Origin of the sequence: Streptomyces bambusae, from assembly GCF_020532645.1 — a bacterium.
Taxonomy (GTDB): Bacteria; Actinomycetota; Actinomycetes; order Streptomycetales; family Streptomycetaceae; genus Streptomyces; species Streptomyces bambusae.
On record NZ_JAJAUZ010000042.1, the window covers coordinates 1 to 57,218 of the forward strand.

Consider the following 57,218-nt stretch of genomic DNA (forward strand, 5'->3'; position numbering starts at 1 on the left):
GGGGGGGGGGGGGCCCCCCCCCGGGGCCCCGCCCCCCCCCCCCCCGCCGGGGCTGGAGGGTGCCCGGCGGGGCTGGAGTGGGCCCGGCGAGGCCTGAGGTTGGCCGGCGGGGCTGGGATCGGCCCTGCGGAACTGGAAGCGGCCGGGTGGGGACCGGCTGCGGGAGTGGAGCGGCGGTGGGCCCGGGGCGGGCCCCTCAGGGAGTGGAGTGGCGGTGGGCCGGGGGCGGGTGCCGTCAGGGAGTGGAGTGGCGGTGGGCCCGGGGCGGGTCCGGCAGGGGTGGAGCGGCGGTGGGCCCGGGGCGGGCCCGTCAGGGGGTGGGGGTCGGGACCGGGGAAGGGGACCCGGTGGCGGAGCCCGTGACGACGCGGGTCGGGGTGTGGCGGTGGAGGCGGAGGGAGAGGGCCGTGAGGGCCAGGGCGGTGAGGGTCATGGCGGCGCCCGCCCAGGCGGTGGCCGCAAAGCCGTGCCCGGCAGAGATGACCGTGCCACCCAGCCACGGCCCACCCGTGTTGCCCAGGTTGAAGGCCGCGGTGGTGGTCGCCCCCGCCAGCGTCGGGGCCGCGCCGGCGACGTTGAACATGCGCGCGTTCAAGGCCGGGGCCGTGAAGAACGTGGAGACGCCCAGGAGGAAGGAGAGGCCGACGGCCGCCACGGCCGAGGAGGCCAGCAGGGCCAGCCCGGCCAGCAGCACGGTGGAGGCCGTGATCCCGGACAGCAGCACCCCGAAGAGCCGCCCGTCCGCAACCCGCCCGCCCACCGTCGTACCGATCAGCGCCCCCACCCCGAACAGCCCCAGCACCCACGGCACCCACCGCGACCCCAGCCCCGCCACCTCGGTCAGCAGCGGAGCCAGGTAGCTGAACGCGCAGAACACCCCGCCCGCCGCCAGCGCGGTGATCGCGACCGACAGCCAGACCTGCCGGTCCCGGTAGATCCGCAGCTCCCTGCCGAGCGTCGGTCGTTCGGCTGCCGCCGGCAACGGGATGTGGGGGATCTTCAGCAGGATGCCGACGAGCGCGACCGCCGACGCCGCGGCCACCGCCCAGAACGCCGCCCGCCAGCCCCAGTACTCGCCGAGGAACGCTCCGGCCGGTACGCCGAGCACGTTCGCGATCGACAGCCCGCCGATCATCACGGCCATGGCCCGCGCCCGTGCGTTCTGCGGCACCATCGCGATGGCCACGGCCGCGCCGACCGCCCAGAACCCGGCGCACGCGAGCGCGCTCACGACCCGTGAGGCGAACAGGAACCCGTACGACGGGGCCACCGCGCCGGCGATCTGGCCCAGCCCGAAGAGCGAGATCAACGCGATCAGCGTGGTCCGGCGCGGCAGCCGCAGCGTGGCCACGGCCAGCAGCGGGGCGCCGATCACCATGCCGATGGCGAAGGCGGATATCAGCAGCCCGGCCTGCGGGATCGTGACGTCCATGTCCGCGGCGATCGGCGGCAGCAGCCCGGAGAGCATGAATTCGCTGGTGCCGAGTGCGAAGACGGACAGGCCCAGGATGGAGACGGCCACGGGCATACGGGAACGTTCGGTCGTAGCGGGCATGAAATGGATCAACGGCGCGGATGGGCGGGGCATTCCCCCGGTCACCCGATGATCCGACCGGCCGATGATCCGTTCGGACGGTCCTCAGAGCGTGGCCAGCTCCGCGGCGAGGTTGCGGCGGGCCAGGGCCTCCCAGCGCTCCGTGCCGAAGGGGGTGCGGAAGAGGCGGGGGAGGTCGAGGAGCTGACGGAGCACCGCCGCCCGGCCCTCCCGGAACGCGTCCTCCGGTACGAACGCGTACTCCTCGCGCACGGCGGCCACGTACGCGGCGTACGCGTCGGGGGCGCCGGCCAGGACGGCCAGGTCGGCGTCGCAGAGGACCTCGCCGTTGGTGTCGCCGGGGGCCGGGTCGTGGGTGACGGTCAGACGGACCAGGCGGGCCACCTCGGCGGTGCGGTCCGCCGGGACGCCGAGTTCCGGGAGCGCGCGCTCGGCGAGGGCGGCGCTGCGCTCCTCGTTCTCGGACCGGTCGGGCCGGTAGACGGCGTCGTGGAACCAGGCGGCGAGGCGTACGGCGGCCGGGTCGGCGGCGTGGTGCGCGAGCAGGTCGACGTGGTCCAGCACGGCGACGAGGTGCGCGGTGGTGTGGTACCGGCGCTGCGGCTCGCCCCAGGCGGAGAGGAGGCGGGTGGCGTAGGGCGCGGGGTCGGCGCCCGTGGCGTCCGCGGCCGTCGGGTCCGGGTCCGTCGGGTCCGGGTCCGCGCGGGCGGCCGTCACGGTCTCGTGCCAGCGGGCGTGGAGCTGCGCGGTGTCGGTTGCCATGGGGTCATTGTGCGCGGCGGTGGGTGTGGGACGGGTGGCGGTGGCGTGAATGTGCTGGTGGATCGCGGGCGGGCGCCCGTACCCTGTAATTGGACTAGACCTATTTTTCCGATCAGCAGCTTTCCCGACTGCTGGTCTCCCCCCACGTTCCGAAGGAATGAGGCCCCATGAGCAACCGTGCAGTCCTGGAGGTGATCGCCCTCAGTGCCGAGGACGCGATCGCGGCCCAGGCAGGTGGAGCGGACCGGCTCGAACTGGTCACCGACATGGCGGCGGACGGCCTGACCCCCGCCCGGGAGACCTTCGCGGCGATCCGCGCGGCCGTGGACATCCCCCTGCGGGTCATGCTCCGGGCGGCGGACGGGTTCTCGGCGGGTACGGCGGCGGAGCTGGACGCGCTGGTCGCGGCGGCGCGGGGGCTGCGGGAGGAGGGGGCGGAGGAGTTCGTCCTCGGCTTCCTGGACGCGGACGGTTCGGCGGACATGGCGGCCGTGGAGGCGCTGGTGGCCGAGCTGGACGGGTGCCGGTGGACGTTCCATCGGGCGATCGACCGGGCGGCGGACCGGGCGCAGGTGCGGAAGTCCCTGGCGGGGCTGCCGGGGCTCGACACGTACCTGACCGCCGGGTCGGCGGCGGGGGTGTCGGAGGGGCTTGCCGTGCTGGAGGCGGAGGCGGAGGCGCGCCGTCGGGGCGAGGCGGGCTTCGAGCCGCAGATCCTCGTCGGTGGGGGGCTCCAGCTGCACCATCTGGCGGGGCTGCGGGCGGCTGGTCTGGACGCCTTCCACATCGGTGGCGCGGCCCGCCCCGACGGCTGGTCGGGCCCCGTCAGCCCGTCGGCTGTCGCCGCCTGGCGCGAGGCCCTGGCCTGACCTGTGCTGTCGGGGGCTCCGCCCCGGACCCCGCGCCTCAATCGCCGGCGGGGCTCGAAGATTCGGGGCTCCGCCCCGGACCCCGCGCCTCAAACTCCCCCAGCCCCAGGGGGCTGGGAGGTACCCCCTGGCGGGGCTGGATTCTGCGGCGCAGCATCCAGCGTCACGGGCAGATCCGGCCCAGCCCGCGCCTCAATCGCCGGCGGGGCTGGAGTTTGCCCAGCCGTCAGGCGGGGCTGGGGCAGCCGAAGTCCTGGCGGGGGAAATTCAGCCCGTCCAGGGGGCACCTCCCAGCCCCCTGGGGCTGGGGGAGCTTGAGGGCCGGGGCCCGGGGCGGAGCCCCGAAGTTCAGCCTCGCCGGCGATTGAGGCGCGGGGGTCCGGGGGCGGAGCCCCCGATCCTTGAGCCCCGCCGGCGATTGAGGCGCGGGGTTTGGGGCGGGAGCCCTGGGATTCAGCCCCGCCGGCGATTGAGGCGCGGGGTTTGGGGCGGAGCCCCAAGGGCCAGCCCGCCGGCGATTGGGGTGCGGGATCCGGATCCGGGGCGGAGTCCGGGTCAGGGCAAGGCCGGCGGCAGCGCGGCGTGGTGCAAGACCGTGAGGCCGGAGACGGCTCGGGTCAGGGCGACGTACAGCCGGCGCAGGCCGGTGCGTTCGTCGGGCTCGCCGTCGACGATCGCGCACGGCTCGTCCAGCACGACGTAGTCGTATTCGAGGCCCTTGGCCAGCGAGGCCGGGACCAGCGTCAGGCGGGAGTCGGCGGTCGTCTCCGAGCCGGGCGAGAGGTGCGGCAACCCCGCCGCGGACAACGCCTCCGCCAGCCCGGGAATCCGCGCGTCCGCCGCGATCAGCCCGATCGAGCCCTCGTGCCGGAGCGCATCCCGGCAGGCGGCCACGACCGCCGGCGTCAGGTCCTCGGACGAAGCGACGGACGACACCACCAGCGACCCCGGCGTCTCACGCACCGACGACACCGCCGCCAGCCCCGGCGCAATGGCCGGCAGCAGCCGCGACGCGTACGCGATGACCTCCCGCGGCACGCGGAAACCGGCCGTCAGCTCCTCCAGCACCGCCTCCGGCTTGCCCAGGTGCCCCAGCGCCTCCGCCCAGCTGCGCGTGGCCCACGGCGTCGTACCCTGCGCCAGGTCGCCGAGTACGGTCACCGAACCGGTCGTGCAGCGGCGCCCCACCGCCCGGTACTGCATCGGCGACAGGTCCTGCGCCTCGTCGACCACGACATGGCCCAGCGAGTGCGTGCGTTCCACGAGATCGGCGCTCTCGTCGATGAGCACCAGATCGGCCGCCGACCACTTCGCCGACTTCACGCTCCGGAACGGCTTCTCCCACAGCAGCAGCTTCTGCTCGTCCGCCGTCAGCACCCCGTCCGCGTGCGCGGCCAGGAACTCCGCGTCCGACAGCAGCCGCAGCACCAGCTTCGCCGGGTCCACCACCGGCCAGATCGCCTTGACGGCCGCCTTCACCGCCGGGTTCCGCGCCACCGCGTCCTGCACCCGGTCGTCCGGTGCCTCCCCGCCCTGCTCCATCCGCACCAGCACCGCGTGCGCGATCCGCTGCGGCAGGGCCGCGAGCGCCGCCCCGTACCGCATGTCGCGCGCCTGCAGCTCGGTGACGATCTCCGCCAGCTCGTACGCCGGGATCCGCCAGCGCCTCGAACCGCGGACCACCATCAGCGGCTCGTCCGGCAGCGACACGTGCGAGCGGACCGCCCGCCGCAGCACCTCCGCCATCCGCGCATCGCCCTTCACCACGGCCGTCGCCGCCGCGTCCGTGCCGCGCACCTCCGCACCCGGCCGGGCCACCAGGTCGTCCACCGTGGCCTGCTTGACCTCCAGCTCGCCCAGCGCGGGGAGCACCTGCTCGATGTACTGGAGGAAGGACCGGTTCGGCCCGATGACCAGCGTGCCCGTACGGGCCAGCCGCTCGCGGTGCGCGTACAGCAGGTACGCGACCCGGTGCAGGCCGACGGCGGTCTTCCCGGTGCCCGGTCCGCCCTGCACGCACACCGACCCGGAAAGTCCGGAACGGACGATTTCGTCCTGTTCCGGCTGGATCGTGGCCACGATGTCCCGCATCGGACCCACGCGCGGCCGCTCGATCTCCTGCTGGAGCAGCTTGCTGACGGCGGCCGACTCGGCCGGGTCGGACAGGTGCTCGTCCTCGTACGCGGTCAGGTCGCCGCCGGTGTACCCGAAGCGGCGGCGCAGCCCGATGTCCTGCGGGTCCTTCTTGGAGGCCCGGTAGAACGGCTGGGAGACGGGCGCGCGCCAGTCGATGACCATCGGGTCGCCCTGCGCGTCGTGGACGTGCCGGCGGCCGATGTAGAACTGCTCGCCCTCCGCGCCCTCCGCGCGGTCGGCGCCCGGCGCGTGCAGGTAGTCGAGGCGGCCGAAGAACAGCGGGGTGTGCGCGAGGTCCGCGAGCGCCTTGATCCGGTCGTCGATCTGGGCCTGCAGGACGAGCGAGTTGACCCAGTTTGCGGTGACGTCGCGGATGTCGAGCGACTCGACGTCCTCGCGCATGGCGCGCAGCGCGGACCGGGAGGCGGCCAGGTGCGCCTGCTCGCGGGCGAGCGGGTTGCCTCCGGCGTCGGGGGAAACGTCGTGCAGGTCTTCGGGGGCGTGCGCGGGCACGGTGGGGCCTCCAGCCGGTGGATCAGTCCTCGGGATCGGGTGTGGCAGGAGCAGACCGGTTTCCGTCCGGCCGGCGGCGCTCCCCGGCACTGCGGCGGGAGGCGGGCAAGAGCGGAGATTGTAGTCACCGTGGGCCCGCCGGTGCGAACGGATAAACGGACGCCGGGCGGAGCCGGGGTGGCGTCGGGCGGAGCCGGGGTGGCGTCGGGCGGAGCCGGGGTGGCGTCGGGTGGAGCCGGGGTGGCGTCGGGTGGAGCCGGGCGTAGCACTTTCGGCAGACCCCGTAGGGGGTCGGGTCGGACTCCAGGCGTACGCGCCGGGCCGCGAGGTTCCCACCGCAGGCCGATGCCCGCGGGGGCCCCGCGAACGCACCATGGATCCATGAGCACCGCAACCTTCACCCCGGTCCAGGGCGGCCGCCCGAGCGGCGCCACCGCCACCTCCTCCCACCGCGCCCACCGGCGCCGCAACGGCTTCGGCGGGGTGCTGCACGCCGCCAGGGTCTTCGCCGGAGCCGCCGTCGGCGTCGTCCTCCTCGGAGAGTTCGGCGAGGAAGCCGACATAGTCCGCCGCTGAACCGGCGGGTCACCACCCTGATCCACTAGGGTCACGCGCGTGACCCGGAGCCCCCTCCCCGTGCGTGCGCTGCTGTCCGCCTCGGGCGTGCTGTCGGCGGGTCTGCTCCTCGTGCTCGCCGCGCTCTGGACGCTGGGCGTCCCGTACGGCGGCCTGCCCGACGGCGTCCCCGACGGGAGCGGATACGGCGGGCCGGTGCTGGGCGCGGGCGCCGGCTGCGGGATCGCCCTCGGCGGCGTCCCGTACGGGGACCTGCCGTACGGGGACCTGCCGTACGGGGACCTGCCGTACGGGGACCTGCCGTACGAGGGCCTGGTCCGGGACGGACCGGTCCGCGACGGCGGAACCGCCGGGGCCACCGCGTACGGCGTGCCCGACGACGCCCGGCCGGGTGCCGGGTGCCCGCCCTTCGCGGCGATCCTGTTCCTGCCGGCGAGCTGGCTGCCCGCCGGAGCGCTGCCCGTCGTCTACGCCGCGGTCAATGCCGGGCTGCTGGCGCTGCTCGTGCTGTTCGCGGCCCGGGCACAGCGCGCCGGCCCGCTGCTGGTGGCGGCCGCCGCCGGGCTGTGGCTGGAGACCGCCGTCCCGACGGTGCTGCCGGGCACGGCCGCCCTGGCCGTCGCCTGCCTGCTGCTCTGGGACCTCGGCCGTACGGACGGCTCCCTCGGCAAGGGCTTCGCCCTCGGCATCGCCGCCGGGATCGAACTCACCCCGGCGGTGTTCCTCGTCTACTGCCTGCTCACCGGCCGCGTCCGGGCGGCCCTGACCGGCCTGGCCGCGTTCGCCGGCACGGCCGGGCTCGGGATGCTCGTGCTGCCTGCCGCCAGCGCGGAGTTCTGGACCGGCCGGATCGAGAGCGCCGCCGCGCACGCCGTCCGGCCCTGGGAACTCGGCTCCGGCCCGCCGGCCTCCGCCCTGGCCTCCCCGTACCCGCTGATGGCGTGCGCCCTGCTCGTCGCGGCGGCCTGGCGGCTGGGGCGGACCGGCACCCCACCGCCCGGCGCCCGGTACGGCACGCCGGGCGGTGTCCCCGCCCAGCGCGCGTCCGCCGGGCCGGCGCGTACGAGGGCCGCCGGGCCGTCCCGTGCGCCCGGCCGTCAGCCCTCCGACAGCAGCTCGTCGGCGTCCATGATCCGGTAGGCGTAGCCCTGCTCGGCCAGGAAGCGCTGCCGGTGGGCGGCGAAGTCCTGGTCGATCGTGTCGCGGGCCACCACCGAGTAGAAGCGGGCCTCGTGACCGTCCGCCTTCGGACGCAGCACGCGGCCGAGCCGCTGCGCCTCCTCCTGCCGGGACCCGAACGTGCCCGACACCTGGATGGCGACGGTCGCCTCCGGCAGGTCGATGGAGAAGTTCGCGACCTTCGACACGACGAGCACGTTGATCTCGCCCTCGCGGAACGCGTCGAAGAGCTTCTCCCGCTGCGCGTTGGAGGTCTCGCCCTTGATCACGGGGGCGTCGAGGTGCGCGCCGAGCTCGTCGAGCTGGTCGATGTACTGCCCGATGACCAGCGTCTGCTCGCCGCGGTGCCGCCGTACCAGCGCCTCGGTGACCTTGCGCTTCGTCGCCGTCGTCGCGCAGAACCGGTACTTCTCCTCGGTCTCGGCGGTGGCGTACGCGAGCCGCTCGCTCTCGGTCAGGTTCACCCGGACCTCGACGCAGTCGGCGGGCGCGATGTAGCCCTGCGCCTCGATCTCCTTCCACGGCGCGTCGAACCGCTTCGGCCCGATCAGCGAGAAGACGTCCGACTCACGGCCGTCCTCGCGCACCAGCGTCGCCGTCAGGCCGAGCCGGCGGCGGGCCTGGAGGTCGGCGGTGAACTTGAAGACGGGCGCGGGCAGCAGGTGCACCTCGTCGTAGACGATCAGACCCCAGTCGCGGGAGTCGAACAGCTCCAGGTGCGGGTAGATGCCCTTCCGCTTCGTCGTCAGCACCTGGTAGGTGGCGATGGTGACCGGGCGGATCTCCTTGCGGGTGCCGCTGTACTCGCCGATCTCGTCCTCGGTCAGCGAGGTCCGCTTCACCAGCTCGTGCTTCCACTGGCGGGCCGACACGGTGTTCGTCACGAGGATCAGCGTGGTCGCCTTGGCCTCGGCCATCGCCCCCGCGCCGACCAGCGTCTTGCCGGCGCCGCAGGGCAGCACGACCACCCCGGAGCCGCCGTGCCAGAAGCCGTCCACGGCCTGCCGCTGGTACGGGCGCAGCGACCAGCCGTCCTCCGCCAGGTCGATCGGGTGCGCTTCGCCGTCGACGTACCCGGCGAGGTCCTCGGCCGGCCAGCCCAGCTTGAGCAGCGTCTGCTTGATCTGCCCGCGCTCCGAGGGGTGCACGGCCACCGTGTCCGCGTCGATCCGCGCCCCGACCAGCGGGGTGACCCGCTTCGACCGCAGGATCTCCTCCAGCACCGGCCGGTCGGTGCTGGTGAGCACCAGCCCGTGTGTGGGGTGCTTGCTCAGGGTCAGCCGCCCGTACCGGGCCATCGTCTCGGCGACGTCGACCAGAAGCGCGTGCGGAACGGGGTAGCGCGAGTACTCCACGAGAGCGTCTACGACCTGCTCGGCGTCGTGCCCGGCGGCCCGCGCGTTCCACAGCCCGAGCGGTGTCACCCGGTACGTGTGGATGTGCTCGGGCGCCCGCTCCAACTCCGCAAACGGCGCAATGGCCCGCCGGCAGGCATCGGCGAGCTCATGGTCGACTTCGAGCAGCAGAGTCTTGTCACTCTGCACGATGAGGGGCCCGTTCACGCTGATCCCTTCCACACGGCCGGCCGTCCGGGTGCGCACGGCCAAACCTCCAGTCTGCCGTATCGGCCGTGTGTGCGGGGAGGGGCGCGGCCTCCGGCTACGGCGCCGGGGTGTACGGGCGTTCCTCGGGGAGGAGGCTCCGGGCGGTGGTGAGGTCGCCGGTGCGGACCAGGGCGTGGATGTCGTGGGCGAGGGGGGTGACGTCGCGGATGGCGACGGTCCATTCGTCGGCGTAGGCGTGGGAGAGGGTGCCGGAGAGGCCGAGCTGGAGGGAGCGGTGGGGGAGGGGGGACAGGTGGAGGTCGCGTTCCGGATCCCATTGGATGCGGGCCTCCGTGGCGCGGAGCCGGCGCTTCCAGGTGGCCTCGTCGGGGTGGAGGCCGCGGACGTAGTGGGACAGGCAGGCGTTGCGGATCGCGTGGTCGAAGCCCTCGCGGGTGATCTCGACCGCGAGGACGGTCTCCTGGTCGGGCTTGGTGCCCCAGCCGCAGCGGTACATCATCCACAGGAACGACGGCTTGATCCACGTCATGCGGTCCCGCTTCCAGGCCGCCGGGAAGCGGCCGTCGCGGGCCGCGGGCAGACCGAGCCGCGGGGCGTACGCCTGGTAGACGGTGACGGTGGTGTCGGTGTGGACGGCGCGGATCTGCTGCCGCGGGACGGGCGGGACGTTCTCTGACATGCCGCCAGGGTGGCGGCGGTGGCGGGGCGGTGGCCAGCGGTTTTCGCCGCCTGCGCCCGCCGCGGGGCACGCGCTACACCTGGTCCTCGGCGAGTTCTGCCACGCCGGTGATGCGGTGCAGGGCGTACGTGCGGACCTCGTCGGAGGTGTGGTCGTAGCCCGTGACGAAGCCGCCCTCGACGCGGACCGGGGCGATCACGCGCTGGCTGGCGGCCCCCTCCGCGTTCACGTAGCCGATCCACACGGCCGAGCCGGTGAGGGCCGCGGCCTGCACCGTCGCCAGGGTCTCGGCGGCGCTGGTGCGGGGCAGTTCGCCGGGGGCGAGGGGGGTGGACGGGGCCGCCGGCTCCTTGCGGACGGCGGTCGCCGCCAGGTCGCCGGCGCGGATCGCGCGGACGGCCGCGCCGAGCAGGGTGCCGTCCGGGACGGGCGGGCCGTCGGGCACGGGGGCCGGGGCGGTACGGGGCGGGGTGCGGTGCGCGGCGGCCCTGGCGACGAGGACGTCGCCGGTCGCGGACTCGGCGGCCGGGGCGTAGCCGAGGGAGCGCAGGCCGGCGAGGAGGGCGGCCGGGTCGGCGGTGGAGGCGAGGACGGTCGGGGCGAGGCGGCGCAGGCCGAGGCCCGCGGACCGCTTGTCGGCGAGGATCTCACCGAGCACGGAGTCGTCGTCGCAGCGCACGTACGAGGTGGCCGCGCCGACCCGCAGGTGCCCGTGGCGGCGGGCCACGTCGTCGATGAGGTACCCGAGCGGCTGCGGTACGGGCGTACGGCTGTGCTCGGCGAGGAACGCCTGGAGGTCGGCGGCCGTCCGCCCGGAATCGAGCGCCCGCCGTACGGAACCGGGCGTGAACCGGTACACGGTGGCCCCGCCCTTCGACTCCACGTCGGCCAGCACGGCCAGCGTGTCCGCCAGCTCCCGCACCAGCGGCCCCGGCGCCACGGCGGTCAGGTCGGCCTGGAGGAGGACGTGGTCGACGGGCTCGGGCAGCAGCGGCCCGAGCAGGGCGGCGGCCTCCGCGGCGGCCGCGGCGGCGGACTCGGCGGGGGTGGGGGCGTGTGGGGGCTCGGGGTGCGGGTGCGCACCCTCCGGACCGGGGGTTTCCGGACGGGCGGCGGGGACGGCCGCGGCGGCGGTCGTGCCGGGGTCGGCGACCGTGCCCGGCGCGGGCGTGTCGTCGGCTGCCCGCGTACCCGCCCGCAGCAGCGCGCGGCCGTGGGTGGACAGGGCGCCGCGGCCCGTCACGCCGAGGCGTTCGGCTTCGATGAGGGTCCAGTCGGCCAGCCGGGGGCGCAGGTCGGACGGGGTGCGGGTGGGGTGCTCCCAGGCGAGGCGGGCGAGGAGGGCGCCGTGGTCGGGCGCGCCGCCCGGCGGAAGGTCGGCGAGCAGGGAAAGGACGCGGTGGCGGACCTCCGGGGCGGCCGAGCGGTCGAGGCCGGGGCCGAGCGCCGACAGGGTGCGCCCCTTGGCGTCCTGTTCGCCGACCAGAGCGCCGGTACGGGTGGCCGGCAGCCAGGCCGCGGCGAGGGCGGCCCAGCGGTCCTGCGGGGGGAGCTCCAGCCAGTCGTCGTAGGCGGGCGTCGGCGCGTACCGCTCGTCCGCTTCGCCGTCGCCGGCCAGCAGTCCGGCGCCGAAGCACAGCTCGATCCAGAACACGGCGGTGGCCTCGTCGGTGTCCAGCACGGCGGCCGTCCGCTTGAGGTCGCGTACGGCCACCCCGCCCGCGCGCAGCACCAGCGGGCCGGTGTCCTCCCAGGACGAGAGGAGTTCCTCGACGGTGCCGACGGCGGCCAACGCCTGGCCGGCCGCGTTCGCATCCACAAGCTGTGGACGGTGTTCGTGCACGGCCGGCACCGGCGGGGCGACCGGCTCGGGCACGCGGTGGGCGCGCCCGCCACGCAGGTGCAGCGCCACCTCCCGCGGCAGCACGACCGTGCGCGCCGACACCGGCAGCAGCAGGCCGTGGTCGCGCAGCCACCGCACCGGCGGGGCCGGGTTCGCGGTCACCTCGCCGTACGGCGGACCCCACACCAGCCGGCCGAGCAGCTGGTGCGCCTCGGCCGGCGCCCGGTCCAGGAGCGCCGACATCCGGTCCCGGTCGGTGAACAGCGAGGTCAGCGCCGCGACCGCGGACACCGGGTCGTGGGTGGCGGGCAGCCCGGCGGTCGCCACGATCTCCTGGAGGCGGCCGGGCGACATGCCGGCCGTCGCCTCCGCGACGGTCGGGCCGAGGCCGGTGGGGGAGGGGCGGGAGGCGGTCGGCGTGAGGAGTTCACGGGCGGTGCGCACCAGCCGCAGCCGCTCGTCGTCCCCCCACAGCAGCGCCTGGTCGCGCAGCGCGGCGACGGCGCCGGGCAGGGCGGCGAGCACGTCCGTGGCACCGGGCTGCCCGTCCGGGCCGTGGTCGCCGGTCATCAGGCCGGCCAGGATCCCGTACGGGCACGGGTCCGGGGCCACGGCCAGCGCCTCGGCGGTCTGCAGCGCGAACCGGTCCAGGCGTTCGAGGGCGCGCACCACCGAGGCGCGCGTGCCGGCCCGGGTGGCGAGCTGGGTCAGGTCGCCCGGCACCGGCGCGAGCAGGTCGGGGCGGGCCCGCAGCAGTGCGGCGAGCGAGGCGTCGTCGCGGGCGCGCAGGGCTTCGGCGAGGGAGCGCGGCGCACCGGAGGCGGCCGCGGGTACGTCTGGCCCGCCGGGGGTGTGCCCGGCCGTGCTGGGAGAACTGCTTCCGTCGGACACGTTCGCCTCCTGGTCCATCCGGCCAACGTTAGCCCCTGAGGGGCTCCATCAGGCGCTACCTTCGGGGCAGCGGGCACGGGAGGAGCCGGGGCGTGGGGATCGAGAGCGACCAGCTGGTCTACGACTATCTGAGCCGGGTCGGGGACCTGGCGCAGCGCCGGCAGCTGTCGTCGGGCGACCGGATGCGGCTGGTGGCCGCGCTGCGCGACGAGATCGACCGGCAGCGGGCCAAGTACGAGCCGGAGACCACGGCTTCGGTGCGGCGGATCCTGGACCGGCTGGGGAGCCCGGAGGAGCTGATCGAGGCGGCGGGGGGTACGGCCGGGAGCGACGAGCCGGCTGTTCCCGTGGTGCCGGTCGTGTCGGTGCCGGTGCAGCGGGGGCCGCGGCGGTTCTTCAAGGGGGCGGAGCCGGAGGCTGCTGCGGAGCCGCCGCCGAGCACGGCGGCGCGGCCGCCGCATCTGGCGGGGGAGGACGAGCTGGGGTCCGACCGGGGGGAGCCGGACTGGTGGCGGGTGGAGCCGTCGGGGTTCGGGGCGGATGTGGGCGTGCCGGGGTTCGCGGGCGGGATCGAGATTCCGGAGCTGCTGAAGAAGCCGGCGGTTCCGGCGGCGGACGCGGTCGTTCCCGGGTCCGTTCCCGGGTCCGGGCCTGCGCCCGAGCCGGTGCCCGTGGCGGAGCCGGTGGGGCGGGTGCGGACCGTCGTACGGGCGTTGCGGGAGCGGCGGGGAGCCTCTTCGGCGGCGGCGGCCGAGTCCGCACCGCGGCAGCGGCCGCATGTGGTGCTGCTGCTGGCCGCGGCGGTGCTGGTGGGCGGGGCGGTCAGCGGGTCGTGGGTGGTGCTGGCGGGCGGGTGGCTGCTGGCGTACGTGTCCAAGGTGCTCGGCCCTGCGGAGAAGAAGGCCGTGCTGTTCGGCGTGCCGGGGGTGGTGCTGGGCGGGGCGGTGGTGTGGCTGTGGGGGCGGTCCCACGGGCGCTGGGGGGACCCGCTCGTCTCCGGCCGGGCGAGTGAGGCCTTCGTGGACCTGTGGCCGCTGCTGGTCCGCGTGGCGGCCGTCAGCTGTGCCGCGTACCTGGCCCTCCGCTCCCGCCGCCGCGCCTGACCCCGCCGCGCCCCAAACCCCGGGGCTCGGCCCCGAACCCGCGCCTCGAACGCCGGCGGGGCTCAAAGATGCAGGGGCTCCGCCCCCACACCCCCGCGCCTCAATCGCCGGCGGGGCTGGATGTCGGGGCTCGGCCCCGGACCCCGGGCCTCGATCGTCGGCGGGGCTCAAAGATGCAGGGGCTCCGCCCCCACACCCCCGCGCCTCAATCGCCGGCGGGGCTGGATGTCGGGGCTCGGCCCCGGAACCCGGGCCTCGATCGTCGGCGGGGCTCAAAGATGCAGGGGCTCCGCCCCCACACCCCCGCGCCTCAAACGCCGGCGGGGCTGGATTTCGGGGCGGCGGTCGGGGTGCGGGGGAGTCCCGGGGTCATCGGGGGTTTGTGTGGGGTTTACGGGGCGGCGGGAGAATGGGCCGTATGAGTGCCGCTACCGTTCCCACCCGCCCCCTCACCGTCGGCTTCGACCTCGACATGACCCTGATCGACTCACGCCCCGGCATCCGCGCCACGTACGAGGAGCTGGCCGCGCAGACGGGGACGTACATCGACGCCGAGGCGGCGGTCAGCCGGCTGGGGCCGCCGCTCGACGAGGAGCTGGCGTACTGGTTCCCCGCGGAGCGGATCCCGGAGATGGCCGACCGGTACCGCGCGCTGTACCCCGCGCACGCCGTCGCCCGCATCCCCGCGATGCCCGGCGCGCGCGAGGCCATCGAGGCCGTGCAGGCGCTCGGCGGCAGCGCGATCGTCGTGACGGCCAAGCACGAGCCGAACGCCCGGCTCCACCTCGACCACCTCGGCATGCGCCCGGACGCCGTGGTCGGCTCGCTCTGGGCGGAGGCCAAGGCGGAGGCCCTGCGGGCGCACGGCGCATCGGTGTACGTGGGCGACCACGTCGGCGACGTACGCGGCGCCCGGACGGCCGGCGCGCTGTCGGTGGCGGTCCCGACCGGCCCCTGCTCGGCGGACGAGCTGAAGGCGGCCGGCGCGGACGTCGTCCTCGCCGACCTGACGGCCCTCCCGGCCTGGCTCGCCACGTACACGGCGACCCGCGGCATGCCCACCCCCGCCTGAGCCGGGCGGTCCGGGCCGCGCCGGGGGCGTCCGTTCGCGCCGGGCCGCGCCCGCGCGGTCCCGCCGGCCGGGCGCCCGTCCCGCTACACCTCCCGCGCCGCCCGCCGCTGCGCCGCCGCGGAGCGGAGGACGCCCGCGCCGGCGATGGCGAAGCCGACGCCCATCAGCATGCAGACCGCGTAGGCGATCGGGGGGAAGGGGTCGGTGCCGAGGAAGAGGGGGGCCATCGTCGCGAGGGTGGCCACCGCGCCGATGATGAAGACGATTCCGCCGGCGCGGACCAGCGCGTCGCCGGGGCGGGGTTCGTCGGTTGCAGGAGTAGCAGTCACCCGACCAGGGTAGATCCCTGTCCTGGGCCGCCCGCAGGAAGGACCCTGAGACGTCTTGTCAGCGGGCCCTGGACCATTAGCCTGGAAGCGGCGGGTCACAGAGGACCCGCTGTACTGCTGTCCGGAGCCGTTTTCGCGGCGGTTCGGACCCGACGAACACAAGGACGAGGAACAGACGTGCCTACCGGCAAGGTCAAGTGGTTCAACAGCGAGAAGGGCTTCGGCTTTCTCTCCCGCGACGACGGCGGCGACGTCTTCGTGCACTCGTCGGTGCTCCCTGCCGGGGTGGACGCACTCAAGCCCGGCCAGCGCGTGGAGTTCGGTGTCGTTGCAGGCCAGCGCGGTGACCAGGCCCTTTCCGTGACCGTCCTGGAGCCCGCGCCCTCGGTCGCTGCCGCGCAGCGCCGCAAGCCCGACGAGCTCGCCTCCATCGTGCAGGACCTGACGACGCTGCTGGAGAACGTGACGCAGCAGCTGGAGCGCGGCCGCTACCCCGACAAGGCGCACGGCTCGAAGATCGCCGGCATGCTCCGCGCGGTCGCCGACCAGCTGGACGTCTGACCGCCCGGGTCCGGAGTGCCCGGCCCGGCCCCGCGTCCGTGCGCACGTACGTACGCGTCAAACACCTGTGCCCCGCCGCTCGAACGAGTGGCGGGGCATGTTTGTGCGATCGGGGCAGGCCGCGGGATCAGAGCGCCGGGAACGCCAGCGCGTCCGGCCGCAGCGCCGGGACCAGGCCCTCCGCAGCCGCCCGCGTCAGCAGCCCCCGTACCGCCGCGTACCCGTCCTCGCCGAGCGCGGCCGTGAACTCGTTCACGTACAGGCCGATGTGCTGGTCGGCGACCGCCGGGTCCAGCTCCTGCGCGTGCGCGCGGACGTACGGGCGGGAGGCCTCCGGGTCGTCCCAGGCCATCAGGACCGAGCTGCGGGCCGCGGCGGCCAGCGCGTGCAGGGTCTCCGCGCCCAGCGACCGCTTCGCGATGATCGCGCCGAGCGGGATCGGCAGGCCGGTGGTCCGCTCCCAGTGCTCGCCCATGTCGGCTAGGCAGTGCAGCCCGTAGTCCCGGAACGTGAACCGGGCCTCGTGGATCACCAGACCGGCGTCCACCCGGCCGTCGCGGACCGCCGGCATGATCTCGTGGAAGGGCAGTACGACGACCTCGCCCACGCCCTCCGGCAGCACGTCCGCGGCCCACAGCCGGAACAGCAGGTACGCGGTGGACCGCTCGCTCGGCACCGCGACGGTCCGCCCCCGCAGGTCGAGCCCCGGCTCGCGGGTCAGGACCAGCGGCCCGCAGCCCCGGCCCAGCGCCCCGCCGCACGGCAGCAGCGCGTACTCGTCGAGCACCCACGGCAGGACCGCGTAGCTGACCTTGAGCACGTCGAACTCGCCGCGCTCGGCCATTCCGTTCGTCAGGTCGATGTCGGCGAACGTGACGTCGATCGGCGGCGCGTCCGGCACCCGGCCGTGCGCCCAGGCGTCGAAGACGAAGGTGTCGTTGGGGCAGGGCGAGTACGCGATGTGCAGGGGGCGCGGGTCGGCGTCACCGGTCGCGGTCATGGCGGGGTCCCCATCCGTGGAGTACGGGTACGAGGTGGTGGAAGCCGGCGGTCAGGGCGGCGAGGGCGTCGCCGATGCGCCAGGCGGCACGGTCGCGGGGGCCGACCGGGTTGGAGACCGCGCGCAGTTCCAGGACCGGCAGGCCGTACCCGGCGGCGGCCTCGGCGACCCCGAAGCCCTCCATGGCCTCGGCGCCGGCCATCGGGTGCCGGGCGGCGAGCTCGGCGGCGCGGGCGGCGGTGCCGGTGACGGTCGAGACGGTCAGGACCGGCGCCAGCAGGCCGCCGGTGGCCTCGGCGGCGCGGGCGGCCAGCTCTGCGGGCGGCAGGTGGACCACGCGGCCGAAGCCGAGCTGTTCGACGGTGTGGAAGCCGTCGGGGGTCTCGGCGCCCAGGTCGGCGGCGACGATCGCGTCGGCGACGACGAGGCTGCCGACGGGCGCGGCGGGCTGGAACCCGCCGCCGATGCCCGCGGACACGACGAGGTCGTACGGCCGGCCGGAGGTGTCGGCTACGGCCAGGGCCGTGGCGGTGGCGGCCGCCGCGGCCGCCGGCCCCACGCTGGCGACGAGCACGTCGAGGGCGAGGCCGGGGACGTCGTGGCGGCTGATGAGGTGGCCGCCGGGGAGCGCGCGCGGGGGTGTGGCCGGGCCGCCGTCGGGAGGCGGGGCGGCTGCCGGGCCGGAGCCCAGACCGGCGGCGACGGAGTCTGCCTCCGCCGCCACCGCGGTCACGACGAGCGCGTGCACTTACTTCTTGAGCTTGAGGGTGAAGGTCCAGACGGACTGCGGCTTGCCGTCCTTGCCGACCTGGACGATGGCGAGCTTCTTCGAGGCCGGGGCCTCGCCCTGGCCGCCGGTCGCGAAGACGTCGGCGCCGGGGAAGCTGCGGTACGTGTTGTCGGACGGCTCGGTGATCGGCTGGCCGTCGAGGACCGCCTGCCACTTCTTGCCGTCCTCGACGACCTCCGGCTCGACGCCGAGGCGCAGGGTGTCACCGCGCGAGTAGTCGATGGTCTTGGTGGCCTTGAGGCTGCTGAGGCACTCCTGGACCTTCTCCGCGGTCAGCTCGGCCGCGCCCTTGTCCTTGCGGCACTTGGCCTCGGCGGATACGGACGTGCTGCCGACCGTCACCGTCGCCAGAGGCGTCGGCTTGTCGCAGGCGGAGAGGACGAGGAGGCCGGCGGACACGGCTCCGAGGGCTGCGATGCGGCGGCGGCCCTTACCCGAGATAAGCGGTGCGGTCATGAGCCGAAGGCTATCGGTCGTGCGCGTTCCCCGGCGCACGGGGTCTCCGCGCGTCCCCCTTTGCGGGGCTCCGCCCCGAACCCCGGTCCTCAAACGCCGGACGGGCTTGAGTCTGCCTCTGCTCGGACTTTGCCTGTGGGCGGCTGGATGCTGCCGGGCAAAATCCAGCCCCGCCGGGGGGGGGGGGGGGGGGGGTGGGGGGGGGGCCCGGGGGGGCGGGGGGGGGGGCGGCGGGGGGCCCCCCCCGCCACCTCAACCTACCTGCGGAGCAAGGCGTTCCGCGCGGAAATGCGCCTCGCTCCGCAGGACCTCTACGACACCCGGCCGTACTTCACGCTGCTGCTCCAGATCTTCTCCAGACGGACGGTGGAACCGGTCTTGGGCGAGTGCCAGATCTTGCCGCCGCCGGCGTAGATGCCCACGTGGTACACGTTCCCGCGGGAGTGGAAGAAGACCAGGTCGCCCTGCTGACGCGAACCCGACGCGATGTGCCGGGTCTTGTTGTACTGCTGGGCTGCCGTGCGGGGCAGCGTCTTGCCTGCGCGCTTGTACGAGTAGAGCGTGTAGCCGGAGCAGTCGAACCGGTGGGGTCCCACCGCCCCCCACTGGTAGGGGGACCCCTTCTTCGACGCGGCCACCTGGAGCGCCTTCACGGCCGTGGACGAGGCCGCCTGGGCCTCCGGCGTGCCGCCCGGGGCGACGATCGCCCCACCGGCCACGGCGAGCGTGAGTGCCGAAACGGCCCCGGCCCGGTACACGACGGACGGAACATTCCTGAGCGCGGACATGCGCAACCCTTCGTCAGCCGCCTGTGAAGGATGACCTGTCGGATTCGGGCCTGCGAAGTTCGCCCGGCCGCCAGCGGCGGCTTCACCCCAAGGGACGGGCGGGCACCTGCGCCCGCCGTCCCGTACTGCCTGGGTCCTCCACTCCTGCCGGTGCACTCCTGTCGACCAGTCGTCCGGGTGAGGCGGCAGGACTCGGCGTCCGCCCGGACCGCCCCGCCACGGCGGCGGGGGCTTGTCGTCCCCCGGATCCTCACCCACGAATTGCCGGAAAACTAAGTTGATTCGCCGGTATGTGAGTCTCATCACGTCTGCGGCTATTGGGGTTTGAAGGGTGATTTACCCCACTCGGCGGATCGGTCAAGAAGGCCCCGACCTGCAGAAAAGCATCTTGAGTGGGAGCGGCTCAACCTCTCCGGTGCGCAACTGGGGGCGCGATCCGGCCCCTTGCGCCACTACTCCGAATGGGGGATGCGAACTCGGCTCCGTGTCGACTCCCGGGTCCGGTGGGACTGCTCGCCGCCGCCCGGCCAACTGCGCCCGGTGCGCGGCGATGTGACCTTCGGTGGGGATCTCGGTACTGTCCGTGGCCGGTGCGGCGACCCGCGTCCGCATCCGGATCCGTATACGGACGGACCGGCGCGCCGCACCGGTAGCCGAACATGTGCGCTGCCCGAAACGTGAATTAACGCGGAGGAAAAACGGGCGTCCTAGCGTGCGGATCCCGCTGCTGCCGCCGACCCGACCCCGAGGTGGGAACCGTGCAACTGACCCCGCACGAACAAGAACGCCTGCTGGTCCACGTCGCCGCCGACGTGGCGGAACGGCGCAGAACCCGAGGACTGCGGCTCAACCACCCCGAGGCGGTCGCGCTGATCACCGTGCACCTCCTCGAAGGGGCCCGCGACGGCCGCACGGTGGCCGAGCTGATGGCCTCCGGCCGCACCGTCCTCGGCCGCGACGAGGTCATGGACGGCATCCCCGAGATGATCCGCGACGTCCAGGTCGAGGCCACCTTCCCGGACGGCACCAAGCTCGTCACCGTCCACGACCCGATCGTCTGAGGGGGAGCGCGCCCGATGATCCCCGGCGAAATCGTCCACGGCGAGGGGCCCGTGCTCCTCAACGAGGGCCGGCCCGTCACCCGGCTCACCGTCCTCAACACCGCCGACCGGCCCGTACAGGTCGGCTCCCACTACCACTTCGCCGAAGCCAACCCCGGCCTCGACTTCGACCGGCGGGCCGCCCGCGGGCTGCGCCTGCACATCGCCGCCGGCACCGCCGTGCGCTTCGAACCCGGCATCCCGGTCGCGGTGGAGCTCGTCCCGCTGGCCGGCGCCCGGACCGTGCCCGGACTGCGCGGCGAGACCGGAGGGCCGCTCGATGGCTGAACTCACCCGCGCCGTCTACACGCGGCTGTTCGGGCCGACCACCGGCGACCGGATCCGCCTCGCCGACACCAGCCTGTTCGTGGAGATCGAGGAGGACCGCAGCGGCGGCCCCGGCCGGGCCGGCGACGAGGCCGTGTTCGGCGGCGGCAAGGTCATCCGCGAATCCATGGGCCAGGCCCGGACCACCCGGGCCGAAGGCGCCCCCGACACCGTGATCACCGGCGCGGTCGTCCTCGACCACTGGGGCGTGGTCAAAGCCGACATCGGCATCCGCGACGGCCGGATCACCGGCATCGGCAAGGCCGGCAACCCCGACACCATGGACGGGGTGGACCCGGCCCTGGTCATCGGGCCCGAGACCGAGATCATCGCCGGCAACGGGCGCATCCTCACGGCCGGCGCCGTCGACGCGCACGTCCACTTCATCTCCCCGACCCTCCTCGACACCGCACTCGCCGCGGGGATCACCACCCTGGTCGGCGGCGGCACCGGGCCCGCAGAGGGCACCAAGGCCACCACCATCACCCCCGGACCCTGGCACCTGGCCCGGATGTTCGCCGCCCTCGACGACCACCCCGTGAACATCGGGCTGCTCGGGAAGGGCAACACGACCTCCGCCGAGGCCATGCACTCCCAGCTGCGCGGCGGGGCCCTCGGGTTCAAGATCCATGAGGACTGGGGGGCCACGCCCGCCGCCATCGACGCCTGCCTGCGGGTCTGCGAGGAGACCGGCGCCCAGCTCGCCGTGCACACCGACACCCTCAACGAGGCCGGCTTCGTCGGCGACACCCTGGCCGCGATCGCCGGGCGCACCATCCACGCGTACCACACCGAAGGGGCCGGCGGCGGGCACGCGCCCGACATCATCACCGTGGTCTCCGAGGCCAACGTGCTGCCCAGTTCCACCAATCCGACCCGGCCCCACACCCTCAACACCGTCGACGAGCACCTCGACATGCTGATGGTCTGCCACCACCTCAACCCCGCCGTCCCCGAGGACCTGGCGTTCGCCGAGTCCCGGATCCGGCCTGCCACCATTGCCGCCGAGGACGTCCTCCACGACCTCGGCGCGATCTCCATCATCTCCTCCGACTCCCAGGCCATGGGCCGCATCGGCGAGGTGGTCCTGCGGACCTGGCAGACGGCGCACGTGATGAAGGAGCGGCGCGGCCCGCTGCCCGGCGACGGCCGGGCCGACAACCACCGGGCCCGCCGCTACGTCGCCAAGTACACGATCAACCCGGCCGTGGCCCAGGGCCTCGCCCGCCAGATCGGCTCGGTGGAGACCGGCAAGCTCGCCGACCTGGTGCTGTGGGAGCCCGCCTTCTTCGGCGTCAAACCACTCCTCGTCCTCAAGGGCGGACAGATCGCGTACGCGCAGATGGGCGACGCCAACGCCTCCATCCCGACCCCGCAACCGGTGCTGCCCCGCCCGATGTTCGGCGGCCACGGCCGGGCCCCCGCGCGCAACTCCGTGAACTTCTGCGCCCCTTCCGCACTCGACGACGGGCTGCCCGAACGGCTCGGCACCGGGAAGGAGTTCGTGCCCATCGACAGCACCCGCCGGGTGACCAAGGCCGACATGCGGGAGAACGACGCCCGGCCGCGGGTGGAGGTGGATGCCGACACCTTCACCGTCACCATCGACGGGGAGCCGGTCGAACCCGCGCCGGCCGCGCAGCTGCCCATGGCCCAGCGCTACTTCCTCTTCTGATGACGGACCGCACCACGTCCCCGGCCCCCGCCCCGTCCCCCGCCGCCGGCCCGGCCACCCTGCTCGTCCTGGCCGACGGCCGCTTCCCCGCCGGCGGCCACGCCCACTCCGGCGGCGCCGAGGCCGCCGTCAAGGCGGGCCGGATCCGGGACGCCGCCGGTCTTGAGGAGTTCTGCCGCGGCCGGCTGCACACCGCCGGGCTGGTCGCCGCCGCCCTCGCCGCGGCGGCCGCCCTCGGACTGGACCCGGCCGAGCTCGACGCGGCCGCCGACGCCCGCACCCCCGTGCCCGCCCTGCGCACCGCCTCCCGCAAGCTCGGCCGGCAGCTCCTGCGGGCCGCCCGGGCGGTGTGGCCGGCGCCCGGACTCGACGCACTGGCCGCCGCGTTCCCCCGGGGCGCCCACCAGCCGGTGGTCCTCGGCCTGACCGCCCGGGCCGCCGGACTCGGCCCCCGGGACGCCGCGTACGCCGCCCTGTACGAGAGCGTCGGCGGGCCCGCGACCGCGACCGTACGGCTGCTCGGGCTGGACCCGTTCGAGGCCACCGCCGTGCTCGCCCGGCTCGCACCCGCCCTCGACGACCTGGCCGGCCGCGCCACCGCCGCCGCACACCGGGCCCGGGACGAGGGCGCGGGCGTGCTGCCCGCCGCCTCCGCGCCCCTCCTCGACATCGCCGCACACCAGCACGCCCAGTGGCCCGTGCGGCTCTTCGCCTCCTGACCCCAAGGACCCGCCATGCACCTCGACCACCCCGACGGCTACCCGCAGCGCCACACCCACAGTGCGGCCCCGGTCCGGGCCGACGGCAGCCGCCGCGCACTGCGCATCGGACTCGGCGGACCCGTCGGCTCCGGCAAGACCGCCACCGTCGCCGCCCTCTGCCGGGCGCTGCGCGACGAGTTCTCCCTCGCGGTCGTCACCAACGACATCTACACCCGGGAGGACGCCGAGTTCCTGCTCCGCGAGGCGGTCCTGCCGCCCGAGCGGATCGCGGCCGTCGAGACCGGAGCCTGCCCGCACACCGCGATCCGCGACGACATCTCCGCCAACCTCGAAGCCGTCGAAGACCTGGAGGAGGCCTTCCGGGTACACGGTCCCCTCGACCTGGTACTGGTGGAGTCCGGCGGCGACAACCTCACCGCGACCTTCTCCCGCGGCCTGGTCGACGCCCAGATCTTCGTGATCGACGTGGCCGGCGGCGACGACATCCCGCGCAAGGGCGGACCCGGCGTCACCACCTCCGACCTGCTCGTCGTCAACAAGACCGACCTCGCCCCGCACGTGGGCTCCGACCTGGACCGGATGGCCCGCGACGCCCGCGAGCAGCGCGGCGAGCTCCCTGTCGCCTTCCAGTCGCTGCGCAGTGCGCAGGGCGTGGCGCCGGTGGCCGGCTGGGTCCGCGACCGGCTCGCCGGCTGGACGGCCCGGGCATGACGGCGGGCGCGTCCGGGGTGCGGGCGCACGCGCGGATCACGGCCGCCGCCGACGGCCGCGGCGGCACCGCTCTGCCGGAACTGGCCGGTTCGGGGCCTCTCGCCCTCCGCCGCACCGGCTGCGACGGGCCCGAGGCGCACGTCACGCTGGTCGGCGCGATGAGTGCCCCGCTCGGCGGCGACCGGCTCGCTCTCACCGCCGACCTGGGGCCGGGCGCCGCCCTCAGGCTCACCTCGGCCGCCGCCACCCTCGCGCTGCCCGGCCGCTGCGGCACGGCCGCCCGGTACGACGTACGCCTCACCCTGGCCGACGGCGCCGCCCTGCGGTGGCTGCCCGAACCGCTGGTCTCCGTACGCGGCAGCGAGCTGGCCGTGTCCACCCGGGCCGAACTCGCCGCCTCGGCCCGCCTGCTGCTGCGCGAGGAGCTGGTGCTCGGCCGGGCCGGCGAGGCGTCCGGACTCCTCGGCAGCCGGCTCACCGTGGTCCGGGAGGGCCGGCCGCTCCTCGACCAGGAGGTGTGCTTCGGCCCCGGTGCGCCGGCCGGCTGGGACGGTCCGGCGGGCCTGGCCGGGCACCGGGCGGTCGGCCAGCTCCTCGTCGTCGACCCGGCGTTCGCGCAGCGGCCGCCGGCCGCCCGGGAGCTGGGGGAGCACGTGGTCGCCGCCCCGCTGGCCGGACCGGCGCTGCTCGTCACCGCCGTGGCCCCGGACGCGCTGCGGCTGCGGGCCCTGCTGGACGAAGCCGCGGGGCACTACGCGTGGTCAGCGGCGTGCGGTACGACCTGAACACCGCTCAGCGGTACACGATCATCCGGTTATCGGGTTGGTAAAGAACCAGCCGCCACTCTGTTGTCAGGGACCTCTCAGGCGAAATGATCCACCTGCAGTCAGACCGGAACAGGCCGTCATCGGCCGTACATGACGCAGGGGGATAACCACGTGATACGCACAGCGGTGCTCGGCGGAGCGGGCACTCTGATAGCGGGCACGCTCATCGCGGGGGCCGTCGTCGCCCCGTCGGCAGCCGCCGACACCCAGGGCCAGAACACGTCCGCGGCCCGTGGCGCGGCCATCGCCGCCGCCCGCGCCGCGCGCGCCGGCATCACCTGGAAGGACTGTCCCGCCGACTGGGGCCTCGAGGCCCCGATCCAGTGCGGTTGGGTCAAGGTCCCGCTCGACTACACCAAGCCGAACGGCAAGCAGATCCAGATCGCCGTCGACCGCATCGGCAGCACGGGCACCAAGTCCGAGCGCCAGGGCGCCCTCCTCTACAACCCGGGCGGCCCCGGCGGTTCCGGCATGCGCTTCCCGCGCCGGGTCACCACCAAGAACCCGCTGTGGACCAACGTCTCGAAGGCCTACGACTTCGTCGGCTTCGACCCGCGCGGCGTCGGCCACTCGGCCCCGATCTCCTGCATGGACCCGCAGAAGTTCGTGGCCGGCCCGAAGATGGACCCGGTCCCGGACAGCGAGGCCGACAAGCGCAAGCAGCGCAAGCTCGCCGCCGCCTACGCGGACGGCTGCGCCAAGCGCAGCGGCGCCATGCTGCCGCACATGACCACGCCGAACACCGTGCGCGACATCGACGTGATCCGTGCCGCCCTCGGCGAGAAGAAGCTGAACTTCCTCGGCGTCTCCTACGGCACCTACATCGGCGCCGTGTACGCGACGCTGTACCCGACCCACGTGCGCCGCCTGATCGTGGACAGCGTGGTCAACCCCTCGAAGGAGAAGATCTGGTACGAGGCCAACCTCGACCAGGACGTCGCCTTCCAGATGCGCTGGAACGACTGGAAGAAGTGGGTCGCCAAGCACGACGCCACCTTCCACCTGGGCAACACGGCCGCCAAGGTCGAGGCCCAGTGGCTGAAGCTGCGCGCCACCGCCAAGAAGAACCCCATCGGCGGCAAGGTCGGCCCGGCCGAGCTCATCGGCTTCTTCCAGAGCGCCCCGTACTACGACTCGGCGTGGGTCCCCACCGCCCAGGTGTGGAGCGCCTACGTCGGCGGCGACACCCAGGCGCTGGTCGACGCGGCCGCCCCGGACATGACGGACATCGCGGGCAACGCGGCCTCGGAGAACGGCAACGCCGTCTACACGGCCGTCGAGTGCGCGGACGCCAAGTGGCCCACCAGCTGGAAGAAGTGGGACCGCGACAACACCCGGCTGCACAAGGACCACCCGTTCATGACCTGGGCGAACGCCTGGATGAACCTGCCGTGCGCCACCTGGAAGGCCCCGCAGCAGACCCCGGTCGAGGTCCACGCGAAGAAGGGTCTGCCGCCGGTCCTGATCGTCCAGGCCACCCGTGACGCGGCCACCCCGTACGAGGGTGCCGTCGAGCTGCACAAGCGTCTCGCCGGCTCGCGCCTGATCACCGAGAAGGGCGCCGGCTCGCACGGTGTCACCGGCCAGATCAACGCGTGCATCAACACCCGTGTCGAGACCTACCTGCTGACCGGCAAGGTCGACGCCAAGGACGTGGTCTGCGCCCCGCACACCACCCCGGTCCCGACCGCCGCGCACAAGGCCAAGGCCCAGGCCGACGCCCTCGCGGCCGACCTGCCGGTGCTCCCGCAGCGGTAGTCACCGGATCCGCGGTGCACGTGAAGTGACCCGGAAGTGAACCCGGACCCCGGTCCGGGGGAGAAGGCTCAGCGCGTCCTGCGCTGGGCCTTCTTCGCTTCCGCGGCCGCCGCCTGCTCCTCCGCCTTCACGTCCGCCGCGTACCGGTCGACGTACTCCTGGCCTGAGAGCCCGAGGATCGCGTAGACGATCTCGTCGGTGACGGCCCGCAGCACCGCCTTCTGACCCTCCATCCCGGCGTACCGGGAGAAGTCCAGCGGCTCCCCGAAGCGGATCGTGACGCGCTTCAGCTTCGGCACGACCTGGCCCGGCGGCTGGATCTCGAAGGTGCCCACCATCGCGCAGGGGATCACCGGGACCCCGGCCCGCAGGGCCATCGCCGCCACCCCGACCTTGCCCTTGTACAGCCGGCCGTCGTGGGACCGGGTGCCCTCCGGGTAGATCCCGAGCAGCTCGCCCTTGGCGAGTACGCCCAGCCCTTCGCGGATCGCGGCCTGTCCGGCCTCCTTGCCGCTGCGGTCCACCGGGATCTGGCCGGCGCTGCGGAAGAACGCCGCGGTCAGCCGGCCCTTGAGGCCCGGCCCGGTGAAGTACTCGGCCTTCGCGAGGAAGGTGATCCGGCGGGCCAGCACCGCCGGCATCAGGAAGTGGTCCGAAAAGGAGAGGTGGTTGCCGGCGACGATCGCCGGGCCCTCGGCCGGGACGTGTTCGATCCCTTCGATCCGCGGCCGGAACAGCAGCCGCAGCAGCGGCCCCAGGAGCACGTGCTTGAGCAGGTGGTAGAACACGGGCAGACCCCTTCGTCACCGCCGTACGGCTTGCACATCTTGCCAGTTCGCGAGGTGGCTGCGCGGGGTGCGGCCGGGCGGCCGGGGCGGGGTCAGTTGCCGCGGGAGGCGGCCATGCCGATCGTCAGCACGCCGAGCACCACCCAGCCGAACCAGAGCCAGCCGTTGGAGCCCAGCACCACCGAGTAGGCGGAGACCACGACGAGGCCGCCGAGCGTCAGACCGGCCATCGTCTTCACAGATCCGGGCATGAGCGTCCCCTTCTCCCGGCCGTCCGCAGCGGATCGCTCCGCCCGGCCGGCCACCAGGGGGCCATCGTCCCGCCAAGACCGCCGCGGCGCTACTCTCCGCGCCGCGGCCGTCCGCGCCCGGGGGCCCTCGGCTACCCGCGGCTCCGGAGCGAGGCGAGGTACGCGTTGTAGGCCTCCAGCTCCTTGTCGCCGTCGCGGTCTGCGGCCCGGTCGTTGCGCTTCGCCGTCCGCTGCTCCGAGTGGTACCACTGGTAGATCAGCGCGATCAGCACCAGCACGGACGGGATCTCGCTGAACGCCCAGGCGATGCCGCCGGCCCACTGCTGGTCGTCGAGGGCGTCGAGGCCCAGCGAGGCGGGCGGGTTCGCGTACGTGCCGATCATCGGCTCGCTCGCCATCATCAGCGCGATGCCGAAGAACGCGTGGAAGGGCATGCCCGCGAACAGCTCCAGCATCCGCATCACGTAGCCGGGGCGGTGCGGGCCCGGGTCCACGCCCATGATCGGCCAGAAGAAGATCAGGCCGACCGCCAGGAAGTGCACCATCATCCCGATGTGCCCGGGCCGGCTGCCCATCAGGGTGTCGAACAGCGGGGTGAAGTAGAGGGCGTAGAGGCTCGCGATGAACATCGGGATCGTGAACGCCGGATGCGTCACCACCCGCATGTAGCGGCTGTGCAGCAGCGCGAGCAGCAGCTCGCGCGGGCCCTTGCGGCCCCGGCCGGCCGGCGGCAGCGCCCGCAGCGCCAGCGTCATCGGCGCGCCGAGCAGCAGCAGGATCGGCGACAGCATGCTGATGACCATGTGCTGGACCATGTGCACGCTGAACATGACCATGCCGTAGTCGTTCAGCTTGGTGCACATCACCAGGGCGACGCTCAGCACGCCGGCCGTCCACGCGACCGTCCGGCCCCACGACCAGCTGTCGCCGCGGCGGCGCAGCCGCACCACGCCCCAGCCGTACAGGGCCAGCCCGAGCAGGCAGCCGATCAGGAAGAAGGGGTCGGCGGAGAATTCGAGCCCCCGCCCCAGCGTGAACGGCGGCAGGTCCATCTGCATGTCCATGCCGTGCCCGCTGTGATCCATGTGCCTACTCCCTTGACCGTGGTGCCCCACCACAGTAGTGCCGCCCCCGGACGCGGCCGCGTCCGGGGGCGGTCACAAGACAGGGGGAAAGGTCACAAAACGTTCTGCGCCTCGGCGTAGCGGTCGGCGGGCACCGTCTTCAGGCTCTCCACCGCACGTGCCAGCGGGACCATGGTGACGTCGGTGCCGCGCAGCGCCGTCATCATGCCGAACTCGCCGCGGTGCGCGGCCTCCACCGCGTGCCAGCCGAACCGGGTGGCGAGCACCCGGTCGTACGCGGTCGGGGTGCCGCCGCGCTGGACGTGGCCCAGGATGACCGGCCGGGCCTCCTTGCCCAGACGGCGCTCCAGCTCGACGGCCAGCAGGTTGCCGATGCCGGCGAACCGCTCGTGGCCGTAGATGTCCTTGCCGCCGTCCTGGAACTCCATCGTGCCCGGCCGCGGCTTGGCGCCCTCGGCCACCACCACGATCGCGAACCGCTTGCCCGCAGAGAACCGCTCGCCGACCACCCGGGTCAGCTCGTCGATGTCGAAGGGCCGCTCCGGCACCACGATCGCGTGCGCACCGGCCGCCATGCCCGAGTGCAGTGCGATCCAGCCGGTGTGCCGGCCCATCACCTCGACGACCATGACCCGCTGGTGCGACTCGGCGGTCGTCTTCAGCCGGTCCAGGGCCTCGGTGGCGACGCCCACCGCGGTGTCGAAGCCGAAGGTGACGTCGGTGACGGCGATGTCGTTGTCGATCGTCTTCGGCACGCCCACGATCGGCAGCCCGGCCTCGGACAGCAGGTGCGCGGCCTTCAGGGTGCCCTCGCCGCCGATCGGGATGATCGCGTCCAGGCTGAGGTCGGCCACGTGCCCGCGGGCCCGCTCGACGCCGTCGCGCAGATGGGCGGGCTGGACCCGGGAGGAGCCGAGGATGGTGCCGCCGCGGGCCAGGATGCCGGCCACGGCGTCCAGGTCGAGCTTGCGGTAGTCGCACTCCAGGAGGCCCTTCCAGCCGTCCTGGAAGCCGATGACCTCGTCGCCGTGATCGACGACGGCGCGGTGCACGACCGAGCGGATGACGGCATTGAGGCCGGGGCAGTCGCCGCCGGAAGTGAGCACACCAATGCGCATGGCAGAAACCTTTGCAACGTGGGCCGACGACCGGACCACGTCGTCCGGTTGGAACTGATGGTCAGCCTACAAGCGCACAGGGCATGGACTGAACCATCCTCCACATGCTGGGCGCATCGATTGTGTGAACGCTCAATCCCCGTTTCGGGGCTCATTTGAGCGACGCAGTGGCGAAGCAGCAAAGCCGCCGGCCCGGTCCCCGTGGCGGGGTCCGGGCCGGCGGCGGTGTCGGTCGCGCGGAGGCGGCTATGCGGGCTGGGTGGCCGCCGCGATGCGCTCGGCGCGCAGCGCCTCGTACCAGCGGTCGTCCACCGGCGGCAGCGCGTTCACGTCGAGGGCCAGCTTCAGCAGCAGGTCCGCGATGAGCGGGTTGCGCGCCATCACGGGGCCGTGCATGTACGTGCCGAACACGGTCTCGTTGTACGCGCCTTCGGTGCCGTCGCCGGTGCCGTTGCCGCGGCCGAGCCGCACCCGGGCGAACGGCTTGGCCGTCGGGCCCAGTTGCGTGACGCCCTGGTGGTTCTCGAAGCCGGTCAGCTGCGGCAGGCCGAGCTGCGGGTCGATGTCCGCGAGGACGTCGCCGACGCAGCGCTCGCCGGTGCCGCGCACCGTCTCGACGTCGAGCAGGCCGAGGCCCGGCTCGCGCTCGCCGAGGTCGTTGATGAAGGCGTGGCCGAGGATCTGGTAGCCGGCGCACACCGAGAAGACGATCGCCCCGTTGGACACCGCCCGCTCCAGGCCGCCGTCCCGGCGCAGCCGCTCCGCGGCCAGCCGCTGCGGCCGGTCCTCGCCGCCGCCGATCAGGTAGATGTCGCCCGACGTGGGGATCGGCTGGTCGCTGCGCACGTCCACGCGCTGCACGTCCAGGCCGCGCAGGCGCGCCCGGCGCTCCACGACCAGCGCGTTGCCCTGGTCTCCGTACGTGCTGAGCAGGTCCGGGTAGACCCACACCAGACGCAGGCTGCTCTCGCTCATTCGCTTTTCGTCCTTATCCGGATGGTCCGGTTCGTCCGGTGGTGGGTCAGTTGCCGACGCGGCGGCGCACGTCCTGGAACGCCGTGTAGTTGGCGATCAGCTCGATCTGGCCGGGCGGCGCCAGCTGCACGGCCTCGTCCAGCGTCTCGCAGACCCGGAAGTCCAGGCCGGCGACCTCCAGGCGGACGGCCAGGTCGAGACGGCGGTCGCCGATCACGAAGATCGGGTGGCCGGCCAGCCGCGGGTAGTCCACGTCCCACAGCCAGGAGGTGTCGGTGCCGTCCGCGCCGCGCGCGTTCACCGAAAGGATCACCGGCGCGGGCGCCGGATCGATGAGGGAAAACGTTTCGAGCCACCCCGCCGGGTTCTTCGCGAGGAGCAGGCGCAGCTCCCGGTTCTGGAAGTTCACCACGTCGTAGCGGCCCGCGACGGCCTGCACCTGGTACATGCGCTCCAGGGCGACCTGCGGGGGCACCCCGAAGACCGCGGCGACGGCCGCCGAGGTGGCGGCGTTCGCCTTGTTGGCGCGGCCGGGCAGCTGGAGGTGGATCGGCCAGGCCGAGCCGTGCGGGTCCAGGACGTGGTCCCCGCTGAGCACCCAGCTCGGAGTGGGGCGGCGGAAGCCGCACTCGCCGCAGAACCAGTCGTCGCCGGGGCGCTGCATGACGCCGCCGCACGCCGGGCAGGACCAGGCGTCGTCCTTCCACTCCTGGCCGGCCGCCACCCACACGACGTTCTGCGAGGAGGACGCCGACCACACGATCAGCGGGTCGTCGCAGTTCGCGATGATCACGGCCTTGGAGCCGGCCAGGCCCTCGCGCCACTTCTCGGCGAGCATCCGGGTCTCGGCCGCGCGGTCCAGCTGGTCGCGGGAGAGGTTGAGCAGCGCGATGGCCTTCGGGGTGACGTCGCGGGCCACGCCCGCGAGGTACTTCTCGTCGACCTCGATGACGCCGTACCTGGCGTCCGAGCCGCCGGCCAGTGCCGAGGTGATGCCCGCGGGCATGTTCGCGCCGAGCGCGTTCGAGACCACCGGACCGCTGGCCCGCAGGGCCTCCGCGATCAGCCGGGTCGTCGTCGTCTTGCCGTTCGTCGCCGACACCAGGACGACGTCAAGGTGCTGTGCCAACCGTCCCAGCAGATCGGGGTCGAGCTTGAGCGCGACCTTGCCCCCGATCACCGATCCGCTTCCGCGCCCCGCGGCCCGCGACACCGCCGCCGCGGCCTTGCCCGCCGTCACGGCCAGCTTGGCGCGCGGCGAAAGCGGCTCCGTGTTGCCTGCCATCGTCCTTGTTCCTCCTTGCGTCGGTCCGGGTCAGCCTATCCAGAACCGGTCAGAGCCCTGACCGCGGCGCTGCTGAGAGCCTCGGACATCCTCATATATTCGCCCGACGTACCCTTACCGCCATGCGACAGCGCGTCATCCCCGGCAGTTCCGGTCTCGTCCGCACCATGACCCTGCTGGGGGACCCGGTGCTCCGTTCCGCTTGTGCGGAGGTCACCGACTTCGGTCCCGGCCTCAAGCGTCTCGTGGAGGACATGTTCGCCACCATGTACGCCGCCGAGGGCGTGGGCCTGGCCGCCAACCAGATCGGGGTCGCCCAGCGGGTGTTCGTCTACGACTGCCCCGACGACGAGGACGTCCGGCACGTCGGGCACGTGGTGAACCCGCGCCTGGTCGAAGCCGACGGAATCGAGGTCCTCGGCCCCGAGGGCTGCCTGTCCCTGCCCGGCCTGGAGGCCGGCACGGTGCGCCACGACCGGGCGGTCGTCGAGGGCGTGACGGTGGACGGCGAGCCGGTGCGGATCACCGGCACCGGTTTCTTCGCCCGCTGCCTCCAGCACGAGTGCGACCACCTCGACGGCACCGTCTACGCGGACCGGGTCACCGGCCTGCGGTCCCGGCGGCTGCAGCGGCAGATCCGCAAGGCGCCCTGGCACCGGACGCCCGGGCAGCTGCCCGGCTGAGCCGCCGGGCCGCGATCCGGCGGCGCGGCCGCGCGGGGCGGCCGCGCGGGGCGCCGCCGGGTCGGTTCAGAACCCCGGGCCGTCGGCCCGGTTGCCGGCCGTGGCCAGCCGGCCCCACAGCAGGTCGGCGAGCGCGGTGACCAGCCTCTCCCGGTCGCACGGGCGCTCCCCGAGCCACCAGTCGCCGGCCGCGTGCATCATGCCGACGATGCCGTGGCCCCACACCCGCGCCAGCTCGCTGCCGCCCGGGCCGAGGTCGACCCGCTCGGCGATCACCTGGGCCAGCTCCTCGCCGAGCCGGCGCAGCAGCGGCGCCGAGTGCAGCCCCACCTCGAAGCCGCGCTCCGAGGAGTGCGGGTCCTCGGCCGGGTGCATGAGGAACCGGTACACCTGCGGCCGGGCCTCGATGGCCGCGAGGTAGGTGTCGAGGGTCACTTCCACCCGGCGGCGCCGTTCGGCCGGGGCGTCCAGCGCCGCCCGCAGCGAGTCGAGCAGCGCGTCGGTGTGGCGTACCGCCAGGGCGTGGTAGAGGCCGGCCTTGTCGCCGAAGTGCCGGTAGAGGATCGGTTTGGTGATCCCCGCCTCGGCCGCGATGGCGTTCATGGAGGCCTGGGGCCCGTCCCGGAGGACGACCCGGTCCGCGGCTTCGAGCAGCTCCCGGCGCCGTCGTTCGGCGGTTGCCTGGTGGCCGTCCTGGCGGCCGTCGTGCTGCGTGTGCTCCATGAGGCTTCTTCTCCCCGCCCGTGCGATTGCGTGACGCCCACGCAACGTAACACCCCGCACCTCAGGGCGATCGGACCGGCAGTGACGTTGACATCGCTTACTGGCGGGTAACAGACTGGGCCGCATACTGGGGTTACTGTAGGTAACGCATGCGGCAGACGCACTATCTGGAGGGGACATGGCGGAGTTCACCATGGAACTCAACGAGGACCAGAAGCAGGTCCGCGACTGGATCCACGGCTTCGCCGCCGACGTGATCCGGCCCGCGGCGGCCGAATGGGACGAGCGCGAAGAGACGCCGTGGCCCGTGATCCAGGAGGCCGCGAAGGTCGGCATCTACTCCCTCGACTTCTACGCCCAGCAGTTCTTCGACCCCACCGGCCTCGGCATCCCGATGGCGATGGAGGAGCTGTTCTGGGGCGACGCGGGCATCGCCCTGTCGATCGTCGGCACCGGTCTGGCCGCCATCGGCGTGGTCGCCAACGGCACCGAGGAGCAGATCGGCACCTGGATCCCGCAGATGTACGGCACCCCCGACGACGTCAAGGTCGCCGCCTTCTGCTCCTCCGAGCCCGACGCCGGCTCCGACGTCGGCTCGATGCGCACCCGTGCCGTCTACGACCAGGCCAAGGACGAGTGGGTGCTCAACGGCACCAAGACCTGGGCGACCAACGGCGGCATCGCCAACGTCCACATCGTCGTGGCGGTCGTCGACCCGGAGCTCGGCACCAAGGGGCACGCGTCCTTCATCGTGCCGCCGAACACGCCCGGGCTCAGTCAGGGCCAGAAGTTCAAGAAGCACGGCATCCGGGCCTCGCACACCGCCGAGGTGGTGCTGGAGGACGTACGGATCCCCGGGTCCTGCCTGCTCGGCGGCAAGGACAAGCTCGACGAGCGGCTGGCGCGGACCCGGGAGCGGGCCAAGACCGGCGGCGAGCGGGTGAAGAACGCCGCGATGGCCACCTTCGAGGCCTCGCGGCCGGCCGTGGGCGCCATGGCGGTCGGCACGGCGCGGGCCGCCTACGAGGTCGCGCTGGACTACGCGAAGACCCGGACCCAGTTCGGCCGTCCGATCATCGACAACCAGGGCGTGGCCTTCCAGCTCGCGGACATGCGGACGCAGATCGACGCGGCGCGGCTGCTGGTGTGGCGGGCGTCCTGGATGGCGGTCGCGGGCAAGCCGTTCACCTCCGCCGAGGGGTCGATGTCGAAGCTCTTCGCCAGCGAGACGGCCAAGAAGGTCACCGCGCAGGCGGTGCAGATCCTCGGCGGCAACGGCTTCACCCGGGAGTACCCGGTGGAGCGCATGCACCGGGACAGCGCGATCTACACGATCTTCGAGGGGACCAGCGAGATCCAGCGCCTGGTGATCGCGCGGACGCTGTCGGGGATGCCGATCCGCTGACCCGTCCCGCCCGCCCGGCCGGAGCCCGCCCGGGACCGCCCGGGACCGGGCGGGCCGGCATGCCCGCGGTCCGCGCCCGGGGCCGGTCCTGCGCATCAGGCCCCGGGCCGCCGGTCCGTCCGCAGCAGCCCGCTCACCACCCTGCCGAACACCAGGCGCCCCACCGGCGCCAGCAGGCCGTCCAGCCGCCGCGGGAGCCCGCGCAGGTGCAGCTCCTCCTGCCACAGCACCTCGCAGCCGGGCCCGCCGGCGGGCGCCGCGCGGACCTCGATCTCGGCCCAGCCCGTCACTGCCCGCCCCCGCTTCTCCAGCCGGCACCGTCCCGCCGTCCCGCCCGCGGGCGGGTGCCAGAGCGTCACCTCCATCGGATCGTCGAAGCGGCAGCGGCCGATCCCGGTGACCGCGGTGAACCTGGTGCCGACGCCCACCGGGGGCGGGGTCAGCAGGACGGTGCGCGTCAGCGGAACCCGCGCGCCGTGCCGCTCCCAGTCGGTCACCCGCCGCCATGCGTCGATGACGGACAGCGGACTGGCGTGCACGAATCGGATAAAGGCCACCCACGGAGGGTAAATCCTCTTCCCGGTCCTTGAGATGGAGCAAGAAAACGGGTTCCGCCGGCGGGGCGTGATCAGTAATACTTCCCGCCACCGTGGATGGCGGCTCGCCGCAACGACCACCCGGCCTTGCGCCTCCACAGAGCGAGGAGGTGCGCCATGTTGTGTACTCACCAGCCGCCCTGCCCACCTGCCGACAGCGCCGACCGCGACGCCGCCCGCACCGTGGCCTTCCACCCGGAACAGGGGTGGAGCCTGCTGTGCAACGGCGTGGTGCTCTTCGACGACACCGGGGAACTGCTCCCGGACGGCAGCTCGGTCGAGTCCCGCCGACCGGTCGCAGTCTGAGCCAAGGAGGTCCGATGCGTCAGACGCAGATCCGCAAGCCCGTTCCGAAGCCCGCCCCGCGCGACCTGGACCTGCGCACCCCGTCGGGCAGACCGCTCCCGTACTGACAGGTACGGGAGCGAAAACCGACCCCCGGGCCGAACGCACAGCGGCCCGGGGGGTCACATCGGTGCCGGCGGCGCCGCCACGCCGCTCAGGAAGGCCTGCTCGAACGCCGCGTCGCCGATCGCGGCCCGGGCCTGCCGCTCGCCGGCGTCCCGCACGGCCTCCAGCGAGGGCGAGCCCATCTGCGGCCTGCCCACGGTCCGCCACACCACGTGCCCGGCGCCCAGCAGCCGGGCCGCCAGCACCCCGTCGCCCTGCGCCGCGACCGCCGCGGCCAGCAGGTCCAGCCCGATCGCGATGCCGAAGCTGTCGTGCAGCAGCCGCTTGCCCGAGAGCATGGCGCGCACGTGCCGGCCCGCCTCGCCGGGCCGCCCCGACCGCAGGGCGATCAGCGCCAGCACGTAGTCCGCGTACGCCCGCAGCCACCGCTCGCCCAGCCCGGTGCACGCCGCCAGCAGCCCGGCGGCCTCCGCCGTCGCCTCCTCGTACCGCTCCAGTACGCAGTACGCGTACGCGGCCGAGAGCCGGGTCAGCAGGGCGCCGGCCCCGTCGGGATCGCCGCCCCGGGCGATGACCGGAGCGCGGGCCGCCGGATCCGCCAGCTCCAGGGCCCGCTCCGGATCGCCCGGCATCAGGATGCACACCGAGACCAGGTAGGCGACCCGCAGCTCCAGCTCGGGGTCACCGAGTGCCCGGGCCTGCGCCGCGGCCTCCTGCCCGCGGGCCAGCCCGGCCGTCATGTCGCCCTGGAGCATCGCGGCCAGCCCGAGGGCCCACAGCGCCCGGGCCCGGGCGGGAGACGGCTCCGGGTCCGTGGCCGCCAGCGCCCGCTCCAGGAAGGAACGGCCCTCGCGCAGGTGCCCGCAGCAGAACCAGAAGAACCACAGCGTGCCCGCCATCTCCAGGGCCGCCGCCGGGTCGGTGCCCAGCAGGTGTTCCAGGGCGGCCCGCAGCTCGCTGTGGTCGCTGCTGATCCGCCGGTACCAGTCGATCTGCTCCGGCCCCATCCAGCCCTCGGCCGCCTGCCCGGCCATCGCGGCGAACCAGTGCGCGTGCCGGTCGGCGCAGCGCCGCTCTTCGCCGAGCTCCACCAGCCAGGTGCGGCCGTACTCGCGGATGGTGTCGAGCATCCGGTACCGCTCCCCGGCGCCCGCCACGGTGCGGCGCACCACGGACTTCCCGGCGAGCCCGGCGAGCACCCGCGGCACCTCGGCCGCGCTCAGCGGGCCGCCGGCGCACACGGCCCGGGCGGCGGCCGGGGTGAAGTCGCCGGCGAACACCGACAGGCGCGCCCACAGCAGCCGCTCCAGCGGCTCGCACAGCTCGTGGCTCCAGCCGATCGCGGTCCGCAGGGTCTGGTGCCGGGGCAGCTGCGCGGTGCGGTTGTCGGAGAGGAACTCGAAGCGGGTGCCCAGCCGTTCGGCGACCTGCTCCAGCGTCCACAGCCGCAGCCGCGCGCCGGCGAGCTCCAGGGCCAGCGGGATGCCGTCGAGGCGCCGGCACACATCGGCCGCGGTGGCCGCGCGCCGGGGGTCGGTGAAGGCGGCGGCCGCCTGCGGGCCCGCGGCCACCGCCCGGTCCCGGAACAGGGCGAGGGCGTCGCTGTCGGCCCCTTCGGCGGGCAGCGGCTGCACCTCGGTGACCCATTCGCCGTGGCAGCCCAGCGGCTGGCGGCTGGTGGCCACGACGGTCAGTCCGGGCGCGGACTGGAGGAGTTCGGCGACGAGGTGGCGGCAGTCGTCGACGAGGTGCTCGCAGGTGTCGAGCACCAGCAGCATGTCCTTGTCGGCGACCCATGCGCACAGCTCCTCGTCCGAGGAGAGCAGGGACTGCTCGGCCAGCCCCAGAGTGTGGGCGACGGTGGCGGTCAGCAGGGCGGGGTCGCGCAGCGGCGACAGCTCCACCCACCAGGCGCCGTCCGGGTAGCCGCGGGAGGCGCGGCGGGCGGCCCGCAGGGCGAGGCGGGACTTGCCCACGCCGCCCACGCCGGTCAGGGTGACCAGCCGCCGGTCCCGGAGAAGCCGGTGCAGACGGTCCAGTTCGGTGCCGCGTCCCACAAAGCTTGCCGTCTCCGACGGCAGATTCCCCAACACGGCGACAGATTCTGTCCCACCCGACGGCCCGAGGCCGCCCTCGTGATCATTGTTGACCGAATGATCACCAAGGGGCGGGGCTCTTGCGGCTACGGACCTGCGAGTGTGACCGAACGCTCAACGGAGAATGATCCCCAGGAGCCGTCGGGGAGCCGGGCGCGCAGTTTGAGGCGCCACACCGTGCCGTCGGGTTCGGCGACCGTGAGCCGGTAGGACGCGCGGCCCGCCGGGACCGCGCCCCGGCCCCACTGGACGACCGTGGCCGCCCGGCCGTTGACGTACAGCTCGTACTCCGTGACCGGCCTGCCGGTGTCCGGGGCGTACCAGGACAGCGCCACCGCGCCCGGTGCGGCCTCGGCGCGGAAGTCCGCCGGCACCGTGGACCTTCCGTCGTCCGCGCCGGGCGGGGTCGTGACGTCGGCGGCCGGGCTGTCGGGGGAGGAGTTGTCGGCACGGTCCCGGGCCCGGACGGTGAACGTGTAGGCGGTGTCCGGGCGCAGGCCCGTGAGCCGGGTGCGGGTGGTCCGGCCGTCCACGGTGTGGATGCGGACGCCGCCCTGGTAGACGTCGTACGCGCTCACGCCGGTGTCGTCGGTGCCGGCCCGCCACTCCAGCACGGCCGTCCGCGGTCCGTCGGGGCGCCCGGTCAGCCGGGCCGGGGCGCCGGGCGGGCGGTGGTCGTCGGGGGTGGCGGCCGGGGTGGTCACGCGCGCCTCCGCGCTGCGCGGCGAGAGGTTGCCGGAGGCGTCCTTCGCGCGGACCGAGAAGCCGTACGCGGTCAGCGGGGCGAGGCCGGTGATGTCCACCATCCGCTTGCCGGCGGGGAGTTCGCGGACCAGGGCGGCGCCGCGGAACACCTGGTAGCCGGTCACGCCGTCGGCGGGGTCGGCGTCCTCCCACATCACGTGGACGGAGCCGGAGCTGCCCGCCTGGGCGGTCAGTCCGGCCGGTGCGGGCGGGCTCTGGGTGTCGGGCGCCGTCCCGGCGCAGCCCGCCAGCAGGGCGCCGAGGCCGCAGACGAGGACGGCCGTTCCCACAGGGCGTCGCACGGCCCTCCCCACGCTCTCGGTCAAAGGTCTAGACATATATGGCACGGCATCCGGCCGGTCATCAAGACGCGTGCGCCAAGGCGCGCAGAGTGTCCGTACTCGGTGCGCGGTGGCCGGACTGTGTCGGTCCATGCTCTTTGCGTACTGTTTAATTGCGAGCGAGTCGCAATTACTTTTGATCAGCAGGCAAGACGAGCAGTACAGAGGTGTGCACAGCATGACGGCCCGCACGGCACGGGGACTCGCCGCAACCACCATGGCCGCCGCCCTCATCGCGAGCGCGGCCGCCTGCTCCCGGCCCGCCGGCGGCAGCGCCGCAGCGGGGTCCCCCGACTCCGTCGTCGTCGGCATCGCCAACGAACCGGAGACCCTCAGCCCGCTGCTCGGCTACGGCAAGGACGGCAACTCCAAGATCTTCGACGGGCTGCTCACCCACGACTCCGCGATGCGGCTGCGCCCCGCGCTCGCCGTCGCGCTCCCCGAAGTCACCGCCGACCGCCTCACGTACACCTACAGCCTGCGCAAGGGCGTCCGCTTCAGCGACGGCGCGCCCTTCACCGCCCGGGACGTCGTCTTCACCTACCGCACGATCCTGGACCCGAAGACGAACAACCCGGCGCGCAGCGAACTCGACGCCGTCCGGTCCGTCCGGGCCGAGGGCGACGACCGCGTGGTGTTCACGCTCAAGTACCCCTACGCTCCGTTCGCCGAGCGGACCGTCCTGCCGATCGCCCCCGAGCACATAGCCGGCCGCCAGGACGTCAACAGCGGCGAGTTCACCACCCGCCCCATCGGCACCGGCCCCTACGTCCTGACCACCTGGTCCAAGGGCGAGAAGCTCGCCTTCAAGGCCAACCCCGGCTACTGGGGCGGCGCCCCCACCGTGAAGAAGTTCACGATGGCCGTCATCAAGGACGACGACGTGCGCGCCACCCGGCTGCGGTCCGGCGAACTCGACGGCGCGATCCTGCCGCCCGGCCTCGCCAAGGGCTTCGCCCACGACAAGGGCCGCACCACCCTCGCCGCGACCTCCTTCGACCACCGCAGCGTCACCCTCCCCACCCACCACCCGGTGACCGGCGACCCGGCCGTCCGCCGCGCCCTCGACCTCGCCGTGGACCGCAAGGCCATGGTCGACAAGCTCCTCGACGGCGCCGGCAAGCCCGCCTACGGCCCGGTCCCCACCGACAGCCCCTGGTTCGCCGAGGGCACCGAACGCGCCCACGACCCCGGACGGGCCCGCCGCCTCCTCGACGCCGCCGGCTGGCTTCCCGGCCCCGACGGCATCCGCACCAGGAACGGCGTCCGCGCCGCCTTCCCGCTCTGGTACACCTCCGGCGACAAGCTCCGCCAGGACCACGCGCTCGCCTACGCCTCCGACGCCAAGAAGGCGGGCATCGAGATCACCACCCAGGCCGGCACCTGGGAGGTCATCGAGCCCCGCATGAAGACCGACGCCGTCCTCGCGGGCGGCGGCTCACCCGCCGACCCCGACTTCGACCAGTACCAGCTGCTCATGTCCACCCTCGGCGGCGACGGCTTCAACAACATGGCCCGCTACGACAACCCGGCCGTCGACCGGGCCCTCGAACAGGGCCGCCGCAGCGGCGACCCCGCCGCCCGCAAGGCCGCGTACGACACCGTCCAGCGCGAGCTGGTGAAGGACCCCGGCTACACCTTCCTCACCCACATCGACCACCTCTACGTCCTGGGCGACCGCTGGGCGGACCTCACCACCCAGGTCGAGCCCCACGACCACGGCCTCGGCTCCGGCCCCTGGTGGAACGTCGAGAAGTGGCAGCCCCGGCGGTGAGCCGCCGCCCGCTGCCCTGGGGGCCGATGGCCCGCATGGCCGGGCGGCGGGCCCTGTTCGCCGTCCCCGTCCTGCTCGCCGTCACCTTCGGGGTCTTCGCCGCCGCCGCGCTCTCCCCGTTCGACCCCGTCCGCGCCTACGCCGGCACCGCCGGGCTGACCGCCTCCCAGGAGAACCTCGACCAGATCCGCGCCAACCTCGGCGCGGACCGGCCCGTCACCGCCCTCTGGTGGGACTGGCTCACCTCGGCCGCCACCGGCGACTTCGGCGCCTCCGCCGTCATGCGCCGGCCCGTCGCCGACGTGATCGCCGAACGCCTCGGCTGGTCCGTGCTGCTGGCCGGCACCGCGTTCGTCATCGCCGTGCTGCTCGGCACCGTCCTCGGCGTGCTCGCCGCCCGCCGCCCCGGCGGCCTCGTCGACCGCACCGCCACCGCGGCCGCGTACACCCTGGAAGCCGCCCCCGCCTTCTGGCTCGGCCTGCTGGCCGTCTGGTTCTTCGCCGTCCACCTCGGCGTACTGCCCGCCGGCGGACTCACCGACCCCGGCGCCGACGCGGTCACCGCGGGCCAGGTCGCCCGGCACCTGGTCCTGCCCGCCGGTGTCCTCGCCCTCACCCAGCTGCCCTGGTTCCACCTCTACGCCCGCCAGGGCGTGGCCGACGCCCTGGCCGAGGACCCCGTCCGCGGGGCCCGGGCCCGCGGCCTGCGCGAACGCACCGTGCTGTGCGGCCACGCCCTGCGCTCCGGCATGCTCCCGATGCTCACCCTGATCGGCTCCCGGATCCCCGAAGTGATCACCGGCGCACTGCTGGTCGAGACCGTGTTCAGCTGGCCCGGCATCGCCGCCGCCACCGTCGAGGCCGCCACCTCCGTCGACTTCCCGCTGCTCGCCGCCCTCACCACGCTCGCCACCGCGGCCGTCCTCGCCGGCAACCTCCTCGCCGACCTGCTGTACGGACTGGCCGACCCGAGGGCGGGCTTCGATGGCTGAGCCCGCGACCCCACCGGAAGCCGCCCCCGTCTGGCGCACCCGCCCCGGCCGGACCGCCGGCGCCGCAGGCACCCGCACCCTGCGCGTGCGCCTCTCCGCCGCCCTGGTCCTCGCGACGGTCCTCGCCGTGCTGCTCGTCCCCGCGCTCGTCCCCCTCGACCGGCAGGCCGTCGACCTCGCGTCGAAACTCCTGCCGCCCTCCTGGGACCACCCCTTCGGCACCGACGAAGTCGGCCGAGACCTGCTGCTGCGCTCCGTCCACGGGCTGCGGGTCTCGCTCCTCGTCGGCGTGGTCGCCGCCCTCGTCGCCACCGTCGCCGGCACCGCCGTCGGCGCGGCCGCGGGCGCCCTCGGCGGCTGGACCGACCGGCTCCTGATGCGGCTCGTCGACACCTTCTCCGCCGTGCCGCACCTGCTGCTGGGCGTCCTCGTCGTGGCCCTGTTCCGGCCCGGAGTCTGGCCCGTCGTCGTGTCCGTCGCCCTCACCCACTGGCTCTCCACGGCCCGGATCGTGCGCGCCGAGATGCTCTCCCTGCGCAGCCGCCCCTTCGTGGACGCCGCCCTGTCCGGCGGCGCCTCCCGGTTCCGGATCACCCTGCGCCACCTGGTGCCCGGGGTCCTCCCGCAGGCCGGACTCGCCGCCGTACTGATGATCCCGCACGCCATGTGGCACGAGTCCGCGCTGTCCTTCCTCGGCCTCGGCCTGCCCGCCCACGAAGCCAGCCTCGGCACCCTGGTGCAGAACGCCCGCGGTCCGCTGCTCGCCGGCGCCTGGTGGCCCACCCTCTTCCCCGGCCTCCTCCTCATCGTCCCCACCCTCGCCCTCGCCGGACTGGCCGCCGCCTGGCGCGACCGCCTCAGCCCGCGCACCCGCTCGGAGCTGATGCTGTGACCACCGGCCCCCGGACCCCCGGCCCCCGGACCCCCGGCACGCAGCCTCCCGGCACGCAGGCCGCCGCCCGGCCCGTGCTGCGCGTGCACGGGCTCTCCGTACGCTTCGCCCTGCGCGGCGGCCGGTACGTCGAAGCCGTCATCGACGCCGGCTTCGAACTGGCCGCCGGAGAATGCCTGGTCCTCGTGGGCGAGAGCGGCTGCGGCAAGTCCGTCCTCGCCTCCGCCCTCCTCGGCCTGCTGCCCGGCAACGCCCAGACCGCCGGCACCGCCCTCCTCGACGACGGCCTCGACCTGCTCGCCGCCGACGAACGCACCCTCGCCCGCACCGTCCGCGGCCGGCGCATCGGACTGGTCCCGCAGAGCCCCGCCGCCCACCTCACCCCGGTCCGCACCGTCCGCTCCCAGCTGGAGGAAGCCGTACGGGAACTGACCGGCGCCCCCCGCGCCGGACGGCGGGCCGCCGCCGAAGCGGCCGCCGCCCGCGCCGCGTTCCCCACCGGCCACCTCGACCGCCACCCGCACGAACTGTCCGGCGGCCTCGCCCAGCGAGCCGCCACCGCCCTCGCCCTCGTCGGCGACGCACCCCTGCTGCTCGCCGACGAGCCCACCACCGGCCTCGACCGCGACCTCGTGCACCGCACCGCCGACGAACTCCGCGCCCACACCCGCGACGGCCGGTCCCTCCTGATGATCACCCACGACCTCGCGGCCGCCGCCCGGATCGCCGACACCGTCGCCGTCATGTACGCCGGCCGCATCGTCGAACTCGCCCCCGCCGCACGGTTCTTCGGCGCACCCGGCCCCCGGCACCCGTATGCACGCGGGCTCCTCGCGGCCCTGCCGGAACGCGAGTTCACCCCGCTGCCCGGCAACCCGCCCGCGCTCTCCGCCCTCCCGCCCGGCTGCGCCTTCGCGGCCCGCTGCCCCGCGGCCGGCCCGGCCTGCGCCGAACGTCCCGCGTTCACGGGCGGACTCGCCTGCCACCACCCCGCCGTACCGGAGCCCGCACGTGCTTGAACTCCGCTCGATCACCGCCGGCCACGGCCGCGGCACCCCCGCCGTACGGGACGTCTCCCTCACCCTCGAACCCGGTACGTCCACCGGCCTGCTCGGCCCCAGCGGCTGCGGCAAGTCCACCCTCGCCCGCGTCGCCGCCCTGCTGCACCGCCCCGACCGCGGCACCCTCGTCCTCGACGGAACCCCCGTCACCCGCTGGCGCCACCGGGCCCCGCGCGAGCAGCGCACCGCCGTCGGCGTGGTCTTCCAGCAGCCGCGGCTCGCCGCCGACCCCCGGCTGCCCCTGCACGACCTGATCGCCGAACCGCTGCGCGCCTGCGGCCGCCGCCCCGAGGTCCGCACCCGCGTCCCCGAACTCGCCGGACGCGTCGGCCTCGGCGCCGACCTGCTCGGCCGGCGGCCCCACGAGGTCAGCGACGGACAGCTGCAACGCGCCTGCCTCGCCCGGGCACTGGTGCTCCGGCCGCGCTGGCTGGTGTGCGACGAGATGACCGCCATGCTCGACGCCTCCACCGCCGCCGCCCTCGTCGGCGTGGTCGAGGAGTACCGCGCGGACACCGGCGCCGGACTGCTCGCCGTCGGCCACGACCCGGTGCTCCTGGAGCGCTGGTGCGACCGGACCGTCCACTGGTCCGAACTCGCCGGCCGAACCCCGTAGGGCCGGTCCGGCGGACCGGGGCCGGGCCCGCCGACCCGCCGTCACCCACGGTCAACCACCCGGACGGCCCACACGTCATTACCCGGAAGGATCTTCCGCTGCACCAGGATGGCGGACCGATGCCGCAGCGGAGGACCCCACGGACACCCCGTGACGACGCTCCCGCCCGCACGGGCCGGACCCTGCGGCGCAGGAGGTTCCGATGGCGATTTCCATCTCCCTGGTACTGCTGCTCCTCATCCTCGCGGTGATCTTCGTGCGCAGCGGCGGGCTCAAGGTCTCGCACGCCGTCGTCTGCCTGCTGCTCGGCTTCTGCCTGGCCGGCAGCAGTATCGCGGAGACGATCCACCACGGCCTCGCCACCACCGCGGACGTGGTCGGCACCCTCAAACCCTGAGCCACTGTTGCGCGTTCGTGAATCATCCCCCGCCGATATGGACTCCTCAGGCAACGAGTTCTAGCGTCTGGCCCGGCGCGATCACGTATCCGAGGAGGACCCACAGGATGTTCCGCAGAACGCTGAACTGCGCGGTGGCCCCGGCCCTCGCCGCAGCAGCGGCGCTGTACGGGATCGGCCCGGCGCACGCCGAGGAGATACCCAAGGCCCCCGGCCACCGGCTCGTGAGCCAGTACGAGGGCGCCCCCGCGACGGCCGCCCCGCTGCCCGGGCAGGCCCCGCCCCAGCACCCGTACCTCGCCCCCAACGGCCGCAGCGGCATGCACGCCGACGCGGCCGGCAGCGCCACGTATCCCTGGTCAGGGCCGCTGGGCAAGGACCCGGAGGTACGCAGCGAGAAGATCGCCGCGCTCGGCGGCGAGTGCGCCACCGCCACCTTCGACTCCGGCGGCCGGCTGGTGACGGTGTGCGGCACCTTCGCAGGTTTCAAGGTCAAGCTGCTCGATCCCCGCACCCTCGACACGCTCGCGGAGCACCCGCTCCCGCAGCGCTCCTCGACCGTCGAGGCGATCACCACGCTCGACTTCTCGAAGATCTTCAAGGACACCTCGGGCGGTGCGTACTTCTACCTGGACGACCAGGACCGCGCGGTCCTCGCCGACTCGCGCCAGCACATCCTGCGCCTCGGGCACGCGCAGAACCCCGACGGCAGCTGGAAGTTCACCGTCGAGGACGACTGGGACCTCACCCCGCAGGTCCCGCACGACTGCGTGAGCTGGACCAACCTGTGGCCGAGCGGCAGCTGCGACCCGGTCACCTCGGTGATGCCCGACTGGGACGGCCGGATCTGGTGGGTCACCCGCCAGGGCCGGGTCGGCACGGTGGACCCGGGGACGGGCACGGTGCGGTCGGTGCGGCTGGCGGGGGAGGAGATCCAGAACTCCTTCTCGGTGGCCGAGGACGGCGTGTCCATCGTCTCCGACCACGCCCTCTACAGCTTCCGCGCGGCCGCCGACGGCACCCCGCAGGTGCAGTGGCGGGAGGTGTACGACCGGGGCACCGGCGCCAAGCCCGGTTCGGTGAACCAGGGTTCGGGCACCACTCCCGACCTCTTCGGCCGGGGCGACGACTACGTGGCGATCACCGACAACGCGGACGACCGCATGAACGTCCTCGTCTACCGGCGGGGGACGGACGTGCCGGCGGACCGACGGCTGGTCTGCAAGGTGCCGGTCTTCGGCAGCGGTGCCTCGACCACCGACAACTCCCTGATCAGCTGGGGGAACAGTCTCGTCGTGGAGAACAACTACGGCTACGAGAACGTCACCACGCTGCTGCTCGGCAAGTCGGTGGTGGGCGGGGTGACGCGCATCGACGTCCGGCCGGACGGCAGCGGCTGCGACACGGTCTGGGAGAGCGCGGTCCGCTCGCCCTCCACCGTGCCGAAGCTGTCCACCGGCAACGGGCTCCTCTACTTCTACGAGAAGCAGCCCCACTCCTGGGGCATCGACGCCTGGTACCTGACCGCCGTGGACTTCCGCACCGGTGAGCGCCGCTGGCGGCAGCTGACCGGCACCGGGCCGGCGTACGACAACAACTGGGCGCCCATCACGCTCGGGCCGGACGGGACCGCGTACGTCGGCGTCTTCAACGGGATCGTGGCGGTGCGCGACCGCTGAGCGCGGCGGCTGCGCAGCCCTGCCTCGGTCGGAAGCCGGCCGGGGCAGGGCTGTTTTCCGTGCGGGCTGCGGAGCCGGGCGGCTCAGCGGAAGAGCATCGAGGCGCCGCCGGCGTCCGTGGTGACCGAGCCGGGGCACAGGAAGCTGCCGGAGGTCTTGGTCGCGGTGAAGGCCCGGTTGACGTACTTGAGGGTGGTCCCGTCGCGGTTCCAGAGGATGTTCGTGGCCTTGTAGCGGCAGGAGATGAAGCTCTGCCGGCCGGTGATGTCGATGACGTCGGTACGGGCGGTCCCGGCGGCGTCGTCGAAGGTGAAGCCGGGGTTGTTGTTGAGCACGGCGGAAATGCCGCCGCTGCAGGCGAGGTTGCCGCCCGGGGTGTTGATCGTGGTGCGGTCGACGGTGAGCGCGGCCGGCGGATTGGCGCTGGTCTTCCCGTTGGTCCAGGTGCAGGTGCTGCCCGCGACCACGATCACGCCGTCGACGAGCTGGTCGGCGGCCGGACCGAGGGCGGTGGCCGTGGTGGTGCCGCCGAGGGCGGCGGCGAGGACCAGGGCCGACGCGCAGGAGAGTTTCGCGAGGTACCTCATCGTGCTCCTCCTTGCCACGTGCAGGTGGGGGTGAGCGGCGCGGCGGGGCACCGCGCCGACGGAGCCGGTGCGTGTGGGAAGGTCCCACAGCCGGCATGAAGTGTCAGGTCCCTGTCAAAAAAATGGCCGGATGGCACCGCGTGCCCGACCCCGGGCGGGGCGGGGTCACCCGGACCGGTGATCCCTGCGGCGGGGCCGGGCCGGGGGAGGGCGGGCTGCGCCAGGGTGGCCGCATGACATCCCGTTTCCGGTTCGCCCCGTTCCTGCTGCTCGCGCTCGGCGCGGCGGGCTGCGTCGTCGTGTCCACCACCCCTGCGCCCGACGTCCGCCCGCCAGGCCCGGTCCGGCCGGCGGCCCCCGCCCGCGCGGTCCTCGACCTGGGGCCGCCGGGGGTGCCGGCGGCGTCGGGGCCGCCGGGGTCCGTCGTACCGGCCGGGTCGTCGGAACCGGTGCCGCCGGGTGGCGGGTCCGGGGCGGGCGCCGCGCCCGGGGCGCCGGGCGAGCCGGGCCGCCGGGCCGCGGCGGTGCGCACGGCCAAGGCCAAGGCCCGGGCGGGGGCGGCGAAGACCCGGGCGAAGAACGAGGTCAGGCGCGGCGCCGCGGCCGGGACGAAGACGCGGACCCGCCCGAAGGCCGGGCCGGCGAAGCGCGGCAAGGCCGGGGTGCGCCGGCCCGTCCGGCACCGCCCCAAGGCGCAACCGCGCCCCCGTTCCGTCCCCCGCCCGAAGGCGCGCCCGCGCTCCCACCCGCGCCCCTCGTACGACATGCGCCACGTCTGCGCGGCCGCCCACGGCGTCGTGGATCCGGCGGTGGCGGCCCTCTGCCCGCGCGTCGGACGCTGACCCGCCCGGTGGCAGGAGGGGCGCGTTCCGGCCACGGGACCGGGTGCCGGCCGCGTGGGGGAGTGCCGGCCGGACGGCCGGCAGCGGCAGGCACCGCGCCCTCGTTCCGGGCGCGCTCCGTCGACGGGACGGCCGGAAACAGGACATGACGGTCGTTATCGGCCAACATGCCGCTCCGGGCGGCCTTTTGGAATCTTGCTCTCATCACGAGGCAACCCCGGGCGGCCCGTTGCCGTCTCCCGGGATCGAGAAGGCCCCCCGGCACGTCCGGGCGGTGCCCGACGAGACCGACGATGAGGAAGACCACCTTGATACGTGTCACACGCGTGGCGGCCGCCGCCACGGCGGTGCTCGCGCTGGCCGCGGCAGTGCCGGGGACGGCGTACGCGGCGCAGGCCCCCGGCTCCCCCGGTTCCCTGTCGGACCTCGCGGGCAGAGCCGGCGGACTCCCCGACGGCTGGCAGATCTCCGGCTCCGGCGCCGACCGCCGGCTGGTGTGGACCTCGCCCGAGCGGGTGCCGATGGGCGGTGCCCGGGTCGAGTTCCACGCAGGCGACCGGCTGCTCGGCCGTCCCGAGCCCGCCCCCGACGGCCGCTCGTTCCGGCTGCCGCTGGCCGGCCTGCGCATCGGCCAGGACGCGGACCTGCGCGTGGTGGCCGCCGGCCGCCGCCTCGACGGCCCGGCCGCCACCCCGAACTCGGCCGGCACGAGTGCCCGGGTGCGTCCGGAAGCACCCCTGCCGGCCAACCCGGTGGACCCCGGGAAACCCGGCACCTACCGCACCACCACCGGGTCGTACGACCTGAAGCCGGTGAAGCTGCCCGGCTACGAGGCGCCCGTGGAGATGCGCGCCACCGTCGTCGGCCCGACGAACGCCCCCGGCAAGCGCCCGGTGGCCCTCTTCCTGCACGGCCGGCACGCCACCTGCTACAAGCCCGGCGGCGGCGAGGTCACCGGCGACTGGCCCTGCAAGCCGGGCTTCCAGCCGATCCCGAGCGAGCGCGGCTACCTGGGTGCCCAGAAGCTGCTCGCCTCCCAGGGGTACGTGACCGTCTCCATCGCCGCGAACGGCATCAACGGCCAGGACTGGAAGGCCGAGGACGCCGGCGCCCAGGGCCGCTCCTCGCTGGTGCGCCGGCACCTCGGCAGCTGGGCCGGCTGGGCGGACGACCGGTCCGGCGCCCCCGCCGCGGTCCGCGCGACCGCACCCGCCGACCTGTCGCGGGTCATGCTCGTCGGCCACTCGCGCGGCGGCGAGGGCGTCAACCGCGCCGCGATGGACAGCCTCGACAAGCCGCCCGCCGCCCAGGACGGCTACCGGGGCCCGGTGCGCTGGAAGATCCGCGGCAACGTGCTGATCGGCCCCACCATCTTCGGCCAGAACCCGGTCGCCGACGTCCCGTCGATGACGATCCTCCCGGGCTGCGACGGCGACGTCTCCGACCTCCAGGGCCAGGTCTTCGCCGACGGCACCCGCGGGATCAGCCGGGGCAAGGCCCTGCACAGCTCGGTGTACATGGTCGGGGCGAACCACAACTTCTTCAACACCGAGTGGACTCCCGGCCAGGCCAAGGCCCCGGCCGAGGACGACTTCTGGCCCGGCGAGACCGCCGACCCGGTGTGCTCCCCCGGCAAGAAGACCCGGCTGACCGCCACCCAGCAGCAGACCGCCGGCGCCACCTACATCGCCGCCGCGGCCCGGCTGTTCGTCGCCGGCGACGACAACGTGCGCCCGCTCCTCGACGGCACCGGCCGCCGCGCCCCCTCCGCCGACCCGGCCCGGGTGCTGACCCACGCCGTCGGCGGCAACCGCACCCCGGCCTTCCTGCCCGACCCCGCCACCACCGTGACCGGCGGCGGCCGGGTCTGCGCCCAGATCGACCCGGACCCCAAGCGGTCCTGCCTGCCGCCGGACACCCGCGGCTTCTCCCCGCACTTCGCCGGCTGGGAGACCTCGCCCGAGCCCGGCCGTGACGCGGTCGCCCTGAAGTGGTCGCGCGCGGGCGCGCCGATCACCGTGACGCCCGCCCGGGCCGTCTCGCTGCACGGCGCCGAGTCCCTGGCCCTGCGGGCGTTCGTGCCGCCGGGCAGCACCGGCACCTCCTTCGACGTCGCCGTCGTCGACGCCGCCGGCAAGCGGGCCGTGCTCGGCCGCGCCGGTGTGGAGGGGCTGCCGGGCACCGACCGCACCGCCTCCTGGTGGGCGCGCGAGGTCCGCGTGCCGCTGGCCGCCGCCGTCCGCGCCGGAGTGGACCTGAAGAAGGTCAAGTCCCTGGAGCTGACCCCGCGCAGCGCCTCCGGGCAGGCCTGGCTGATCGACGCCTGGGGCTGGCGCCCCGGCACCCCGGCCGTCGAACCGGCCGCACTGACCCGGGTGGACATCGGCCGCCTGAGCGTGAAGGAAGGCGACTCGGGCGTCCGCACCTACCGGATCCCCGTGCAGGCCTCGGGCCACGGCAGCGGCCGGCTGCGGCTGTTCGTGCCCGACCCGGTCACCGGGCGCGCCACCTCGCGGATCGTCACCGTGCGCCCCGGCGGCAGCGAGATCGACGTGAAGGTCCCCGTCACCGGCAACACGCGCTACGGGCGCGAGGACACGCGCGACATCTTCGTCAAGGCGGTCGCCGGGGTCGTGGTCGGCTCCCACCGCGGCGGTGTGACCACCCTCAACGACGACCCGATGCCGAAGATCACCATCACCCCGGCCGCGAAGGCCACCGAGGGCAGGAAGCTGGTCTGGAAGGTCTCGCTGTCCGCGGTCGCCGACGCCGACATCTCGGGTGAGCTGGAGTTCAAGAAGGTCGTGAACGGCACCGAGCTGTCCACCGCCGACATCGACCCGCGCTGGCTCGAGCGCTGGTTCGGCCACGTTCCGAACCCGGCGCGGCCGCTGTCCGCGGCCGTCACCGAGGGCACCGTCTCCCTGCCCGTCAACATCCCGGCCGGCAAGCTCGGTGTCGAACTCGCCGTGCCCACGGTCAAGGACACCGTCCGCGAGTCCGACGAGCTCGTGAACGCACAGCTGATGATGTACAACGACCAGTGGGAGACGATCCCCGGTCCGAAGGTCACCGGCACCGTCCGCGACGCCTCGTAGCGGACCCGGCAGCCGATGCGGCGCCGTCGTCCGGCTTCGCCCCCTGCGGGCGGGCCGGCCGGCGGCGCCGTCGTGCATCCGGGGCCGCGGCCCACGCGGCCGGGCCTGCGGCACGGCGGGCGGGTGGTGCGGTACGAGGACGGAACGGCAGGGCGGCGCACCGGAGGTACGCGGATGGACCGGTCGGCGAAGGGCGGCGGGAGCCGCACGGACACCGGCGTGTGGGTGGCCGGCGTGGACGTCGGCGGTACCGGCGTGCGGATCGCGCTCGCCCGCCTCGGCCCGGACGGGCGGCCGCGGCCCGCGGCGCGCACCGACCTCGCCGTCGCCACCCGTACCGGGCCGGGCGGGGTCGACGCCGGCGCGCTGCTCGACGTGCTGCTGCCCGCGCTCGACGCGCTGCTCGCCGGCGGCGGCGACCGGCGCGGGCCCGGTGGCGTGCGGGCGCTGGCCCTCGGGGCGACCGGCATGGTCGCGCTCGGCCGGGACCTCGCGGCCCGGCTGCCCGGGCCGCTGGCCGCCCGGTCCGGAGCCTGCCGGCTGGTGCTCGCCTCCGACGCGGTCTGCGCGTACGCCGGGGCGCTGGGCGCCGGGCCGGGTGTCGTCGTCGCGGCCGGCACCGGACTGGTCGCGCTGGGCACCGGCCCGGCCGGCGGCTGGCGGCGCGCGGACGGCTGGGGCCACCTGCTGGGGGACTGCGGCGGCGGCGCCTGGATCGGCCGGGCCGCCCTGGACGCGGCCCTGCGGTGGCACGACGGCCGGGACGGCGGCTCGGCGGCCCTGCTCGCCCGCGCCGCCGGGCGGTACGGGCCGCCCGAGGGGTGGCCGGCCGTGTTCCAGGGGCCGGACCGGGCCGCCCTGCTGGCCGGGCTGGCGCCCGAGGTCGCCGCGGCGGCGGCCGCGGACCCGGCCGCGGCCGCCGTCCTGGACCGGGCCGCCGACGAGATCGCCGGGACCGCCGCCGCCGTCGCCGCAGGTGCGGCCGCTCGTCGGATCGCCCTCACCGGCCGCCTGTTCGAGCTGCCCGGACTGCGGGACGCGGTCGCCGCCCGGCTGACCCGCCGGCTCCCGGACGTCCTGCTGCCGGCCCCGGACGGCGACCCGCTGCTGGGCGCGCTGCGGCTGGCCGCCGCGGCCGCCCGCGGCAATCTGCCGTGGCCGGAGCAGCCGCCGCTGCTGCGGGTGCTCGCCTGCACCTGACCGGGTGCGGGCTCCCCGGAGGTGGCCGCGACCGGAAGTTGTCCACAGGTTCCGGGGAGCCGGAACGGGGTGTCCGGGGCGGCCGCTAGGCTGCTGGAATGACCCTCTCCGACGCCTCTCCCGAGGTCTCCGCTGCCCTGCAGGTGCTCCACCGCGTGTTCGGTTACGACGCGTTCCGCGGGGAGCAGCAGCAGATCATCGAGCAGGTCGTCAGCGGCGGCGATGCGCTGGTGCTGATGCCCACGGGCGGTGGCAAGTCGCTCTGCTACCAGATCCCGGCGCTGGTCAGAGAGGGCACCGGCGTGGTCGTCTCGCCGCTGATCGCGCTGATGCAGGACCAGGTGGACGCACTCACCGCGCTCGGAGTGCGGGCCGGGTTCCTCAACTCCACCCAGGACCCGGTGCAGCGCCGCAGCGTCGAGGAGGCGTTTCTCGCCGACGAGCTCGACCTGCTGTACCTGGCGCCCGAGCGGCTCCGTACGGAGGGCACCCAGCGGCTGCTCGACCGCGGCAAGGTCTCCCTGTTCGCGATCGACGAGGCGCACTGCGTCGCCCAGTGGGGCCACGACTTCCGGCCCGACTACCTGGCCCTGTCGCTGCTGCACGAGCGCTGGCCCAAGGTCCCGCGGATCGCGCTGACCGCGACGGCCACCGAGGCCACCCACGCGGAGATCGCCGCCCGGCTCGGCCTGGAGGACGCCCGGCACTTCGTCGCGAGCTTCGACCGGCCGAACATCCAGTACCGGATCGTGCCCAAGGACAACCCGGCGCGGCAGCTCCTCGACCTGATCCGGTCCGAGCACGACGGGGACGCCGGCGTCGTCTACTGCCTGTCCCGCTCGTCGGTCGAGAAGACCGCCGCGTTCCTCGTCGAGCAGGGCATCGACGCCGTGCCGTACCACGCGGGCATGGACGCCCGCACCCGCGCCGCCAACCAGGCGCGCTTCCTGCGCGAGGACGGGGTGGTGGTCGTCGCGACCATCGCCTTCGGCATGGGCATCGACAAGCCCGACGTGCGGTTCGTCGCCCACCTGGACCTGCCCAAGTCCGTCGAGGGCTACTACCAGGAGACCGGCCGGGCCGGCCGCGACGGCGAGCCCGCCACTGCCTGGCTGGCGTACGGCCTGCAGGACGTCGTGCAGCAGCGCAAGCTGATCGAAGGCTCCGAGGGCGACGACACCCACCGCCGCTCGCTGGCCGCGCACCTCGACGCCATGCTCGCGCTGTGCGAGACCGTCGAGTGCCGCCGGATGCGGCTGCTCGCCTACTTCGGGCAGTCCGCCGGGCCCTGCGGAAACTGCGACACCTGCCTGAGCCCCGCCGAGTCCTGGGACGGCACGGTCGCCGCGCAGAAGCTGCTGTCCACCGTGTGGCGGCTGGCCCGGGAGCGGCGCCAGAAGTTCGGCGCCGGCCAGATCATCGACATCCTCCAGGGCAAGAAGACCGCCAAGGTCATCCAGTTCGACCACGACGCGCTGTCCGTGTTCGGTGTCGGCGCGGACCTCGGCACCGCGGAATGGCGGGGCGTGGTGCGCCAGTTGCTCGCCCAGGGTCTGCTCGCCGTGGAGGGCGACTTCGGCACGCTGGTGCTCACCGACGGCAGTGGCGAGGTCCTCGGCGGCCGCCGCCAGGTCCCGATGCGCAGGGAGAAGGCCGCCGCCAAGCCGTCCCGCAAGGACTCCGGGACGCGCTCCGGGAAGGGCAGGGTGCCGGTGGACCTGCCGGCCGAGGTCGTGCCGGTCTTCGAGGCGCTGCGCGCCTGGCGGGCCGCGACGGCCCGCGAGCAGGGCGTGCCGGCGTACGTCGTCTTCCACGACGCGACCCTGCGGGAGATCGCGACGGCGCTGCCCGGCAGCGTCGAGGAGCTGTCCGGGATCGGCGGCGTCGGTGAGGCCAAGCTCGCCCGGTACGGCGAGGGCGTCCTCGGCGCCCTCGCCGAAGCCGCCGGGACCGCCGCCCCCGCCGCGGCGGCGGCCCCCGCACCGGTGACGGCCGCCGCCCCGGCGGCCCGCCCGGCGGCCGGCCGGGAGCCGGAGCCCCACGACGAGGAGCCGCCGTTCGGCCCGGAGGACGAGGACCCGGCCTGGGACGACTGGGAGTAACCCGAGGTTCATCGGAAAGGTGCAGGTCAGAGGGGGCGGCGTTCCGTTCGGCGGACACCACTTGATCGATCAAAGTATCGAGGGGTTACCATATGAGCGCCGCCTAGCTCGAAAGATAAAACCTGTGACTGTCAACGAGGACTCGTTCACTGACTGGAAGCTCCGCGAGGAGATCGCGGAGTCGATGATCCCGATCATCGGGAAGCTGCAGCGCGAGCGGGACGTCACCGTCCTGCTGCACAGCCGCTCCCTGGTGAACAAGTCGGTGGTCAGCATCCTGAAGACCCACCGGTTCGCCCGGCAGATCGACGGCGAGGAGCTGTCGGTCACCGAGACCATGCCGTTCCTGCAGGCCCTCACCGCCCTCGATCTCGGTCCGTCCCAGATCGACATCGGCATGCTCGCCGCGAACCACAAGGCCGACGACCGCGGTCTGTCGGTTGCGGACTTCACCGCCGAGGCCGTCGCCGGTGCCACCGGCGACAACAAGATCGAGCGCGGTGGATCGCGCGACGTCGTCCTGTACGGCTTCGGCCGCATCGGCCGCCTCGTCGCCCGCCTGCTCATCGAGAAGGCCGGCTCGGGCAACGGCCTGCGCCTGCGCGCCATCGTCGTGCGCGGCGGGGGCGAGGCCGACCTGGTCAAGCGCGCCTCGCTGCTGCGGCGCGACTCGATCCACGGCCAGTTCAACGGCACCATCACCGTGGACGAGGCGAACAGCACGATCGTCGCCAACGGCAACGCGATCAAGGTCATCTACGCCAACGACCCCTCCGAGGTCGACTACACGGCGTACGGCATCAACGACGCCATCCTCATCGACAACACGGGCAAGTGGCGCGACCGCGAGGGCCTGTCCAAGCACCTGCGCCCCGGCATCGACAAGGTCGTCCTGACGGCTCCGGGCAAGGGCGACGTCCCGAACATCGTCCACGGCGTCAACCACGACATGATCAAGCCGGACGAGCGGGTGCTGTCCTGCGCGTCCTGCACCACGAACGCGATCGTCCCGCCGCTGAAGGCCATGGACGACGAGTTCGGCGTCCTGCGCGGTCACGTGGAGACCGTCCATTCGTTCACGAACGACCAGAACCTGCTGGACAACTACCACAAGGCCGACCGCCGCGGCCGTTCCGCGCCGCTCAACATGGTCATCACCGAGACCGGTGCCGCCTCCGCCGTCGCCAAGGCGCTGCCGGAGCTCAAGGCCCCGATCACCGGCAGCTCGATCCGCGTCCCCGTCCCGGACGTCTCGATCGCCATCCTGAGCCTGCGCCTGGGCCGCGAGACCACCCGCGACGAGGTTCTCGACTACCTCCGCGACGTCTCGCTGCACTCGCCGCTGAAGCGCCAGATCGACTTCACCACGGCCCCCGACGCCGTCTCGATGGACTTCGTGGGCTCGCGCCACGCGTCGATCGTCGACGCCGGCGCGACCAAGGTCGACGGCGACAACGCGATCCTCTACCTCTGGTACGACAACGAGTTCGGCTACTCGTGCCAGGTCATCCGGGTCGTCCAGCACGTCTCCGGCGTGGAGTACCCGACCTTCCCGGCCCCCACGGCCTGAAGCCCGGCCCCACACCCGGCCTGAAGCACTGACAGCAGGCGGGCGGCAGTTCACCACTGCCGCCCGCCTGCTGCGCTGTACGGACCGGCCGAGCCGAGGAGCAGCCGCACGACCAGGGGCCCCTGCCCTCGCGCGGGGTGCCTGCGTTCAGCTCGGGTGCCCGGAGGCGATGCCGGCCGCGGACCGGACCGCCGGCGAATCCATCGCCTTCGCCAGCCGCCGGAGGAAGGCCAGTTCGGCCGCGAGGTCCCCGGGCGCGGCCGTCACCGGCGTGTCGGCCGGCCGGTCGGGCGGCCGGCCCTCCCGCTGCGCCTCGATCGCGCCGAGCAGCTGGGCCGCCTCGACGAAGGCGGCACGGCCCTCGCCGGTCAGCCCGGCCCGCCGGGCGTCCTCGAGCGCCCGTCCGGTGACCTCGGCGTCCATCCAGGTCCGCAGCTCCCACTGGGCGTCTCTGATCTCGATCAGCATGCGGTACAGCCGCGTCGACAGGTCCGCCTCCCGGCCGAGGTCCAGCACCGGCTCGGGTACGGCGGTGGTGAGCGTCACGTGCAGGGGTGCGAGGTCCCGGTACGCGGCACGGGCCCGCAGCCGGGCGGCGGCCGTCGACACGTGCGGGCCGAGATCGGGCAGGACCCAGCCCGCGGTCTGCACGAGTACGGCCAGCCCGACGCTGAGCTGGGCGACCGGCTCCCAGGCGTGGCCGCTGCCGCCGTACCGGACGGCGATCACGTCCGCCGTCCGGCAGGCCGTGTACGCGAGGGCCAGCGGCAGGGTGAACGCCACCAGCCGCAGCCCGCGCCGCAGCCAGGCCGAGGGGGCGATCCTCGCGTACCGCCACCCCATGGCGCCGACCTGTACCTGGTTGGCGGTGAACGCCGCCAGGTACACCGTCAGGTAGGCGGGCGAGGTGCGGGCGCTGTCCAGCGAGAAGGTCTCCGGCGCCTCGCCCATGCCGGGGCCGGTCATGAACAGCACGGCCATGGCGGCCACCACCAGCCCGAGCGTGGCCACCCTCGGTCCGGCCTTGCGGCGTGCCGTCTCCGCCGGGTACCTCAGGTGCAGCAGTACCACCTGCTGGCAGACCGTCATGCCGATGACGCAGATCTGTGCGAGGAGCCCGGCGAAGTTCACCACGCCCGCGGCGCTGCTGACGGCGACGTACAGCGAGGGGGTGGAGACGGCGAACACGATGCCCAGCAGCAGGAAGTTGGCCACCAGGGCGAGTTGCGGGGCGGACGGGTCCGTCCGCAGCACCCGGGCACGGTAGGCCATCGCCAGCAGGGACACGGCGGCGCACAGGGGATAGAGCACGGCGGTCACGGGGTGTGCCGCCCCGGGGCCTCGAGCAGGGCGGCCAGCCGGTCCGCCACGTCCTTCGCCTCGGGGGGCACCTCCCGGGCGAGTCGGCCGGAGGACCAGTCGCCGAGGTGCCGCCCGATGAGCGAGGCGATCGTCTCGGCCTCGATCTCGGCCGCGGACGAGCTGTGCTCCCGCCCCAGCACGCGCAGCACGACGTCCGGGTCGAGGCTGGGCAGGAGGGCGCGCGAGTCCAGGGCGGTCATCACGGGGGAGGCGGGGTGGTCGCACAGGACGTGGCCGATTTCGTGGAGCACGACCTGGCGCCGGTGGACCGGAACGAGCCGCTCCTCGACGAATATGTGATCGCGTGCCGCGGTGGCCACCCACAGGCCGTGGGGTCCGCCCGTCGGCAGCGAGAGCGGCAGTACGTCGATCGGTCTGCCCCTCAACCGGGCTATGTGGGAGCAGAGTTCGTCGATGCCGAGGTGCTTTCCGCGGGGCAGTCGAAGGCTGTCGAGCCGTTCCCGGTACCGCTCGGCGTGGAGGTCCGCGGCAGGAGGGGCGGGTCGGGCGCGCCGGCGCACGGGGATCACGCGCCGGCGAGGGCGCGCGGAGTGCCGGTGTGCATCGTGACCCTCCTCGTGATGGCTGCACCTGTCATCTGAGCACGGCGGCACGAGGGGGAACCAGCAGGAATTCGGCCACTAACCGATTTGTCAAGCCATTGGGTGAGGGTATTTCAAACTGGCCGACCGCTTTCCTCGTCCGGCGTCTCCTCCGGGCCGTATTCGTCGCCGAATCCGGCGGCCACCGGGTGCGGC

General features: G+C 74.1%; 53 protein-coding genes (1 of these 53 running past the window's edge). 28 read left to right on the forward strand and 25 right to left on the reverse strand.

What is annotated here, in order from left to right; translation table 11 throughout:
• Positions 1-310: 310 nt before the first annotated feature.
• Positions 311-1,528 (reverse strand): Cmx/CmrA family chloramphenicol efflux MFS transporter, encoded by a 1,218-nt coding sequence (locus LG634_RS25675; protein WP_226736769.1) that lies wholly within the window; start codon positions 1,526-1,528, stop codon positions 311-313.
• Positions 1,529-1,639: 111 nt separating this feature from the next.
• Entirely contained in the window at positions 1,640-2,317 is a 678-nt protein-coding gene (locus LG634_RS25680) for an HD domain-containing protein (protein ID WP_226736770.1), read from the reverse strand.
• A 167-nt stretch (positions 2,318-2,484) separates the two neighbouring features.
• On the opposite strand from LG634_RS25680, the gene LG634_RS25685 reads away from it, so the two are divergent.
• Entirely contained in the window at positions 2,485-3,186 is a 702-nt protein-coding gene (locus LG634_RS25685) for a copper homeostasis protein CutC (protein WP_226736773.1), read from the forward strand.
• A 555-nt stretch (positions 3,187-3,741) separates the two neighbouring features.
• Here the strand turns inward: LG634_RS25685 and LG634_RS25690 are convergent.
• Positions 3,742-5,835, reverse strand: coding sequence for a HelD family protein (locus tag LG634_RS25690; RefSeq protein WP_504967654.1), 2,094 nt, complete (start codon positions 5,833-5,835; stop codon positions 3,742-3,744).
• Positions 5,836-6,216: 381 nt separating this feature from the next.
• On the opposite strand from LG634_RS25690, the gene LG634_RS25695 reads away from it, so the two are divergent.
• Positions 6,217-6,411: a hypothetical protein gene (locus tag LG634_RS25695; protein ID WP_226736774.1), complete on the forward strand. Its 195-nt coding sequence runs from the start codon at positions 6,217-6,219 to the stop codon at positions 6,409-6,411.
• Positions 6,412-6,450: 39 nt separating this feature from the next.
• Positions 6,451-7,551 carry a glycosyltransferase family 87 protein gene (locus LG634_RS25700; protein WP_226736776.1) on the forward strand — a complete coding sequence of 367 codons (1,101 nt, stop codon included), beginning with the start codon at positions 6,451-6,453 and terminating at the stop codon, positions 7,549-7,551.
• Here the strand turns inward: LG634_RS25700 and LG634_RS25705 are convergent.
• From LG634_RS25705 to LG634_RS25715, 3 genes are all read right to left on the reverse strand, one after another.
• Complete coding sequence (locus tag LG634_RS25705; protein WP_226736778.1) at positions 7,509-9,152, reverse strand: DNA repair helicase XPB; 1,644 nt, start codon at positions 9,150-9,152, stop codon at positions 7,509-7,511. The genes LG634_RS25700 and LG634_RS25705 overlap by 43 nt on opposite strands.
• Positions 9,153-9,249: 97 nt before the next feature.
• Positions 9,250-9,834, reverse strand: coding sequence for a DUF4291 domain-containing protein (locus LG634_RS25710; protein WP_226736780.1), 585 nt, complete (start codon positions 9,832-9,834; stop codon positions 9,250-9,252).
• A gap of 73 nt (positions 9,835-9,907) precedes the next feature.
• The gene (locus LG634_RS25715) at positions 9,908-12,586 is read right to left on the reverse strand and encodes a helicase C-terminal domain-containing protein (RefSeq protein ID WP_226736782.1); all 2,679 of its coding nucleotides are present in this window, start codon (positions 12,584-12,586) and stop codon (positions 9,908-9,910) included.
• 74 nt (positions 12,587-12,660) lie between these two features.
• Here LG634_RS25715 and LG634_RS25720 point away from each other — a divergent pair, with 74 nt between their 5' ends.
• Both LG634_RS25720 and LG634_RS25725 read left to right on the forward strand, forming a co-directional pair.
• Positions 12,661-13,671 (forward strand): hypothetical protein, encoded by a 1,011-nt coding sequence (locus tag LG634_RS25720; protein ID WP_226736784.1) that lies wholly within the window; start codon positions 12,661-12,663, stop codon positions 13,669-13,671.
• 418 nt (positions 13,672-14,089) lie between these two features.
• The gene (locus tag LG634_RS25725) at positions 14,090-14,743 is read left to right on the forward strand and encodes an HAD family hydrolase (RefSeq protein ID WP_372482491.1); all 654 of its coding nucleotides are present in this window, start codon (positions 14,090-14,092) and stop codon (positions 14,741-14,743) included.
• 83 nt (positions 14,744-14,826) lie between these two features.
• Here LG634_RS25725 and LG634_RS25730 read toward each other — a convergent pair whose 3' ends face one another.
• The gene (locus LG634_RS25730; RefSeq protein ID WP_226736788.1) at positions 14,827-15,072 is read right to left on the reverse strand and encodes a hypothetical protein; all 246 of its coding nucleotides are present in this window, start codon (positions 15,070-15,072) and stop codon (positions 14,827-14,829) included.
• Between the two features lie 177 nt (positions 15,073-15,249).
• Here LG634_RS25730 and LG634_RS38310 point away from each other — a divergent pair, with 177 nt between their 5' ends.
• Positions 15,250-15,633, forward strand: coding sequence for a cold-shock protein (locus tag LG634_RS38310; protein WP_308072668.1), 384 nt, complete (start codon positions 15,250-15,252; stop codon positions 15,631-15,633).
• Positions 15,634-15,760: 127 nt separating this feature from the next.
• Here the strand turns inward: LG634_RS38310 and LG634_RS25740 are convergent, their stop codons facing one another.
• From LG634_RS25740 to LG634_RS25755, 4 genes are all read right to left on the reverse strand, one after another.
• Positions 15,761-16,633: a 1,4-dihydroxy-6-naphtoate synthase gene (locus LG634_RS25740; RefSeq protein ID WP_226736790.1), complete on the reverse strand. Its 873-nt coding sequence runs from the start codon at positions 16,631-16,633 to the stop codon at positions 15,761-15,763.
• Entirely contained in the window at positions 16,617-17,381 is a 765-nt protein-coding gene (locus tag LG634_RS25745) for a futalosine hydrolase (protein ID WP_226736792.1), read from the reverse strand. Before LG634_RS25745 ends, LG634_RS25740 begins: the two co-directional genes overlap by 17 nt.
• Entirely contained in the window at positions 17,382-17,879 is a 498-nt protein-coding gene (locus LG634_RS25750) for a DUF2771 domain-containing protein (protein WP_226736793.1), read from the reverse strand. It lies immediately after the preceding gene.
• A gap of 311 nt (positions 17,880-18,190) precedes the next feature.
• Positions 18,191-18,667 (reverse strand): C40 family peptidase, encoded by a 477-nt coding sequence (locus LG634_RS25755; protein ID WP_226736795.1) that lies wholly within the window; start codon positions 18,665-18,667, stop codon positions 18,191-18,193.
• Between the two features lie 758 nt (positions 18,668-19,425).
• Here LG634_RS25755 and LG634_RS25760 point away from each other — a divergent pair.
• From LG634_RS25760 to LG634_RS25790, 7 genes are all read left to right on the forward strand, one after another.
• Positions 19,426-19,728 carry an urease subunit gamma gene (locus tag LG634_RS25760; RefSeq protein ID WP_226736796.1) on the forward strand — a complete coding sequence of 101 codons (303 nt, stop codon included), beginning with the start codon at positions 19,426-19,428 and terminating at the stop codon, positions 19,726-19,728.
• Positions 19,729-19,743: 15 nt separating this feature from the next.
• Entirely contained in the window at positions 19,744-20,055 is a 312-nt protein-coding gene (locus tag LG634_RS25765; protein WP_226736798.1) for an urease subunit beta, read from the forward strand.
• Complete coding sequence (locus tag LG634_RS25770) at positions 20,048-21,769, forward strand: urease subunit alpha (protein WP_226736800.1); 1,722 nt, start codon at positions 20,048-20,050, stop codon at positions 21,767-21,769. Before LG634_RS25765 ends, LG634_RS25770 begins: the two co-directional genes overlap by 8 nt.
• Positions 21,769-22,488, forward strand: coding sequence for an urease accessory protein UreF (locus LG634_RS25775; RefSeq protein ID WP_226736802.1), 720 nt, complete (start codon positions 21,769-21,771; stop codon positions 22,486-22,488). Before LG634_RS25770 ends, LG634_RS25775 begins: the two co-directional genes overlap by 1 nt.
• A 15-nt stretch (positions 22,489-22,503) precedes the next feature.
• Entirely contained in the window at positions 22,504-23,202 is a 699-nt protein-coding gene (gene ureG / locus LG634_RS25780; RefSeq protein ID WP_226736804.1) for an urease accessory protein UreG, read from the forward strand.
• Entirely contained in the window at positions 23,199-23,987 is a 789-nt protein-coding gene (locus tag LG634_RS25785) for an urease accessory protein UreD (protein ID WP_226736806.1), read from the forward strand. Before ureG ends, LG634_RS25785 begins: the two co-directional genes overlap by 4 nt.
• A 153-nt stretch (positions 23,988-24,140) precedes the next feature.
• Positions 24,141-25,787 (forward strand): alpha/beta hydrolase, encoded by a 1,647-nt coding sequence (locus tag LG634_RS25790; protein WP_226736808.1) that lies wholly within the window; start codon positions 24,141-24,143, stop codon positions 25,785-25,787.
• A gap of 68 nt (positions 25,788-25,855) precedes the next feature.
• Here LG634_RS25790 and LG634_RS25795 read toward each other — a convergent pair whose 3' ends face one another.
• From LG634_RS25795 to LG634_RS25820, 6 genes are all read right to left on the reverse strand, one after another.
• Positions 25,856-26,575 (reverse strand): lysophospholipid acyltransferase family protein, encoded by a 720-nt coding sequence (locus LG634_RS25795; RefSeq protein WP_226736810.1) that lies wholly within the window; start codon positions 26,573-26,575, stop codon positions 25,856-25,858.
• Positions 26,576-26,667: 92 nt separating this feature from the next.
• Positions 26,668-26,826 (reverse strand): hypothetical protein, encoded by a 159-nt coding sequence (locus LG634_RS25800; RefSeq protein ID WP_226736811.1) that lies wholly within the window; start codon positions 26,824-26,826, stop codon positions 26,668-26,670.
• A 131-nt stretch (positions 26,827-26,957) separates the two neighbouring features.
• Positions 26,958-27,911: a cytochrome c oxidase assembly protein gene (locus LG634_RS25805; RefSeq protein ID WP_226736813.1), complete on the reverse strand. Its 954-nt coding sequence runs from the start codon at positions 27,909-27,911 to the stop codon at positions 26,958-26,960.
• A 92-nt stretch (positions 27,912-28,003) separates the two neighbouring features.
• On the reverse strand, positions 28,004-29,029 hold the full coding sequence (locus LG634_RS25810; RefSeq protein WP_226736815.1) for a 6-phosphofructokinase: 1,026 nt from the start codon (positions 29,027-29,029) through the stop codon (positions 28,004-28,006).
• 246 nt (positions 29,030-29,275) lie between these two features.
• Complete coding sequence (locus LG634_RS25815; protein ID WP_226736817.1) at positions 29,276-30,004, reverse strand: type 1 glutamine amidotransferase; 729 nt, start codon at positions 30,002-30,004, stop codon at positions 29,276-29,278.
• Positions 30,005-30,050: 46 nt separating this feature from the next.
• Positions 30,051-31,289 (reverse strand): MurT ligase domain-containing protein, encoded by a 1,239-nt coding sequence (locus LG634_RS25820; RefSeq protein ID WP_226736819.1) that lies wholly within the window; start codon positions 31,287-31,289, stop codon positions 30,051-30,053.
• A gap of 122 nt (positions 31,290-31,411) precedes the next feature.
• Between LG634_RS25820 and def the strand changes: the two genes are divergently transcribed.
• Positions 31,412-31,972: a peptide deformylase gene (gene def / locus LG634_RS25825; RefSeq protein ID WP_226736821.1), complete on the forward strand. Its 561-nt coding sequence runs from the start codon at positions 31,412-31,414 to the stop codon at positions 31,970-31,972.
• A 66-nt stretch (positions 31,973-32,038) separates the two neighbouring features.
• Here the strand turns inward: def and LG634_RS25830 are convergent, their stop codons facing one another.
• Entirely contained in the window at positions 32,039-32,695 is a 657-nt protein-coding gene (locus LG634_RS25830; protein ID WP_226736823.1) for a TetR/AcrR family transcriptional regulator, read from the reverse strand.
• 178 nt (positions 32,696-32,873) lie between these two features.
• On the opposite strand from LG634_RS25830, the gene LG634_RS25835 reads away from it, so the two are divergent.
• Complete coding sequence (locus tag LG634_RS25835) at positions 32,874-34,100, forward strand: acyl-CoA dehydrogenase family protein (protein WP_226736825.1); 1,227 nt, start codon at positions 32,874-32,876, stop codon at positions 34,098-34,100.
• A 95-nt stretch (positions 34,101-34,195) separates the two neighbouring features.
• Here the strand turns inward: LG634_RS25835 and LG634_RS25840 are convergent, their stop codons facing one another.
• Positions 34,196-34,657 (reverse strand): SRPBCC family protein, encoded by a 462-nt coding sequence (locus LG634_RS25840; protein WP_226736827.1) that lies wholly within the window; start codon positions 34,655-34,657, stop codon positions 34,196-34,198.
• Between the two features lie 159 nt (positions 34,658-34,816).
• Here LG634_RS25840 and LG634_RS25845 point away from each other — a divergent pair, with 159 nt between their 5' ends.
• On the forward strand, positions 34,817-35,002 hold the full coding sequence (locus tag LG634_RS25845; protein ID WP_226736880.1) for a DUF5999 family protein: 186 nt from the start codon (positions 34,817-34,819) through the stop codon (positions 35,000-35,002).
• Positions 35,003-35,163: 161 nt separating this feature from the next.
• Here LG634_RS25845 and LG634_RS25850 read toward each other — a convergent pair whose 3' ends face one another.
• Positions 35,164-37,200: an ATP-binding protein gene (locus LG634_RS25850; protein WP_372482492.1), complete on the reverse strand. Its 2,037-nt coding sequence runs from the start codon at positions 37,198-37,200 to the stop codon at positions 35,164-35,166.
• An 89-nt stretch (positions 37,201-37,289) separates the two neighbouring features.
• On the reverse strand, positions 37,290-38,249 hold the full coding sequence (locus tag LG634_RS25855; protein ID WP_226736831.1) for a fibronectin type III domain-containing protein: 960 nt from the start codon (positions 38,247-38,249) through the stop codon (positions 37,290-37,292).
• Positions 38,250-38,466: 217 nt separating this feature from the next.
• Between LG634_RS25855 and LG634_RS25860 the strand changes: the two genes are divergently transcribed.
• The 7 genes from LG634_RS25860 to LG634_RS25890 all read left to right on the forward strand — a co-directional run bounded on the left by LG634_RS25860 (position 38,467) and on the right by LG634_RS25890 (position 45,699).
• Positions 38,467-40,062 (forward strand): ABC transporter substrate-binding protein, encoded by a 1,596-nt coding sequence (locus LG634_RS25860; protein ID WP_226736882.1) that lies wholly within the window; start codon positions 38,467-38,469, stop codon positions 40,060-40,062.
• 26 nt (positions 40,063-40,088) lie between these two features.
• Positions 40,089-41,054, forward strand: coding sequence for an ABC transporter permease (locus tag LG634_RS25865; RefSeq protein ID WP_226736884.1), 966 nt, complete (start codon positions 40,089-40,091; stop codon positions 41,052-41,054).
• Entirely contained in the window at positions 41,047-41,946 is a 900-nt protein-coding gene (locus LG634_RS25870; protein ID WP_226736833.1) for an ABC transporter permease, read from the forward strand. The genes LG634_RS25865 and LG634_RS25870 overlap by 8 nt, the downstream gene beginning before the upstream one ends.
• A complete protein-coding gene (locus LG634_RS25875; RefSeq protein ID WP_372482493.1) occupies positions 41,943-42,965 on the forward strand; it encodes an ABC transporter ATP-binding protein in 1,023 nt (340 codons plus the stop codon). The genes LG634_RS25870 and LG634_RS25875 overlap by 4 nt, the downstream gene beginning before the upstream one ends.
• On the forward strand, positions 42,958-43,623 hold the full coding sequence (locus LG634_RS25880) for an ABC transporter ATP-binding protein (RefSeq protein ID WP_226736835.1): 666 nt from the start codon (positions 42,958-42,960) through the stop codon (positions 43,621-43,623). The genes LG634_RS25875 and LG634_RS25880 overlap by 8 nt, the downstream gene beginning before the upstream one ends.
• Before the next feature lie 202 nt (positions 43,624-43,825).
• Positions 43,826-44,020 carry a hypothetical protein gene (locus tag LG634_RS25885; RefSeq protein WP_226736837.1) on the forward strand — a complete coding sequence of 65 codons (195 nt, stop codon included), beginning with the start codon at positions 43,826-43,828 and terminating at the stop codon, positions 44,018-44,020.
• Between the two features lie 107 nt (positions 44,021-44,127).
• Positions 44,128-45,699, forward strand: coding sequence for a hypothetical protein (locus LG634_RS25890; RefSeq protein ID WP_226736839.1), 1,572 nt, complete (start codon positions 44,128-44,130; stop codon positions 45,697-45,699).
• Between the two features lie 83 nt (positions 45,700-45,782).
• Here the strand turns inward: LG634_RS25890 and LG634_RS25895 are convergent, their stop codons facing one another.
• Complete coding sequence (locus LG634_RS25895) at positions 45,783-46,286, reverse strand: hypothetical protein (RefSeq protein WP_226736840.1); 504 nt, start codon at positions 46,284-46,286, stop codon at positions 45,783-45,785.
• Between the two features lie 233 nt (positions 46,287-46,519).
• Here LG634_RS25895 and LG634_RS25900 point away from each other — a divergent pair, with 233 nt between their 5' ends.
• The 5 genes from LG634_RS25900 (at position 46,520) to LG634_RS25920 (ending at position 55,098) form a co-directional block, all read left to right on the forward strand.
• Positions 46,520-47,128, forward strand: a complete 609-nt coding sequence (locus LG634_RS25900; RefSeq protein ID WP_226736842.1) for a hypothetical protein — start codon at positions 46,520-46,522, stop codon at positions 47,126-47,128.
• A 308-nt stretch (positions 47,129-47,436) separates the two neighbouring features.
• The gene (locus tag LG634_RS25905; RefSeq protein WP_372482494.1) at positions 47,437-50,226 is read left to right on the forward strand and encodes an alpha/beta hydrolase; all 2,790 of its coding nucleotides are present in this window, start codon (positions 47,437-47,439) and stop codon (positions 50,224-50,226) included.
• 174 nt (positions 50,227-50,400) lie between these two features.
• Complete coding sequence (locus LG634_RS25910) at positions 50,401-51,426, forward strand: BadF/BadG/BcrA/BcrD ATPase family protein (protein WP_226736846.1); 1,026 nt, start codon at positions 50,401-50,403, stop codon at positions 51,424-51,426.
• Positions 51,427-51,524: 98 nt separating this feature from the next.
• Positions 51,525-53,528: a DNA helicase RecQ gene (gene recQ / locus LG634_RS25915; RefSeq protein WP_226736848.1), complete on the forward strand. Its 2,004-nt coding sequence runs from the start codon at positions 51,525-51,527 to the stop codon at positions 53,526-53,528.
• A gap of 124 nt (positions 53,529-53,652) precedes the next feature.
• Positions 53,653-55,098, forward strand: coding sequence for a glyceraldehyde-3-phosphate dehydrogenase (locus LG634_RS25920; RefSeq protein ID WP_226736850.1), 1,446 nt, complete (start codon positions 53,653-53,655; stop codon positions 55,096-55,098).
• 147 nt (positions 55,099-55,245) lie between these two features.
• Here LG634_RS25920 and LG634_RS25925 read toward each other — a convergent pair whose 3' ends face one another.
• The 3 genes from LG634_RS25925 to LG634_RS25935 all read right to left on the reverse strand — a co-directional run.
• Positions 55,246-56,418 (reverse strand): MAB_1171c family putative transporter, encoded by a 1,173-nt coding sequence (locus LG634_RS25925; protein WP_226736852.1) that lies wholly within the window; start codon positions 56,416-56,418, stop codon positions 55,246-55,248.
• Positions 56,415-56,846, reverse strand: a complete 432-nt coding sequence (locus tag LG634_RS25930; protein ID WP_226736854.1) for a M78 family metallopeptidase domain-containing protein — start codon at positions 56,844-56,846, stop codon at positions 56,415-56,417. The genes LG634_RS25925 and LG634_RS25930 overlap by 4 nt, the downstream gene beginning before the upstream one ends.
• A gap of 290 nt (positions 56,847-57,136) precedes the next feature.
• Positions 57,137-57,218, reverse strand: partial view of a helix-turn-helix domain-containing protein gene (locus LG634_RS25935; protein ID WP_226736855.1) — the 3' end only. The gene runs 416 nt beyond the window's last position; the window shows 82 of its 498 coding nt (coding positions 417-498); its start codon lies beyond the right edge, outside the window; it ends in the stop codon at positions 57,137-57,139.

Coding starts and splice junctions, on each gene's coding strand:
- LG634_RS25820 (WP_226736819.1), bottom strand. CDS start 31,289: ATGGCAGGCAACACGGAGCCGCTTTCGCCGCGCGCCAAGCTGGCCGTG.
- LG634_RS25800 (WP_226736811.1), bottom strand. CDS start 26,826: ATGCCCGGATCTGTGAAGACGATGGCCGGTCTGACGCTCGGCGGCCTC.
- LG634_RS25885 (WP_226736837.1), top strand. CDS start 43,826: ATGGCGATTTCCATCTCCCTGGTACTGCTGCTCCTCATCCTCGCGGTG.
- LG634_RS25675 (WP_226736769.1), bottom strand. CDS start 1,528: ATGCCCGTGGCCGTCTCCATCCTGGGCCTGTCCGTCTTCGCACTCGGC.
- def (WP_226736821.1), top strand. CDS start 31,412: ATGCGACAGCGCGTCATCCCCGGCAGTTCCGGTCTCGTCCGCACCATG.
- LG634_RS25815 (WP_226736817.1), bottom strand. CDS start 30,004: ATGAGCGAGAGCAGCCTGCGTCTGGTGTGGGTCTACCCGGACCTGCTC.
- LG634_RS25740 (WP_226736790.1), bottom strand. CDS start 16,633: ATGACCGCGACCGGTGACGCCGACCCGCGCCCCCTGCACATCGCGTAC.
- LG634_RS25770 (WP_226736800.1), top strand. CDS start 20,048: ATGGCTGAACTCACCCGCGCCGTCTACACGCGGCTGTTCGGGCCGACC.
- LG634_RS25910 (WP_226736846.1), top strand. CDS start 50,401: ATGGACCGGTCGGCGAAGGGCGGCGGGAGCCGCACGGACACCGGCGTG.
- LG634_RS25775 (WP_226736802.1), top strand. CDS start 21,769: ATGACGGACCGCACCACGTCCCCGGCCCCCGCCCCGTCCCCCGCCGCC.
- LG634_RS25895 (WP_226736840.1), bottom strand. CDS start 46,286: ATGAGGTACCTCGCGAAACTCTCCTGCGCGTCGGCCCTGGTCCTCGCC.
- LG634_RS25765 (WP_226736798.1), top strand. CDS start 19,744: ATGATCCCCGGCGAAATCGTCCACGGCGAGGGGCCCGTGCTCCTCAAC.
- LG634_RS25810 (WP_226736815.1), bottom strand. CDS start 29,029: ATGCGCATTGGTGTGCTCACTTCCGGCGGCGACTGCCCCGGCCTCAAT.
- LG634_RS25680 (WP_226736770.1), bottom strand. CDS start 2,317: ATGGCAACCGACACCGCGCAGCTCCACGCCCGCTGGCACGAGACCGTG.
- LG634_RS25685 (WP_226736773.1), top strand. CDS start 2,485: ATGAGCAACCGTGCAGTCCTGGAGGTGATCGCCCTCAGTGCCGAGGAC.
- LG634_RS25860 (WP_226736882.1), top strand. CDS start 38,467: ATGACGGCCCGCACGGCACGGGGACTCGCCGCAACCACCATGGCCGCC.
- LG634_RS25695 (WP_226736774.1), top strand. CDS start 6,217: ATGAGCACCGCAACCTTCACCCCGGTCCAGGGCGGCCGCCCGAGCGGC.
- LG634_RS25830 (WP_226736823.1), bottom strand. CDS start 32,695: ATGGAGCACACGCAGCACGACGGCCGCCAGGACGGCCACCAGGCAACC.
- LG634_RS25725 (WP_372482491.1), top strand. CDS start 14,090: ATGAGTGCCGCTACCGTTCCCACCCGCCCCCTCACCGTCGGCTTCGAC.
- LG634_RS25835 (WP_226736825.1), top strand. CDS start 32,874: ATGGCGGAGTTCACCATGGAACTCAACGAGGACCAGAAGCAGGTCCGC.
- LG634_RS25805 (WP_226736813.1), bottom strand. CDS start 27,911: ATGGATCACAGCGGGCACGGCATGGACATGCAGATGGACCTGCCGCCG.
- LG634_RS25710 (WP_226736780.1), bottom strand. CDS start 9,834: ATGTCAGAGAACGTCCCGCCCGTCCCGCGGCAGCAGATCCGCGCCGTC.
- LG634_RS25900 (WP_226736842.1), top strand. CDS start 46,520: ATGACATCCCGTTTCCGGTTCGCCCCGTTCCTGCTGCTCGCGCTCGGC.
- LG634_RS25865 (WP_226736884.1), top strand. CDS start 40,089: ATGGCCCGCATGGCCGGGCGGCGGGCCCTGTTCGCCGTCCCCGTCCTG.
- ureG (WP_226736804.1), top strand. CDS start 22,504: ATGCACCTCGACCACCCCGACGGCTACCCGCAGCGCCACACCCACAGT.
- recQ (WP_226736848.1), top strand. CDS start 51,525: ATGACCCTCTCCGACGCCTCTCCCGAGGTCTCCGCTGCCCTGCAGGTG.
- LG634_RS25870 (WP_226736833.1), top strand. CDS start 41,047: ATGGCTGAGCCCGCGACCCCACCGGAAGCCGCCCCCGTCTGGCGCACC.
- LG634_RS25890 (WP_226736839.1), top strand. CDS start 44,128: ATGTTCCGCAGAACGCTGAACTGCGCGGTGGCCCCGGCCCTCGCCGCA.
- LG634_RS25750 (WP_226736793.1), bottom strand. CDS start 17,879: ATGACCGCACCGCTTATCTCGGGTAAGGGCCGCCGCCGCATCGCAGCC.
- LG634_RS25755 (WP_226736795.1), bottom strand. CDS start 18,667: ATGTCCGCGCTCAGGAATGTTCCGTCCGTCGTGTACCGGGCCGGGGCC.
- LG634_RS25785 (WP_226736806.1), top strand. CDS start 23,199: ATGACGGCGGGCGCGTCCGGGGTGCGGGCGCACGCGCGGATCACGGCC.
- LG634_RS25715 (WP_226736782.1), bottom strand. CDS start 12,586: ATGGACCAGGAGGCGAACGTGTCCGACGGAAGCAGTTCTCCCAGCACG.